Origin of the sequence: Oerskovia enterophila (genome assembly GCF_044748475.1) — a bacterium.
GTDB classification, from domain to species: Bacteria; Actinomycetota; Actinomycetes; order Actinomycetales; family Cellulomonadaceae; genus Oerskovia; species Oerskovia enterophila.
In genome coordinates, this window is sequence record NZ_JBIVFZ010000006.1 from 110,694 (window position 1) to 166,363 (window position 55,670).

Consider the following 55,670-nt stretch of genomic DNA (forward strand, 5'->3'; position numbering starts at 1 on the left):
GAAGGCGACCTACCAGCGGCTACGAACGGGTCGTTCGATGCGCCGTCCCCGGATGGTCCAGCGCTCTCACGGGCGAGGGCAGCTGCGTGACATGGTCTCCATCCACCACCGCCCAGCTACCGTGGCCGACAGGCTCGAGCCCGGCCACTGGGAAGGCGACCTCGTCATGGGCAAGCGCCCCTCAGCGGTGGCCACGCTCGTGGAGCGCTCGACCCGCTACCTGAAGATCGTGCCGCTGCCCGACGGGATCAAAGCCAAGGACGTCAGCATCGCGGTCGCCCGCGCACTGTTCAACGTGCCACCGGGGATGTGCAAGTCACTGACCTGGGATCGTGGCCGCGAGATGGCCGACCACGCCTTCCTCAGCGCGCTCATCGACGCCCCCGTCTACTTCTGCGACCCCCGCAGCCCGTGGCAGCGCGGCACCAACGAGAACACCAACCGCCTCCTGCGCCAGTACCTACCGCGACGGTCCAACCTCACCGACACCGACGACATCGAGCTCGAACGGATCCAACGACTCCTCAACGAGCGCCCGCGGCGAGTGCTCAACTGGGCAACGCCAGCGGACACGTTTCGGCAGGCTGCTGCAGATTCTCGACTTCCACGTCAGCTCGCAGCAGAGTGGGCTACTTCGGCGCCTGTGCGAGCACGAACCCTTGATCGTGCTTCTCAGTAGGGCGCGGTGCGCGGTCCAGCACGGTATCCACGTCGAGCCCGGCAGCGCGCGCCGCCGCGGCGACATCCGTCGTGAGGTGCAAGAACGAGGTGAGCCCTACCGGCTGCCCATAGGCGCTCGTGATCGTCCGTTCCCCTGTGCCCGCATGGAAGCCGAGCAGGAGGGTTCCACCGGGCCGGAGCACCCGAGCCATCTCCGCGACGGCCGCTGCCAGCGCGTCAGAGGGGACGTGAATGATCGAGTACCACGCCAGTACTCCGTCGAAGACGTCCTGGTCGAACGGGAGCGCTGCAAGATCGGCTGCCACCAGCGCCGTCGGGACGGTGGGTCGTGCTGCCTCCGCGAGCATCCCCGATGAGAGGTCGATGCCGACCAGGCGCAAGGACGACTCTCGCTCGTGAAGGTGCCCCAGCATCCGACCTGTGCCACACCCCGCATCAAGCACCCGTGCCCCTGCTGGCAGCTGATCAACGAACTGCTCAATCAGCGCCAGGTCCATGCCCGCTTCGAAGGACGCGTCGGGGAGCAGCGCTGCGTAGTCCGCAGCGACGGCGTCGTACCCGGCTCGCGCCCGGGCCAGTCGTTCGTTCATAGGAGGCAGGGTAGGCCAGCGCCCGTTAGCCGATCCCTCACCGGGCATCCCGATACTCCAACCCGGCCCACGCGGATCCGCCAGTTTGTGGAGTTGGTCGCTGCGTGGCGGGGTTCTGTGATCGCTTCGTGTCGTCAGGTGCCGATGACGAGGACGCTCGCTGCGGCTTCGATGACGTCGTCGGTGATGGTCTCGAGTTGGTTGATCTTGAGGACGCGGCTGATTTGCGGGAAGAGTCGTTCGAGGAGACGAAAGTTGCCGCGGGTGATGCGTTCGATCGCGGCGATGGCTTGAGCGTCGGTGAAGTCGTCGGGATCGAGGGTCCGGCCGAGATGCTTCCAGTGGCGGTCGAGGACGAAGAGGAGTTCGTCGCGGCCGAGTGCTCGGTAACGGTGGGAGAAGCCGAGTCGGCTGTATAGCTGGGGGTAGTGGCGGAAGCGTTCGTCGATGCCGGGCATGCCGATGAGGATGATCGCGCGGTGGGTGCGGTCGTGCTCATCGCGGAGCATCTCGAGAGCGAGCGGGGTGAGGCGTTCGGCTTCGTCGATGATCAGGAGTTCGACAAGCTTGGTGGAATCGCGCGCCTTGACGGTTGCGAGGCAGGGGTCGGTGAGGCGAAGGTGTTCGTCGGCGCAGATGCCGACCTTGTTCTCCCAGTGTCCAAGGTCGCACATGACGTCCTTGGGGCGGCTGGCGACCTCGGGTGTGTAGAAGACGCTGCGGGAGCGGTTGGCGAGGGCGTAGTGCTTCGCGTCCTGGTCCCCGCGCGGTCCCCACTCGGTGATGAACGGTTCGAGCGCGTCCCAGCTCGCGTAGCGGCGTGCGGAGTTGGTCTTCCCGACTCCGGCCTCGCCGTGGCAGATGCCGATGGTGTGCTCCTTCCTCACAGCGTTCGCGAACTCGGTGAAGCGTCGATGCTCTTTGGTGACGATGAAGCCTTGGCTCATCAGTCCTCCTCGTAGGTACGAAGGCGTCGTCGTGCCGGCGCGGGTTCGGCGACGTGGGGTTCCGCACGAACGACGACGGTCGGGATGCGGTCGTTGATCGCGCGGCGAAGCTGCTGTCGGCGGGCGCGGCGGGCGGTTTCGATGTCGCGGAGGCTGAGACGGATGTTGGGGTGGGCTTCGTCGACGGCGACGCATGTGAAGGTGTCCCGGTCGTAGACGCGAATCTCGGAGACGTCGCGCGGGTCGTAGCGGATGGTGACGGTGTGTCCGACGAACGGGGCGAGGGTGGGCGCGAGGTAACGCTGGCCTTGGAAGTGGATGCCGTCTCGCTGCATGGTGCGATGCGTGGGGACGGTGAGTAGCAGCCCGTCGAGCTGGTCGAGGCTGTCGGGCATGCGTGGGAGCCAGCCGTCCGCGACCCATGCGTCTCGCGGCGAGGCGCCGATCTCCTGATGGGTGCGGTGGTTGTAGGTGGCGATGAACTCGCCGACCGCGCGGTCAAGGCCCGGGAGATCGAGTACGGGCTGCGGGGTGCGACTTCCCGGGCCGAGATGGCCGGGGAGGCTCGTGAGCAGCTCGGTGTTGATGGTGCCGAAGAAGCGCTCGATCTTTCCGCGTCCTTGGGGTCGAGCGGTGATCGAGTAGATGAGGCGAACGTGTAGCTCGATCGCGGTGCGTTCAAGGTGGTGACTGGTGAAATCGGATCCGTGGTCGACGTGAAGGATGTCCGGGATCCCGCACATCGCCCACGCCGGATCCGTCTTCCGCCAGATCGCCTGCCGCAACGCGAGCGCGGTGTTCAAGGCTGACGGTGCTCCGGAGAAGACCATGTAGCCGCAGATCGCGCGGGAGTGGTCATCCATCACCGTGGTCAGCCAAGGACGGTCGGGCTTGCCGTTCGCACCGACGATGAGGACGTCGAGTTCGGTGTGATCGGCTTGCCAGATCTGATTGGGCCGTTCCGCGCGGCGTCGGAACACGAGCTCGTGACGGTCACGGTAGGAAGCTGGCCCTTCCAGTGCGAGGGTGACGAGCGCCGGATTGAGGGCGCGCACGATCTCGCGGACGGCTGCGTAGCTGGGCGCCGGCCGACCATTGCGCTGGGCGTCCGCGACGGTGAGCCGGTGCAGGGTCGCCAGGCTGGGGCGCGGCTTCGTCAGTGCGAGGTGCTCGATGAACACGACGGTTTCCGGTGCGGTGCGTCGCGCCCCGGCATCACTGCGGGGACGCGGGGCAAGTGCAGTGAGTCCGCCGTCCCGGTAGAGCTGGTGCCAGCGCTGCAGCGTTCGGGTGCTGACACCGGTGTCGCGGGCGAGGGCCGCGAGAGGGATCTGGTCCTCGACGTGAAGTCGAAGGATCCGCCACCGCTCGAGCCCGTCCACGACGATCGCTACATCGCTGCGCTCTCGCGGGCCGAATGGGCCTGCTGGTGGCGGTAGAGCGTCGCGCGGCTCCACCCGACGAGACGGGCGGCATCTTCGGCGGTACGGCCGCGGGCGCGCGCGTCGGTGGCGATCGCGAGCTTGTCCGCGACCACAACGGGGTCCGAGAGAGGCCGCCCGAAGCGCGTCCCGTTCGATCGCGCGGCCGCGATGCCGGCGTTGACTCGTTCGACGATGAGTTCGCGTTCGTATTCGGCGAGTGTGGCGAGCATGTTGAGCATCAGCCGGCCAGTCGACGTCGATGGATCGATGCCGTCGGAGATCGAGCGGACCTGCACGCCGCGCTCGCGCAGCAGGTTCACCGTGTTGAGGACGTCGATCAGGGACCGGCCGAGGCGGTCGACCCTCCAGACGACGACGGTGTCGCCATCCTCGGCGTACTCGAGGAGCTTCTTCATTCCGGTCCGCTCGATCGCGGTCTTGCTCCCCGAGGTGACGTCCGCGAAGACGTCGCGCTTCTGCACCCCGGCGGCGACGAGCGCGTCGAGCTGCAACTGCGCGTCCTGACTCGATGTGCTCACACGCGTGTATCCGAGAAGCCTCACGACCCCATTCTGACTCGAAAATACCCTCCGCGACCCCTCCTGAGACGAAACGTGGCGAGACGTCTTTCCGAGACGGCAACATCCCCGAGATCGCGGTCCCGCCAAGGCCCGGAGCACTGCTCGCCTGCGCGTCTCAGAAAGCTACAGGTTCCCGAGACGCCGGAGGTCGGCGAGTGGCGGGGGTGGAGATCCGCGGAACGGCGCCCCCACGCGTCCGAGACCAAGGACCTTGTCCGCCTCACCGAGGTCGCGGAACACTGCGGTCACCGGCGGTCAAGACCCGGCGTCGACAAGACGAGGCTCCCTGACGAGGACCTCCATCGGCGGGTCGATTTGCTACGTTTCGACCATGACATCCGTTGAGCAAGCGTCAGTTCAAAGCCTCCCTCAGACCAGGCGCCGTTGGCGACTCATCGCAGGTACTGGACTGGCCGCGCTAGTACCGACCGCGCTCTTCGGCTGGGCGCTCAATGAGTACCTCTACGAGCTGAAGTGGCTCGTCTCCTCCAGCGGTTGGCTCGACGGTGAACCTGACCAGCTTGTCGTAGTGGCCGGCACAGCAGGCCTCGTCCTTCTCGCCGGGGTGGCGTTCGGCGCGTACCGCCTTGCCCGCCGAACGTCCTCCGGCCAGCCCTCACCACGTCAGGCGCTGGCCTGCGCGCTCACGGGCGTCGGTATACCCCTGGTGCTGCTTGCCCTCGTATTGCTCGTATGGGCGGCTGCATCGCCGCTGACCTCGGTTCTCGTCCCTGTCCCATAGCCAAGCAGAGCCCTCGCGCAGGCCAACGTTCTCGCCGAGCGCTCCCCGGGCACAACACACGGCGGGCTCGACCCGTCAACGCACCACTGCCGAAGCTAGCGTGTCGGGTGTCGGTCATTGGACGTCCAGGATCGTCGGATCGTCGACGTTGACGGGCTTTGAGCTCGTCCCGTCGCTGTGGTGCATGGTGACGGTCGCGTCAGGGTCGGTGTCTCCTGGCCACCAGGCTGCCCACCAGCCGTTGGAGACGGTCGCTTCGATCTTGAAGCCGTTGGAGCGGGTGATGTTCACGGCGCTGACCTCGTCGCCGGTGCGTCCGTAGATGGCGGTGGCGTGGCCGTTGTTGGGGTTCCACGTCGTGAAGTAGGTGACGATTGTGACCTCGCCTTTGGTGGGCTCCCGCAGGCTATCGAGGTTGGTGCTGCTCAGGCCGCCGGTCCCGTCCTCGTCCAGGAGGCAGTCCATCACCTCGCGATCGTCGGTGCGTAGCGTGAACGTGAAGATGCCGCGCTGCTCGGCGAGCACGGTCGTGGCGGCGGGAGCGGGGACGACTATGTCGCAGGCAGTCTCCGCATCGGCAAGCGCCTCACCGGACAGTGCTGTGGGTGTTGCGGTCCAGGTGGCGTAGGCGTCGTCTTGGCTCAGCCACGGGACAGCGAGGCCAACGGTGAGGGCGAGGGCGCCGGTTGCAACTGCCCCGACGAGCGCCCCGCGGTGACGGGGAGCGCGTGTGTTCTTGGTCGCTGTGTAGGTGGCGGCTGCCGTGGTGACCCTGGTGCCGTCGCGGAGGATCTGATCGCGGACTGGCTGCAGCGAGTCGGGGATTCGCGGCGCCGGCGCGTAGGCAGCGATCGCGACAAGAGGGTCCTGGCTCGGGTGACTCGTCGTCTGTCGGCTCATGATCTGCTCCTGAGGTCCGCGGTGTTGAACGTGGTGGCCGGGTGGGGCGCCAGCGCGCCGGATGCTCGCCGAGGGCTGTCTGTAGCAGGCTCGGCCTGGTCTTCGAGTTCGCGCGAGAGCTGTCGGCGCGCGCGGGAGAGCCGCATCTTGACCGCCGCGGGACTCGCGCCGAGCACCTGTGCCGCCTGGGAGGCGTCGAGGCCGTCCCACGCCACGAGCAGCACGACCTCGCGGTACTTCGGTGCGAGTCGTCCGAGTGCGGCGAGGACGTGCTCGCGTTCGGGCACGATGCTTCCCGGGGTCGGAGTCTGTTCCGCGAGGTGGGCTACTCGGGCGAGCTCGATCTCCATGGCTCGGCGGCGGTAGGTCGACCGTCGTGAGTTGGCCATGGTGTTCCGGGCTACGACAAGAAGCCACGGCAGGGCATCCTCGGGAACATCGTCGAGGCGCCGCCAGGCGACCAGGAATGTCTCTGAAACGACGTCGTCTGCCATATGTGGGTCCACGTGACGACTCACGTACCTGTGCACGCGCCCGACATGCGCCTCCCACAGGTCGGCAAATAGTACTGACGCTGTCGTGTCGGGAGGTCGTTCTCCGCGACCGTTCTCGATGCTGCTCACATCCTTGTAATGTCCGCCCGGCCGCTGGGGTAACACGGTCGCCAGATCGTCCCAGTGCTGATACGACGTCTGGTGTCAGGTTGAGGCCGGCGTGATGTCCTTCGATCCACCCGCGCGGCCTGACTACTGCAAACCCCGAGTGTCAACCAAACCGGGGGCAGACCCTGACAGGCCAATCTCCCCAGCGTCCACGCCGCCAGACGAGCCCTCCTCATCGGTCACTCACCGATCCAACAACTACGCCACCAAGCGATGCGACTCACAGCCGTCAGAACATGTCGCAGAACTAGTGCCCGAAAACCCCCGGTGTCGCAGAACGCGACCCGGGGGTTTTCGCTACCGTCAGCGCATGGCTCACACCTACGGCTACGCCCGCGTCTCGACGACCGCGCAGAACCTCGACGCCCAGATCGACGCCCTCACCGGTCCCGGCGGCGTCGACGAGCGCGACGTCGTCGTGGAAAAGGCCTCCGGCGCCCGCGAGGACCGCCCCGAGCTCGCACGAGTACTTGGCGGCCTGCGCGAAGGAGACACCCTCGTCGTCACAAAGCTCGACCGCCTCGGCCGCTCCGCCGCCCACGTCGCCCGCCTAGTGCGCGACCTCGACGAGCGCGCCGTCACCCTGCGATCGCTCTCCGAGACCCTAGACACCTCGAGCGCGGCCGGACGCCTCATGGTCCACGTCCTCGCGGCCGTCGCACAGATGGAAGCCGACCTCGCCCGCGAACGCACCCTCGACGGCCTCGCCGCCGCTCGAGCCCGCGGCCGTGTCGGGGGCCGCCCCACAGTCATGACCCCCGACCGCATCGACACCGCACGCGTCGCCCTGGCCGGCGGACAGTCTCGCGCCGCCGTTGCCCGCGCCATCGGCGTCTCCCGGGACACTCTCTACCGCCACCTGGCCGACCTCGAGAACGTTGCTGCACCACTTGGGATCGGCAAGGCCGTCCCTGTACGACCCCCGCTACCCTGACGACGTGCGCACAACCTTCCAGCACCACTACGACCTCCCCCCCAAAGACGCCGTGAACGAGGCGCTCATCAAAGCAACGGTCGTGCTCGACACGAACATCCTTCTGGGGCTGTACCGGGTCTCGCCAGAGCTTCGCGAGACGCGACTCTCGGTGCTCCGCAAGATCGGTAGTCGGCTGTTCGTCCCTCATCAGGTGGGCGTGGAGTTCCACCGGAACCGCCGGGAGGTCGTGCAGGACATCCGCACGGAGTACTCCGCCTTGGAGGCCGTGATCGGGACCCTCTCCAAGGCCGTCAAGCAGTTCGGCGGTGAGAACAGGTACGCGGAATCAGCCAAGCAGGTCCGTGACCTAGTCGAGCCCGCGCTGGCCCAGATCCTGGACGGGCTGAAGGAACTCGCCAAAGAGGACGCTCATCTCATCGACCTGCGACAGGATCCCGTGCTCGACGCCCTCGAGGAACTGTTGGAGGGAAGAATCGGGAAGGCCCCCAGCCCGAAAAAGCTCGCCCGCCGCGTCCAGGAGTTCATCGCAGTTCGCGTCCCGCTGAGCCTTCCCCCGGGCTACGCCGACACCGGCAAGATCGAGAATCGTGGACCTGCTGCAGCCGCCGGCGACTACCTCCTGTGGCGTGAAGTTCTGACGATGGCGAAGCGCAACGACACTGATGTCGTACTGATCACCGACGAAACCAAGCCCGACTGGTGGTCGATCGGAGGCAACCGCCTGCCCACCGTTCCTCACCCCCTCCTAGTCAGCGAGTTCCGGGAGAAGACCGGACGCAACTACTACCAACTTCGGTCCCAAGACCTGCTGAAGTTGGCCTCCGTCCTAGACGTGACCGTCTCGGACGACGACCTCGCCGAGGAGGAAGAGCTGTACGCCGCGCGGGCGGAGCGCGCCGCGCTTGCCAACCTTGCCCTGGTCTCCGCGTTCGCATCCGAGGAGCGCTCCGCGAGAGCCCTCGCCGCCCTGAGGGCGAACATGAGCGAACTCAACACACTTGCCTTCTCCGAGAGCACCCGCAGCTCTCTTGCCTCGGCAATGAGCGAACTCTCCTCTCCCGGCGTACCCCCAAGCGTTCTCGGAGCCCTCGCCGCAGACATGCGCAACCTCACGCCCGACATACCCCCAAGCGTTCTCGGAGCCCTCGCCGCAGACATGCGCAACCTCACGCCCGGCATATCCCCGAGCGTTCTCAGGGACATCGCAGCGACCATGCGCAAATTTCCCCACAACCCGACTCAAGAGGCTGGCTCAGAACCCAAGAGTCGAGACGCTGACGACGACTCGGACACCGCTACGGACGGCGACCTATAGCGTCCCCACACACCGGCCGCGCTTGGGCTTTCGCTCGTCGCACGGAGACGACGCGCCAGCCATCTGGCAGGCCAGCGCGCAGGCGTCGCCACGCGGCGTCGTCGTCGGGTTCCCAATCGACGGCAGGCTGCGGGTCGTGGGTCGCACGACACTGCTCTCCCCCGGCGCGCGGGGCGCCCTGGTCCCGGTCTTACGGGCGCCGTCGGGCGAGCACCCGTGGCCGGCGCGGATCTCGCCCGGGATGTTCGGGCGATTCGCGGCCCGGACGGCGCCGATCGACCTGACCCTCATCGAGCCGTTCGTCGTGGAGGTCTCAGCTGACACCGCCTGGTCCGGGACTTCCTACCGCCACCCGCTGCGGTTCATCCGTGTCCGTCTCGATTGCTAGCTTCCTCTGTCAGGTGGCCGCAGCCGAGAACATCGCCTGGCCCTACGGCGTACCAGGTGTGTGGTCCTCGGATGTGTCGTCCATGACCGTCTCGGGCCAGTTCTCGCGCAGGTATCGGAGGAGGGGGGCGCTGGCTCCGAGCTCGGTCAGTCGAGTTGTGCTCGTGGGTGGTGGTGTCGGGGTCCATGTCGGATCGGCCATGCCCTGGGGCCAGTTCGGGTGGTGGATGGCTGCGTGTCCCAGGGCGACGATGTCTGCACCCTGTGTCAGAGCGAGCTTCGCGTCCTGCGGGCTCCATAGCTTTCCCGCGACGACGAGACGGAGCTCGGAGGGGATCGCGGCCCGGATGAGGCGGAGGGGGTGGGTATACGGGGGCTCGGCCGATGTGGCGAGCGCGTTGCGCAGTGACAGGTGCAGGTAGTCGATCCCGTCCTGCGCGATCCAGCCTGCGATGGTCGCCGTCTCTTGGGGAGTGATACCTCGCCGTAGGTCCTCTGCGGAGAGCCGAACGCCGACGGCGAAGTCGGATCCGACCGCGGATCGGACGGTCTGTACGAGCGATCGCAAGAAGCTGGCCCGGGCGTTCAAGTCTCCGCCCCACTGGTCTGTGCGGGTGTTCTCCGTCGGGCTGATGAACTGTGCGGGGAGGTAGCCGTGTGCGGCGTGGATCTCGATTCCCTGCAGGCCTGCTGCCTGTACGCGGAGCGCTGCGGAGCGGTGCGCGTCGATGAGGTGCTCGATGTCGCGGTCTGTCGCTGACCGCCAGCTGCTTCCTGCTGATGCAGAGATTCCTTGTGTGTGCGCGATCTCGGGAGTGAAGCGAGAACCGCCGTGGATGAGCTGCACGATGCCGGGTGTGCTTGTCGGCGCCAGGGCTGTGGCGAGCCGTGCAAGCGGCGCGATGTGGTCGTCGGAGTAGACGCCAGCCTGTCCCTCCCAGACTCTGCCCTCTGGCGAGACCGCGTAGCCGCCGGTGATGATGGTGCCGAAGCCGCCTACGGCTCGGCGAGCGAGCCAGGCGATCTCGACGTCGCTAAGCCTTCCGTCGGAGTGGCTCTGCTTGTTGGTCATCGGGGCCAGTGCAATGCGGTTGGCCGATCGGAACGCGCCCCAAGAGATGGGCGCTGCGAGGTCTGTCATAGTGCGGTTGTTCTCCTGGAGTTCGTCAGGGTTGGGCAGGCTTGGGCGCACCCGGCCGGGGTGCGCGCACACCTAACCCCAGGGGTGCGTGGTTCGCCGTGCGCTCGGAGCTCGCTGTCGGCGTGAGCGGATGGTGAGCGCGCCCTCGATATGGCTACGGGCCTTCGCGCGGTTCTGCTGTTGTCGTGGCGGGTTCGCGGTGGGTGACTGACCAGCTCGCGAGCATGGTCAGTGCGTCGGCGGTGGTGCTGGTGGGGGGTGCGCTGTAGGCGATGAGTTGGAGGCCGGGGCTTGAGGCGAGAGCCATCGCCTCGTAGTTCAGGTCGAGGTCACCGACGACCGGGTGGGTAATGCTCTTGATCCCGGTGCTGTGCTGTCGGACGTCGTGTGATGCCCAGAGGGCTCGGAAAGTCTCGTTCTTGACCGAGAGCTCGCCCACAAGGTCGCTGAGGACGCGGTCGTGGGGGGACCGTCCTGCTTCAGAGCGCAGGAGCGCGACGGTCTGCGCGGCGGCCTCGTCCCAGTCGCGGTAGAAGTCCAGGGCCCGGGGTTCGAGGAAGACGAAACGGCCGAAGTTTGCGGGGCGCTGGGGCTGGACGTAGAGCTCGGAGAACACTGCTCGACCGAGTGCGTTGGTGGCAAGCAGGTCGAGCCGGCCGTTCTGAACGAACGCCGGGACATCTCGCATGGCGTCCAGGAGCTGTTGGACGGACTGCGGGACCTTCTCCGCGCGCGACGGGCCGCGCCTGCGGCGAGGGTGTGCGCCGTCGTTCGCGGCTCGCACGAGGTCATAGAGGTGGCTACGTTCAGCGTCGTCGAGGTCGAGGGCCCGGCTGATGCCGTCGAGGACCGACTCTGAGACTCCCTTGGCGTTCCCGCGCTCGAGGCGGACGTAGTACTCCACGCTCATCCCGGCCAACAGCGCCACCTCTTCGCGGCGCAACCCCGGAACACGGCGCCGACCGCCGAAATCGGGGAGCCCGGCCTCGGCGGGCGTGCGCCGGGCGCGCCTAGAGGTAAGGAACTCGCGGATGTCGGCGGAGGTGTCCATGCACCGAACCTACGACAGGAATCCGCGCCTAGGGGGGTACTGCCATTAACCGTATAGGTGGGGTCTGCCTGGCCCCCAGGAGATGTTCTTGACTGGATCTCATCACACCACGAGACCGGCCAACGAGGTCGATCCGCACCCTGGAGGAGATCACATGAGCAAGCAAAGTTCCGTCTGGTTCATCACCGGTGCCGGCCGCGGCATGGGTATCGACATCGCCCAGGCGGCCTTGGCCGCTGGGCATTCTGTAGTGGCCACCGGGCGCGACGCGAGCCGTGTGCTCGCCGCGATCGGCGAGCACGAGAACCTGCTGACCGTCTCGCTCGACATCACCGACCCTGCCGCGGCTGAGGCCGCCACGGCAGCAGCGGTCGAGCGCTTCGGGCGCATTGATGTGCTGGTCAACAACGCCGGCAACTTCTACGCCGGGTACTTCGAGAACATCAGCGACGCCCAGTTGCGCGCTCAGATGGAGACCAACTTCTTCGGTCCCCTCAACGTCACCCGCGCGGTGCTGCCTGTCATGCGCCGCCAGCGCTCGGGCCAGGTCATCACCGTCACCTCGATGGCTGGCCTCATCGGCCAGGAGTTCTGCGCTGCCTACGCCGCCTCGAAGTTCGCCCTCGAGGGCTGGATGGAGTCGCTGCGCTTCGACCTTGAGCCCTTCGGCATCAAGACGATGGCTGTCGAGCCCGGCTTCTTCCGCACCGAGCTCCTGGTCGAGGGCTCCTCGACCATCTGGCCCGAGCTCGAGATCGAGGACTACGCCGAGCGCACCGCCACGACCATCGAGGCCTGGAAGGCCATGAACGGCCAGCAGGGCGGCGACCCCAAGAAGCTCGCCCGTGCTCTCGTGACTCTCTCCGACTCCGGCGACCTGCCGCTGCGCTTCATCGCCGGCGCCGACGGCATGGCCAGCGAGGAGCAGAACCTCGCCACCATCCAGTCCCAGATCGACGCCCACCGCGAGCTCTCGGCATCCCTCACCTACGGGGCCTGAGCGCTCCTGCTGGTCGCGTCCAACCCCGCGGCGGGCGCGACCAGTACCCCGCACTGACGCCTGCCCTCGGACGTCGCGGACGGCGTTGCGTTCATGGTCACCCGATCCCGCCGCACATCGATCGGCGAGCTGTGGATCGTGCCCACCGACCAGGCCTGATCACACGCCCCTTCGGACGCCCCACCCGTGGCGACAGGACCCACCACGACCTCACACGACTGAGAGAAGTCCCCTGATGAAGACTGCACACCTGGCAGACCTCGAGGTCTCCCGAATCGGTCTGGGTGCCATGACCATGGCCGGTACCTACACCTCCGAGGGCGCCTTGGATGATGCCGAGTCGATCCGCACCATCCACCGCGCCCTCGACCTCGGCGTTACGCACATCGACACGGCCGAGATCTACGGGCCGTTCCTCAGCGAGGAGATCGTCGGCCGTGCGATCGCCGGCCGTCGCGACGAGGTCGTCCTCGCCACGAAGTTCGGCCTGTTCTCCCATGCAGCAGGTGGGCGCAATGCAAACAGCAGCCCGCAGAACATCCGCATCGCCGTCGAAGGCTCCCTCCAGCGTCTTGGCACCGACCACATCGACCTGTACTACCAGCACCGCGTCGACCGCAGCACCCCGATCGAAGAGACCGCAGGCGCCGTCGCCGAGCTGATCGCCGAAGGTAAGGTCCTGCACTTCGGGCTCTCGGAGGCTTCACCGGAAACCATCCGCCGCGCCCACGCCATTCAGCCCGTCACTGCACTGCAGACCGAGTACTCCCTGTGGACCCGTGACGTGGAGGCCGAGATCCTCCCTCTCTTGCGCGAGCTCAGCATCGGCCTGGTGCCCTACTCCCCGCTCGGCCACGGCCTGCTCACCGGCCAGATCCGCACTGTCGACGACTTCGCCGATGACGACTGGCGCAAGACCAACCCGCGATTCACCGGGGAGAACTTCCGCCGCAACCTCGCTCTCGTCGATGAGGTGAAGGCCATCGGTGCTGAGATCGACGCGACGCCCGCGCAGACCGCACTGGCATGGCTGCTCACCCGCGGCGAGGACATCGCCCCCATCCCGGGAACTCGCCGCGTGAACCGCGTCGAAGAGAACACCGCAGCCGACAGCATCGAACTCACCACCGACCAGATCCACCGCCTCGACACCCTGCAGCCCGCCGCTGGCGCACGACACGACGACGCCAACATGGCCTCGATCGACCTCTGACCACCGCACCACCCGAGAGAGAGACCATGACCGCCTGGACCACAGACCAGCTCCGCACGATCATCGAACACGAAGACCTCTTCGTCTCCCCGTTCCGCGAAGACGGGGTCACCTACGGCACCCCCACCCAGACCTGGGCACTGGTCGTGGACGGCAAGGTCTACGTCCGCGCAGCCAACGGCAAAGACTCACGCTGGTACCAGGCCGCGATCACTCAGAAGGCCGGGCGCGTGCGCGTGGACGGCGTCGACTACGAGGTCACCTTCGAAGACGCCGGCAGCGACGACGAGGCCGCGATCGACGCTGCCTACGAGGCCAAGTACGGCAGCGCCGAAGAGAGCTTCGCCGTGCCGATCATGCAGGGCGAAGGCCCCAAGGGCGCTTCAGTCCGCGTCTCGCCCCGCTGACCAGCCCGCAGCACCACCACAGCGCTGGCGCTGGAACCACGACACGGAGGCTGTCGGTCTCAGCAGCCGGGGCAGCGCTCGGCGCATCCGAGCACCGTGGGCCGTTCCGAAGCGCTAGGAATACTGAAGGTCTCGAATATGGGATCCCGCCAGGTGCGCGGCCCGACGTCCCGGTCGAGGAAGCCCAGCCGCCGACGCGACCGCCCGTCGACGGGGACTGAGACAGCTCAGGTGTTCAAGGTAGGCAACGAAGCCAAGTCAGGTGTTCAAAGTCTGGCCTCAACCAAGTCCGCTCCGCCCGCGGCAGCCGCCTCACACGCGCCCAACGCTCCCGGATGCGATGAGGTTCGGTCGCGTCGCTCAGCCTTGGTCCTCGTGGGTTGCTGGGCGTCGCCAAGCGCTACGATCCCCCTGACGACGCCCCGGCTGCTCCCCCTGCCTGCCGGGGCGTCGTCGCGTCCCGGGACGGGCGGGGATCGCTCGTCTACTCGCGTTCGGTCTGCGGGCCTCGCGCGCCGCCTCGGTGCGGGGTTGGCCGGGTGCTGGTGCCGAAGCTCGTGGCGCTGCGGGTGCGCGCGGTGATGAGGCTGTGGTCGACGAGGTCTCCCCCGCGTTGGAAGCGTCCCTTGTCGGTCTCCACGCGCATGGGCGTGTTCTCGGCCTCTGTCCAGAAGCGGCGGTAGCGGACTACGGCCGGGCACGAGGTGGCGAGGGCGGCCGCGGACTCCTGGGAGCGGGAGCGCCCGTCGGGGCCGTTGAAGACGTCGCGGGCGTAGATGCTCGGGACCCAGCGGCCGCCGAGCCCGTCGCCGGTCACGACGGCGCCCTCGTAGGACTGGCGCCAGCGCTGGGCGATGCGGGCCTGGGAGAGCTCGTAGGGCACCTCGACGTCCACGACCTCGACCTCGTACCCCACGGCCGCCAACTTCTCACCGAGCTCGACCGCGGGTGCCGGCTTGGACAGCACGGAGTCGATCACAACGTTGGTCCCCTCTCGCAGGGCCTCGTCGCGCAGCACGCGCGCCAGGTGCGAGGACTCCTCGTGCACGAGGGCAGCGAGGTCGAGGGGGAAGAACGGCTCGCCGGCTTCCTCGCGCTCACGCACGCCGTCGGGCTTGAGGAAGTTCTCATAGCTGCCGTCGGCCAGGGCCTCGCGCAGCGGCTTCGGGCGAGCCCGCTCGACCCAACCCAAGCGCACACGGCGCTGCTGACGATCGCTCGTCTACCCGCGTTCGGTCTGGGGCCTCGCGCGGCACCTCGGTGCGGTACCCGACGGGTGCTGGCGCTGAAGCTCGAGACGCTGCGGGTGGGGGCGGCGATGAGGCAGTGGTCAGCGAGGTCTCCCCCTCGCAGGAAGCGTCCCTTGTCGGCCACGCGCATGGGCACGTTTCTCGGCCTCGGTACAGAAGTGGCGGTAGCGAACCACGGCCGGGCACGAGGCAGCGGTCAGGCATCATCTTTCGGTGGATCAGCCTGTTCGACGATGTCCTGCAGTACGCCGAGAACGTCCGGGGCGGTGTGCACGCCTTCGATGTAGTAATTCGCTGTAACAGCTTCGGTGTTCCCCAGGACAGCGGCGGCGGTGGCGACCTCGTACCCACCCGCCCGGAGGGCGGTGGCGACGGTGGCTCGCAGCGTGTGCGGGTGCAGCGACCTCGGGTCGATCCCAGCTGCTTCGAGCGCTTGCTTCAGGGAGCGTCGTGCGTTCTGAGTCTGCCAGTGGGTACCGACTCTGGTCCTGAACACTGGGTCATCCGGGTCGGCGTTGTCGGGCCGCAGAAGCCGTAGCGATTCGACGGTGAACGGCGGAACGGTGATGCTGCGCATTCCGCGCTCGGACTTCGTGACCTCCTGGCGAACCGACTGGTAGCCAACCTGTACCATGGTCGCCACCACCGTCACTGTCGACCGCTCCCCCGGCCCTGTCGCAAGGTGCACGTTCCCCCACCGCAATGCGAGTGCCTCCCCGATTCGCATCCCGGATCCAAGGAGCAGATCGACCAGCACGGCCAGATTGAGGGACGGGGCGGGCCCGAGACGCCTCGCCGAGTCAGCACGCCATCGGCGCGCGGCGTCCCGGAGAGCGTGGATCTCGTCCGTGGACAACGCCCGGGGCTGGCTCCTTCTCTTGGGTGGGACAGTGGTTCGCTCGGCAACGTTCACACCCTCGATCGCACCCATGCGGATCGCGTAGTCCAGGATCCGCTTGACGAGGGACCTGCACTTGCGGCGCTTGTCATTCAGGGAATGTTCCGCACCGTCGGCACCACGGATGGACGCCAACCACTGTTCCAGCAGCGGAGTGGTCAGGTCACGCAACCTGAGTTGCCCGATGACGGGCACCACGTCGACACGCAGCAGCCGTAGGTCCTGCTCCACTGTCTGAACCCGCACCCGTCCACCAGGGGCGTGAGCCTCCTCCATGCGCAAGGTGACCCACAGGCGGGCCACCGTCTCGAACAATGTGTTCGCAGTCAGGTCTGTGACGCTGTCCGCGCGTCCGCTGTTGGAGTAGAACTTCCTCGCCCACGCGGTGATCGCGGTGGCCGGCGAGTCTTCGGTTACCTGGATGCGACGCACTATCCCGTCGCCATCGCTTCCACGGGCATCGACCCTCCAGCGCCCGTTCGCGGTCTTCTTCGGGACCAGGGCGCCGTGCGTGCCGGGTAAACGCTGAGGTCTTCCACCATTGTGCATCATGACGACCGCCGGATCAGGTCCAGCGGTCGATCGCCGCCAGACATCGAAACGAATGTGGGCTCCATCGTGGCCGAGTACGACCATGTCTGGCCGTCGTCCTGCCGGTACCGCAACCTACTCCCGACACGTGGAGCACGCGGACTCGCCCTGGATGCGTGGAAGGGGTGGCTGGCACGGCGGGCCGAGCCCTGGTGGGCGGCGAGGTCGCTCACGGTCAACAGACGGTTGCTACGGGCCATGCCGTCTCTATGCGGCGGCCCGATGGCTCCCATCACCGCGTGTCGCCACGAGCGAGCGCAGGGACCGTCGGCCTCGCACTGGATGCCGCACCGTGCGGAGAGCCGCACGTCCAAGTTTGTGGAGACGTCGCCGCCGTCCTAGCACTGCTATGACGTGACGCCATGTGCCATTTGTGGAAGCTTCCAACGACGAAGCCCAGGTCGGGAGGTGAAAAACACCTCCTGACCTGGGCTTTTGGTCGGGCTGACAGGATTTGAACCTGCGACCCCTTGACCCCCAGTCAAGTGCGCTACCAAGCTGCGCCACAGCCCGTGAGCCCCGGAGGGCTTCACCAGCCCTTCAGGGCCGAGAGAAACAATACCCCACTTTGGGCGCACTCCGTGCATCGTCGCTGGTGAGTGGCCTGGATCACGCGTTCTCGGCCCGCCTCCATTGTCCGCACAGCCCGCACCGAGCCAGCTCCCAGCACGCCGACAGCAGGTCTTCAGCGGCCGGTCGGTCCCCTCCCAGCGCCGGTTCTGTCCCCGTGCGCCAACCACGGCCGACCTCCTTGCTCCCAAGGAGCACCTCTGAGCGCCCCGCAACGCCCCGCAACGCCCCGCAACGCCCGGGAGGGCCGCACGCGCCTTCCGGCACGCACGGCCCTCCCGTGGATCTCTCGACGCCTCACGCGCCCGGCAGGAGCCCCGCCGGGGCCCCGCAGGTCGACGTCAGCGCTTGCGCTTCTCGCGCACGCGCACCGAGATCTCGATGGGCGTGCCGTCGAACCCGAAGGTCTCGCGCAGGCGACGCTCGATGAAGCGGCGGTAGCCGGCCTCGAGGAAGCCCGTGGCGAAGATCACGAAGCGCGGCGGGCGCGTGGACGCCTGGGTCGCGAACAGGATCCGCGGCTGCTTGCCGCCACGCAGCGGGTGCGGGTGGGCTGCGACGAGCTCGCCCAGGAACGCGTTGAGACGTCCCGTGGGGATGCGCTTGTCCCAGGACTCGAGCGAGCGCTCGAGCGCGGGCACCAGGCGGTCGGTGTGCCAGCCGGTGCGGGCCGACACGTTGACGCGCGGTGCCCACTGGACCTGGACGAGGTCCTGCTCGATCTCGCGCTCGAGGAACGGCCGACGGTCCTCGTCCATGAGGTCCCACTTGTTGTACGCGATGACGAGCGCACGGCCCGCGTCGACGACCTGGGAGATGACGCGCGTGTCCTGCTCGGTGAGCGGCACCGACGCGTCCACGAGCACGACCGCGATCTCGGCCTTCTCGATCGCTGCCTGGGTGCGCAGCGAGGCGTAGAAGTCTGCGCCCTTGGTCTGGTGCACGCGGCGGCGGATCCCCGCGGTGTCGACGAACCACCACGGGATGCCCTTGAGGAGCACGAGCTCGTCGACCGGGTCGCGCGTGGTGCCGGCGACCGAGTCGACGACCACGCGGTCCGAGCCCGCGACCTTGTTCAGCAGCGAGGACTTGCCCACGTTGGGGCGCCCGACGAGCGCGACGCGGCGCGGGCCCGAGGGCAGGACGACCGCGTGCTCGGACACGAGCGGCAGGGCCTTCATGGCGGCGTCGAGCAGGTCGCCCGTGCCACGGCCGTGCAGGGCCGAGACGGGGTGGGGCTCGCCGAGCCCCAGGCTCCACAGCTCGGTCGCGTCGGACTCACCGCGTGCGCCGTCGACCTTGTTGGCGCACAGCACCACGGGCTTGCCGGACTTGCGGAGCAGGCGCACGACACGCTCGTCCGTGGCCGTGGGGCCCACGGTCGCGTCGACGACGAACACGACGGCGTCCGAGAGCGCGATCGCGACCTCGGCCTGCTCGGCGACGCGCGCCTCGATGCCGGCGACGTCGACCTCCCAGCCGCCCGTGTCGACGAGCGTGAACTGGCGCCCGGCCCACTCGGCCGGGTAGGAGACGCGGTCGCGCGTGACGCCGGGCTTGTCCTCGGTCACGGCCTCGCGGCGGCCGAGGATGCGGTTGACGAGCGTGGACTTGCCCACGTTGGGGCGTCCGACGATCGCGAGGACGGGCAGGGGCGCCGGAGGGGCTTCGCCGTCCAGGTCCTCGCCGTCCGCGGACAGGAGCGCGAGGTCCTCGTCGGCGAGCTCGTAGTCCGCGAGGCCGGCGCGCAGCGAGCGCTCGCGGCTGTCGTCGTCCTGCTCGTCGTCCTCGGAGGGGACGTAGGGGTCGGTCGAGTCTTCAGGCTGCCCGACGACGTCGCTCGCCTGGTCGATCGTCTCACCGGGGGTCTGCGACACCTCGTCGAGGGATGCCTGGGCATCGGGCTGTGCGTGGTCGGGTGTGGTCATGGGGACCATTCTCCCAGCAACCGGGCAGTTCTCCGAACGAGGAGCCCGTGCGACACGCCCGGAGTGCACGACGTCACGCGGACGGGGCGTCTCAGCGTCCGGGGCGCTCGGGCCCGTCGACCGGCAGCGCGATGCCCGAGCGGTCCACGGCGGACGTCACGAGCGTCGCGAGAGCCGACCGGATCTGCTCGTTCGCGGCGTCCATGGCCGCCTTGCCGCGCACGCCGTCGGGCTTCTCGACGACGACCGGCGCACCGAACTCGACGTACAGGCGGCGACGGAACCCCGGGATCCGGCTCAGCCGGTCTCCCGTGCGGCGCGTGCCGAGCACCGCGACGGGCACGACGGGCGCGTGGCCGTTGAGCGCGAGCCAGGCCACGCCCGCGCGCGCCGAGGTCGCGTCGCCGCGCCCGCGGTTGCCCTCGGGGAACACACCCACTCCCCCGTCGCGGCGCAGGACCGCGAGCGCCGTCACGAGGGCCGCGCGCCCGCCGGTCCGGTCGACGGGGATCTGTCCGGCCGCGCGCAGGATCCAGCCCACGGGCCCGACGAACATCTCCTCCTTGACCAGGACGTGCAGGGGCCGGGGCGCGACGCCCAGCACGAGCGGCCCGTCGACGAGGCCCGTGTGGTTGGCAGCGAGGAGCACGGGTCCGGTGGTCGGGACGCGGTCCGCCCCGACCACCCGGGTGTTCCAGACCACGCGCGCGAGGAAGCGCCCCACCCAGCGGGACCAGGCGGGCCCGGCGGGAGAGGGGACGTGCGGGGTGCTCACCGAGCGGGCCCCTCGCCCCCCGTGACGGCGTCGGGCCTCGTAGCGGCGGGGGCCATGACCTGCTCGACGACGTCGAGCACGGCCTGGATCGTCTGCTCGAAGTCGAGGTCGGACGAGTCGACCGTGACGACGCCGTCGGCGGCGACGTGGAACTGCGAGACGGTCGAGTCGTCGCGGTCGCGGCGCAGGACCTGGTCCCTGGTCGCCTCGACGGCGGCCGCGTCGGCGGCGCCGTGGACCTCGAGCGAGCGGCGCGCCAGGCGCGCCTCCTCGCTCGCGGTCAGGAGGATGCGGACGTCGGCGTCGGGGGCCACGACGGTCGTGATGTCGCGCCCCTCGGCCACGATGCCGCGCCCGCCGGAGAAGCTCGTACCGGCGCTCTCGGCGTCCTCGACCGAGGACGCCGACGACTCCGCGGCGATGATCGCGCGCTGCAGGCGACGCAGCTCGGCGCGCACCGCGAGGTTGGTCGCGACCGCGCTCACGGCCGTCGAGATCTCGGTGGTCCGGATCGCCTCGCCCACGTCGGTGCCGTCGACGTGCACGCTGGGCGCGGCGGGGTCGATCCCCATGACGAGCGGCATGACGTCGACGGCCGCGGCCACGGCGGCCTGGTCGGCCAGGTCGACGCGTTCCTCGAGGCACCACCAGGTCGCCGCGCGGTACATCGCACCGGTGTCCAGGTAGGCGGTACCGAGGCGGCGAGCGACGGCGCGCGAGACGCTCGACTTGCCCGATCCCGAGGGGCCGTCGATCGCGACGACCAGCCCGCGGGCGACGGCGGTGGCCTGCGGCTCCCCGCTCACTGGGCCAGGTCCTTGCGCAGCGACGTGGCCCCGTGCAGGTACACGTGCTGGACGTCGGCCCGGGGCACGTCGAGCTCGGCGTGGGCCATGAGGCGCACGACGCGGGGCAGCGCCCCGGGCACGCCGATCTCCACGGCGCACATGAGAGGCACGTCGCCGAGCCCCATCTCGCGCGCCGCCGCGGCCGGGAAGTCGGCCACGAGGTCCGGCGTGCAGGTGAAGAAGATCGAGATGAGCGACGCGGTGTCGACCTCGTTGGCGTCGAGGACGACCTGGACGAGCTCGCGCGTGCGCTCGAAGAGGTGCTCGCGCTCGTCGACGTCGAGCTGCGTGGCGCCCCGGATGGCCCGGACGGGCATGGGTACTCCTTCGTACGGGAGGGTCGGGTCGGGAGTCCGCCGTCCCGGGCTCGCGCGGTGACGCGGCGCCCGGGACGGCGGGGAGGCGTGCTAGAGGCCGACCTCGCTCATGAGGGTGCCGAGCTCGGTGCGGCCCAGGACGCGCGTCGCGCCGGGGCGCAGGTTGCCCAGGTGGATCGACCCGATGCGGGTGCGCACGAGCCGGGTCACGGGGTGACCGATCTCCTCGAACATGCGGCGCACGATGCGGTGACGCCCCTCGTGCAGGACGACCTCGACCATGCTGGCCTGCGGGGTCGTGTCGACCACGCGGTAGCGGTCGACCTTGGCCGGGCCGTCCTCGAGCTCGATGCCGTGGAGCAGCTTGTTCGCGACGTTGCCCGCGACACGGCCCTCGACCGACACGAGGTAGGTCTTGGAGACCTCGTACTTGGGGTGCGAGAGCCGGTTGGCGAGCTCGCCGTCGTTCGTCAGGAGCAGCAGGCCCTCGCTGTCGGCGTCGAGACGCCCGACGTGGAAGAGGCGCTCGGGGCGCGTCGCGACGAACTGCGTGAGCGCGGGGCGCCCCTCGGGGTCGTGCATCGTGGAGACGACGCCCAGCGGCTTGTTGAGCGCGATCGTCACGAGCGACTGGTCGAGCTGGATGCGCATGCCGTCGACGTGGATGACCGCGGACTCGGGGTCGACGCGGACGCCGAGCTCGCGCACCAGGACGCCGTCGACCTCGACGCGGCCCGCGGCGATCAGGTCCTCGCACGCGCGGCGCGAGCCCAGGCCTGCGGTCGCGAGGACCTTCTGGAGGCGCACGCCGTCGGCGACGTGCACGTCGCGCTGGGGGCCCTTGGGTGCGACCGGGCGGCGCGGGGGCTTGCTCTTGCCCGCCTGCGCGTCACCGGCCCACCCGCGGCCCGCCCCGGTGCGGGGGGCCGAGGACCGCTGACCTCCCGACCGCCCACCGCCCGGTCGACCGGTGCCCGAGGTGTTCTCGGACCGCTGTCCTCGGGCGGCCGGACGGCCACCCTCGCGTGCGCTGCTCATGATGTTCCTTCGTCGTTCGTGCTGGGTCGAGCGTCGTCGGGCAGGGCCGGCGACCGCGGCTGTGCGCGGTCGCTCCCACCCTCGGACGCTCCGAGTGTGCTGTCGGCGGCGTCGAGGATGGAGTCGACGTCCGGCAGGTGCGGCGCGAGGGCGGGGAGCTCGTCGAGGGACGAGAAGCCCATGCGCTCCATGAAGTATCCCGTGGTTCCGTACAGGACCGCACCCGTCGAGGGATCCTGGCCGACCTCCGCGACGAGCCCGCGGGTCGTCAGCGTCCGTACGACGCCGTCCACGTTCACGCCGCGCACGGCCGAGATCTGGCCGCGCGTGACCGGTTGACGGTACGCGATGACGGCGAGGGTCTCCAAAGCGGCCTGCGTCAGGCGCGCGGTCTGGCCCTCGAGCAGGAAGCGCCCGACGACGTCGGCGAACACGGGCGCCGAGTAGACGCGCCACCCGCCGCCCGCCTGGCGCAGCTCGAACCCGCGGGGACGACCGCCGAGCTCGCCACGGTACTCGGCCGACAGCTCGGCGAGCAGGTCCTCGACCTCGCGCTGCGGGAGCCCGAGCGCCGTGGCGAGCTGCACCGCGGGGATCGGCTCGTCGGCGACCATCAGGACGGCCTCGAGGGCCGCGAGCGCCCCGCCCGGGACGTGGGCCAGGTCGAGCGTCGTCTCGTCCGCCTCGATGCCGGGGACCGCGGGACTGCCCGTCGGGGAGCCGGGTCCCGCCTGGTCGTCGTCCCGGTCGCCCGAGGGGGCGGCCGAGCTGTCGACGGTGCTGTACGTCATGCTCTCCTCGCTCATGCTCCGGTCCGGTCCTGCCCTGGCTCGGCCCCGTCGTGGGGCGGCTGGGCATCATCACCGCTGTCGTGGGTCGGGCGAACGGCACCGACGGCGCCGTCCTCCCCGATCTGCTCGTCGAGCTCGTCGAACTCGCCGCCCACGTCGTCGAGCACGGCGTCGAGAGATCCGCTGCTGGCGCCGTCGTCGTCGCCCGTGGCACCGGTCCACCGGACCGTGAGCTCGCCGAGCGCCTCGACCTGCTCGAACGCGACGAGCCCCTCGCGGAACAGCTCGAGCAGCGCGAGGAAGCGCGCGACGACGACGATCGTCTCGCCCGCGTCAGCGACGAGGGTCCGGAAGGACGCGGCGCCCTCACGCCGCAGGAGCCCGACGACGATCCCCGCCTGCTCGCGCACGCTCACCGCGGGCGCGTGCAGGTGGGTCAACGACACCCCGGGCGGGGGCGCCTTGGGCTCGAGCGCCCTGGCCGCGAGCGCCGCGAGCTGATCGGGCCCGAGCTTCCACACGAGCTCGGGCAGCAGGGCCGCGAGATGGGGCTCGAGCTGGACGACGCGCGGGAAGCGCCGCCCCTCGGTCGCGAGCCGTTCGGCGATGACCGCCGAGACCTGCTTGTACGCGCGGTACTGCAGCAGCCGGGCGAACAGCAGGTCGCGGGCCTCGAGGAGCTCGAGGTCCTCGGCGCTCTCGACGTCCCCCGTGGGCAGCAGTCGCGCGGCCTTGAGGTCCAGGAGCGTCGCTGCCACGAGCAGGAACTCGCTCGCAGTGCCCAGGTCCCAGCCGGGGTGCCCGCCGCGCCCCCGCCGCCGGCGGCGAGACGAGGCGCCAGCGGGCGCGCCGTCGTCGGGCCCGCGGGGCTCCGAGGCCTGGGCGCGCTCCGCCGTCTCTGCCTCGCGCGCGAGGCGCTCGGCCGTGCGGATGTACGCGATGAACTCGTCGGTCACCTGCGCGAGCGCGATCTCGGTGATGTCGAGCTTGTGCTTGGCGATGAGCGAGAGGAGGAGGTCGAACGGGCCCGAGAAGTTCTCGAGGTGCACCTCGAAGGCCGGGTTGCCGTACCGGTCCGTGCTGGGCGGCGCGGGTGCCGGGGGCTCCTGCAGGGGAGCGACCGGGGCGGCCGCCTGCGCGGTGTCAGGCAGCGTCGCCACGGGCGACCAGCTCGCGGGCGAGCTGACGGTACGCCGTCGCCCCCGGGTGGGTCGGGGCGTACACCGTGATGGGCTCGGCAGCCACGGAGGCGTCCGGGAACTTCACGGTGCGCCCGATCACGGTGTGCAGCAGCTTGTCGCCGAAGGCCTCGTGGACGCGGGCCACGACCTCGCGCGAGTGCAGCGTGCGCGAGTCGAACATGGTCGCGAGGATGCCGTCGATCTCGAGGCGCGGGTTGAGGCGGTCGCGCACCTTCTCGATGGTCTCGACGAGCAGGGCCACGCCGCGCAGCGCGAAGAACTCGCACTCGAGCGGGATGAGCACGCCGTGCGCGGCCGTGAGCGCGTTGACCGTGAGCAGGCCCAGCGAGGGCTGGCAGTCGACGAGGATCACGTCGTAGTCGTCGAGCACGGGACGCAGGACCCGCGCCAGGACCGACTCGCGCGCGACCTCGCCCACGAGCTGGACCTCGGCCGCCGACAGGTCGATGTTCGCAGGGAGCACGTCCAGGTTCTCGACGTTCGTGGGGACGATGACCTCGCGGATGTCCGCGCCACGCTCCATGAGCAGGTTGTAGACCGTGCGGTCGAGCTCGTGCGGGTTCACGCCCAGGCCCACCGAGGCGGCGCCCTGCGGGTCGAAGTCCACCAGGAGGACCCGGCGACCGTACTCGGCCAGCGCGGCCCCCAGGTTGATGGTCGTGGTCGTCTTGCCGACCCCGCCCTTCTGGTTGCACATCGCGATGATGCGGCCGGGGCCGTGCGTGGGGAGCACCTCCGGGACGGGGAAGTCGGGGACCGTGCGCCCCACGGGATCGACCCGCGGGAAGCTGTCGGGCGCGACGTCCGCACCGCCGTCGACGACCCCGGGTCCCGCACCGACGCGCGCGTCGAACGGTTCGGTGGCGTCCTGTGTCTCGCTCGGGGCCTGGCTGCTCACGTCGGCCACGCTACCCCAGCGTCCTCCCGAGGACGCGAGCACGCGCCGGAGTGGCGCGATCCGGCGCGACGTCAGCCGAGCGCGCGCGGGTGCGCCGAGGCGTACACCTCGCGCAGCGTGTCCCGGGTCACGAGCGTGTAGATCTGGGTCGTCGTGACCGAGGCGTGGCCCAGCAGCTCCTGGACCACGCGCACGTCGGCGCCGCCCGCGAGCAGGTGGGTCGCGAACGAGTGCCGCAGGGTGTGCGGCGAGATGCGCTCGGGGTGCTCGAGCCCGGCCCGCTCGGCCGCGGTCCGCAGGACGGCCCACGCGCTCTGGCGGCTCAGCCGGGCGCCGCGCGTGTTGAGGAAGACCGCGGGCGTGCCGCGGCCCGTGGCGGCCAGCGCGGGACGTGACCGCACGAGGTAGGCGTCGAGCGCGCGCACCGCGTACGACCCGACGGGCACCACGCGCTCCTTGCCGCCCTTGCCGAACAGGCGCACCGCACCGGTCTCGAGGTCCAGGTCGTCGACGTCGAGGCTCACGGCCTCGGAGATGCGGGCCCCCGTGGAGTAGACGAGCTCGAGCAGCGCGCGGTCGCGCAGCGGCGCCGGCCCCTCCCCCGCCCCGGCGGCCTCGAGGATCGCCTCTACCTCGTCGGTGGAGATGGCCTTGGGCAGCCGCTTGCCCTGCGCGGGGGGACGCACCTCGGCCGACGGGTCGGTCCCCGTGTGCCCCTCGAGCGCGCAGAAGCGGTGCCACCCGCGCACCGCGGCCACCGACCGGGCCGTCGACGACGGCGAGAGGAGAGCGGCGCCGTCGGCCCCCGTGCGGACCGTGGTGACGTACTCCGCGACGTCCGCCGCGCTCACCTCGGCCGGCTCGGTGCGGCCGCGCGCCGCGAGGTACGCGGCGTAGCGGGCCAGGTCGCGCCGGTAGGCCGCGACCGTGTTCGGGGAGAGCCCACGCTCGACCGTGAGGTGTGCGAGGTACTCGCGCACGGCGCGCTCGAGGGCGGCAGGCAGGGGCGGAGCGGGAGGCGTGGCCTCCGGGTCGGGGGGACCGTCCGAGGGCCCGACGGCGAGCGCGGGCTCACCGGCGGCGACGCGCGTCATCGCACGCCGGCCGCTCGTCGGACGGTCATCCCGTGCGTCCCGGCCAGGCCGTCAGAAGGGGAGGAAGACGTCGACCGCGACGGCGACGAACAGCAGGGTCAGGTACGTGATCGAGGCGTGGAACACCTTCATGGCCCCGAGCTTGCCCTTGGTCGGGTCGTTGGCCCGTCGCAGCATGGTGATGCACAGGGCCAGGAACCAGGCGCCGAGGCCGATCGCGACCACGCCGTAGACCCACGTCATGGGAGCGAGCCACCACAGCGCGAGCGACGAGGCGATCATCGCCACGGTGTAGCCGATCATCTCGCGCGCGACCTTGCGGTTGTCGGCGACGACCGGGAGCATCGGCACCCCGGCGTTCGCGTAGTCCTTCTTGAACTTGATCGACAGCGGCCAGTAGTGCGGCGGCGTCCAGAAGAAGATCACGAGGAACAGCGCGACCGCGGACCAGCTGAGCGAACCGGTGACCGCCGACCAGCCGATGAAGACCGGCATGCAGCCCGCGATGCCGCCCCACACGATGTTCTGGGGCGTGCGGCGCTTGAGGATCATGGTGTAGCCCACGACGTAGATCGCGATGGCCGCAAACGTGAGCCAGGCCGAGGGGGCGTTGACGAGCCACGCGAACCACACGAGCGCGATCACGCCGAGCGCGGTCGCGAAGACCAGCGCGGCGCGCGGGGTGATCTCCCCCGTGACGAGCGGTCGCCGCTTGGTGCGGTTCATGAGCTCGTCGATGTCACGGTCGATGTAGCAGTTGAAGACGTTGGCCGACGCGGCGGCGAGCGTGCCGCCCACGAGGGTCTTGACGACGAGCCACAGGTCCGGGAGCCCACCCTGGGCCAGGATCATGGTGGGCAGCGTCGTCACGAGCAGGAGCTCGATGATGCGCGGCTTCGTCAGGGCGACGTACGCGCCGATCGTTCTGCGGACCCCCGCGACGGCATGGCCGTCGGAGGAGACCCGGGCCTGTCCGGCGACCGAGGAGGTCGCGGCAGGGCGAGACGGGATACCCGTCTCGTCGATCGGTGCCTGGCTCGTGGTGTGCACGCGCTTCGGTGTTCCGTTCTGGCGAGGAATGCTGGGGGGCGTCGTCCGGCAGCCGGTGCGTGTCTGCTCCGACCCGCTGGACATCCGTCCCATGCTACGTCGCCCGCCCTCGCGCCGCTGCCCTGCCCGCCCGAACAAAAGTGTGAGATCCGACCGAAATCCACGAGATGGTCGCGCGACGTGCCCGCTCGGGGCGCACGTATAGGCTGGGCGGAGCAACCGACGGCCTGGTGCCCCGGTGCGACCCGAGGCGACCTGACCTCGCGGTGCGCGCCGTCGCGACCGGCCGGTCCGCCGCTCCGCCCTCGGTCCCCCTGTGAGTCACCGGGTGCGCGCGAAGGAATAGTTCAACGGTTGATCCGAGTTGAATCGACGAAGATCCGGGGCGCAGACTCCGGACGGGAAAGAGGTCCGGTGAACGCGTTCGTTCCTGCCAACCAGCCCCTCGAGTGGTCCCCCCTGGACGACCAGGCTGTCAAGACCATCAAGGCTCTCGCAGCCGACGCCGTCGAGAAGGTCGGCAACGGCCACCCCGGGACGGCGATCTCGCTGGCCCCCGCCGCGTACCTGCTCTTCCAGAAGGTCATGCGCCACGACCCGGCCGACTCGCACTGGGTCGGTCGCGACCGCTTCGTGCTCTCCGCGGGCCACTCGTCGCTGACGATCTACCTCCAGCTCTTCCTCGCCGGCTACGGCCTGGAGATCGAGGACATCGAGGCGCTGCGCACCTGGGGCTCCAAGACCCCCGGCCACCCCGAGTACAAGCACACCAACGGTGTGGAGATCACCACGGGCCCCCTCGGCCAGGGCCTCGCGTCCTCGGTCGGCATGGCCATGGCGGCCCGCCGCGAGCGCGGCCTGCTCGACCCGTCGACCGCGCCGGGCGAGAGCCCGTTCGACCACCACGTCTACGTCATCGCGTCCGACGGCGACCTGCAGGAGGGCGTGACCTCCGAGGCCTCGTCGCTCGCGGGCCACCAGCAGCTCGGCAACCTCATCGTGATCTGGGACGACAACAAGATCTCGATCGAGGACGACACCGACATCGCGTTCACCGAGGACGTCCTCGCGCGCTACGCGGCCTACGGCTGGCACACCCAGAAGGTCGACTGGACCCAGGGCGGCACGGGCTACGCCGAGAACGTCGACGAGCTCGCCGCGGCCGTCGCCGCGGCCCAGGCCGAGACCGGCAAGCCCTCGATCATCGCGCTGCGCACGATCATCGGCTGGCCCTCGCCCACCAAGCAGAACACCGGTGGCATCCACGGCTCGGCCATGGGCGCCGACGAGATCCGCGGCCTCAAGGTCGAGCTCGGTCTGGACCCGGAGAAGTCGTTCGACGTCTCCCCCGAGGTCCTCGCCTACACGCGCGCCGTCGGCGAGCGCGGTGCCGAGCTGCGCGAGCGCTGGGACACCGCGTTCGAGGCCTGGAAGATCGCGAACCCCGAGGGTAACGCCCTCCTCGAGCGCCTCACGGCCCGCGAGCTCCCGGCCGGCTGGACCGAGTCGCTCCCCACATTCGAGGCCGGCAAGGACGTCGCGACGCGCGCGGCCTCGGGCAAGGTCCTCTCGGCCCTGGCCGACACCCTGCCCGAGCTCTGGGGCGGTTCGGCCGACCTCGCGGGCTCGAACAACACGACCATGGACGGCGAGCCCTCGTTCGTCCCGGCCGAGCACGCGACCAAGAAGTTCCCGGGCCACGAGTACGGCCGCACGCTGCACTTCGGCATCCGTGAGCACGCCATGGGCTCGATCCTCAACGGGATCGTGCTGCACGGCGGCACGCGTGCCTACGGCGGCACGTTCCTCACGTTCTCCGACTACATGCGCCCCGCGGTCCGTCTCGCGGCGCTCATGGAGATCCCGTCGACGTTCGTCTGGACGCACGACTCGATCGGCCTGGGCGAGGACGGCCCCACGCACCAGCCCATCGAGCACTTCGCCGCGCTGCGCGCGATCCCGGGTCTCGACGTCGTCCGCCCCGCGGACGCCAACGAGACCGCGTGGGCCTGGCGCACGATCCTCGAGCACGACGACCGCCCCGCGGGCCTCATCCTGACCCGTCAGAACGTCCCGACGTTCCCGCGCGGCACGGACGGCTTCGCGGACGCCTCGGGCACCGCGAAGGGCGGCTACGTGCTGCTCGACACCGAGGGCACGCCCGACGTGATCCTCATCGGCACGGGCTCCGAGGTCCAGCTCGCGGTCGAGGCGCGCGAGCAGCTCGCCGCGGACGGCATCGCGGCCCGCGTGGTCTCGCTGCCCAGCCGCGAGTGGTTCGACGCGCAGAGCCCCGAGTACCGCGAGAGCGTGCTCCCGGCAGGCGTCAAGGCCCGCGTCTCGGTCGAGGCGGGCATCGCCCAGGGCTGGCGCGACCTGGTCGGCGACGCCGGCCGTTCCGTGAGCCTCGAGCACTACGGCGCGTCCGCGGACTACAAGATCCTCTACCGCGAGTTCGGGATCACGTCCGAGGCCGTCGCCTCGGCCGCCAAGGAGTCCATCGAGGCGGCCCGTACGGGTGCCGCACCGGGTGGCGAGGCCATCCCCTCGGTCGGCGGCACTGGCGACCAGCGCTGACCATCCGTAGATTCCAGGAGGGGGCGGCTCACGTCCGCCCCCTCCTGGGACGTCCGTGAGGACGGCCGCCAGACGACGAGAGGGAGAATCGTGTCCGTGCACCACAGCGCAGCACCAGCACCCGTCCGCGAGCTGTCGGAGGCAGGTGTCTCCATCTGGTTGGACGACCTCTCCCGAGAACGCCTGCGCAGCGGTGGCCTCGCCGACCTGATCGGCTCGCGCGCCGTCGTCGGCGTCACGACGAACCCCACGATCTTCGCGGGCGCGCTCTCGAAGGGCGACGCCTACGACGCGCAGCTCGCCGAGCTGGCCGCGGCCGGCACCGACGTCGAGGCCGCGGTCGAACGCATCACCACGGACGACGTGCGGGCCGCGGCGGACGTCCTGCGCCCCGTCTACGACGCGACCGACGGCGTCGACGGCCGGGTCTCGATCGAGGTCGACCCCCGCCTGGCGCGCCACGCCGACGCGACCGTCGCGACCGCCGTCCGGCTGTGGCGCACGGTCGACCGCCCCAACGTCCTCATCAAGATCCCCGCCACGGTCGAGGGCCTCGACGCGATCGAGCGCACCCTGGCCCAGGGCATCAGCGTCAACGTGACGCTCATCTTCTCGCTCGAGCGCTACCGCCGGGTCATGGACGCGTTCCTGTCCGGGATCGAGCAGGCGCGCGACGCCGGCCACGACGTGACGCGCATCGCGTCGGTCGCGTCGTTCTTCGTCTCGCGCGTCGACGCGGCGGTCGACACCGCGCTCACCGCGGTCGGCTCCCCCGAGGCGCTCGACCTGCGCGGACGCACCGCGGTCGCCAACGCGCGGCTCGCGTACGAGGCCTACGAGCAGGTCCTCCAGAGCGACCGCTGGCGCGCCCTCGCCGCGACCGGCGCCCACCCCCAGCGCCCCCTGTGGGCCTCGACGGGCGTCAAGAACCCCGAGTACCGCGACACCCTCTACGTCGACGAGCTCATCGCTCCCGACGTGGTCAACACCATGCCCCAGGCGACCCTCGACGCGTTCGCGGACCACGGCGTCGTCCTGGGGAACACCGTCGCGGGCACGTACACGGCCTCGCGCTCGGTCCTCGAGACCGTCGAGTCGTTCAGCGTCTCGCTCGCCGAGGTGACCGAGCGGCTCGAGGTCGAGGGCGTCGAGAAGTTCGAGACCAGCTGGACGGATCTCCTCCAGACCGTCGCGGACGGTCTCGCCCGGGCCGGCGGCGCACCCGCATGACGCGGGCACGCTCCCGGACCGCCGCGGGTGCTGGGGGTGCTGGCGCTGCTGTCGTCGCCCCTGCGGCACCGATCATGGACGCCCCGCGACCGCCCCTCGCGCACCACCTAGGCTTCACCTCGGTCCGCAGGACGGACCTTTCGACCATTCCAGCCCACGCCGACGAGAACGGTGACATCAGTTGAGACCGGCAAAGATCAGCGCAGAGCACAACCCGCTGCGCGACCCGCGTGACCTTCGACTCCCCCGCATCGCCGGGCCCAGCGGCCTGGTCATCTTCGGCGTCACGGGCGACCTCGCCCGCAAGAAGCTCATGCCCGCCGTGTACGACCTCGCCAACCGCGGTCTCCTGCCGCCCGGCTTCGCGCTCACGGGCTTCGCCCGCCGCGACTGGGAGGACCAGGACTTCGCCAAGGTCGTGCGCGACGCCGTCGAGCAGTACGCGCGCACCCCGTTCCGCGAGGCCACGTGGAAGCAGCTCGCCGAGGGCATCCGGTTCGTCCAGGGCGAGTTCGACGACGAGCAGGCCTTCGAGCGCCTGCGCACCACGGTCGAGGAGCTCGACAAGGAGCGCGGCACGGGCGGCAACCACGCGTTCTACCTCTCGGTCCCCCCGAGCGCGTTCCCCCTGGTCTGCGAGCAGCTCTCGCGCTCGGGGCTCTCCCGCTCGGGCGAGGACGCATGGCGCCGCGTGGTCATCGAGAAGCCGTTCGGCCACGACCTGACCAGCGCACGCGAGCTCAACGACGTCGTCTCCAAGGTCTTCTCGCCGGACTCGGTCTTCCGCATCGACCACTACCTGGGCAAGGAGACCGTCCAGAACATGCTGGCGCTGCGGTTCGCCAACCAGCTCTACGAGCCCATCTGGAACGCGAACTACGTCGACCACGTCCAGATCACCATGGCCGAGGACATCGGCATCGGTGGCCGCGCGGGGTACTACGACGGGATCGGCGCGGCGCGCGACGTCATCCAGAACCACCTCATCCAGCTCCTCGCGCTCACCGCGATGGAGGAGCCCGTCTCGTTCGACGCCGAGTCGCTGCGCGCCGAGAAGCTCAAGGTGCTCTCTGCCGTGCGTCTTCCGCGCGACCTGGGACGCCACACCTCGCGCGGCCAGTACTCGGCCGGGTGGCAGGGTGGCGAGGAGGTCGTCGGGTACCTCGAGGAGGACGGCATCTCGCCCGAGTCCACGACCGAGACGTTCGCCGCGATCCGCGTCGACATCGACAACCGCCGCTGGGCCGGGGTGCCGTTCTACCTGCGCACGGGCAAGCGCCTGGGCCGACGCGTGACGGAGATCGCGGTCGTCTTCAAGTCGGCGCCGCACCTGCCGTTCGAGTCCTCGGCGACGTCCGAGCTCGGCAAGAACGCGCTCGTGATCCGCGTCCAGCCCGACGAGGGCGTGACGATCCGCTTCGGTGCCAAGGTCCCCGGCACCGCGATGGAGGTCCGCGACGTCACCATGGACTTCGGCTACGGCCACGCCTTCACCGAGTCCTCTCCCGAGGCCTACGAGCGCCTCATCCTCGACGTCCTCCTGGGCGACCCGCCGCTCTTCCCGAGCCACGAGGAGGTCGAGCTGTCCTGGAAGATCCTCGACCCGATCACGGCGTTCTGGGAGTCCAAGGGCGCCCCGGAGCCGTACCGCTCCGGCACGTGGGGCCCGGCCTCGGCCGACGACATGATGGCTCGCGACGGACGCACGTGGCGGCGTCCGTGACCGCGACCGCACCGATCTCCCGCCTGCCCCGGATCCCTGCCCGGACCTCGAACTGGAGCACCACCTCATGATCATCGATCTCCCCGAGACGACGACCAATGCGGTCAACAAGCGCCTCGTGAAGCTGCGTGACGAGGGTGGCGCGGTCGCCCTCGGACGTGTCCTGACCCTCGTGGTCCTGGCCGAGGAGGCCGACGTCGAGGACGCGGTCGCCGCGGCCAACGGCGCCTCGCGCGAGCATCCCTGCCGTGTCGTGGTCGTCGCCCCGGCCAACAAGCGCTCGACGGCGCGCCTCGACGCCCAGATCCGTATCGGCGGCGACGCGGGGGCCAGCGAGGTCATCATCCTGCGTCCCTCGGGGCCGCTCGTCGCGCACACCGACACCCTCGTGATGCCGCTCCTGCTCCCCGACGCCCCGATCGTGGCCTGGTGGCCCCGTGAGACGCCCGACAACCCCTCGGCGGACCCGGTCGGCCAGATGGCCCACCGCCGCATCACCGACGCGGTCAACGCAGGCAAGTCGCTCCAGACGCTCCAGCACCTGAGCAAGAGCCACCACCCGGGCGACACCGACCTCGCGTGGACCCGCGTCACGCTGTGGCGCGGGCTCATCGCGGCAGCGCTCGACCAGCCGCCCTACGAGTCCGTGACGGCCGTCGAGGTCGAGGGCGAGGAGCACCACCCCTCGGTCGACATCCTCGCGGCGTGGTTGGCCCAGCAGCTCCGGTGCCCGGTCCGGCTCGTCCGTCGTCGCGGCGTCGAGGGGATCACGAAGGTGACCCTCGAGCGCAAGGGCGGCGCCGTCGTGCTGTCCCGTCCCGACGGCCGCATCGTGACACTGACGCAGCCCGGCCAGCCGGACCGTCGCATCTCGCTGCCGCTGCGCCAGCTCGAGGAGTGCCTCACCGAGGAGCTGCGCCGGCTGGACCCGGACGAGGTCTACGGCGAGGTCCTCACCAAGGGCCTGGCAAGGATCGGCGAATGACGACCGACGTGGAGACCGAGACCCGCGCGCACGGGGCGCGCCTCGTCGTCGTGCACCCCGACGCGGGCGTGCTCGCCGAGGCCGTCGCCTCGCGCCTGCTGACGCGCATCCTCGACATCCAGTCCGTGCGCACGCCCGTCCACGTCGTCCTCACGGGCGGCACGGTCGGGATCCGTTCGCTCGCGGCCGTCGCGGCGCACCCCGTGCGCGACGCGGTCGACTGGACCGGAGTGCACTTCTGGTGGGGCGACGAGCGCTTCCTGCCCACCGGGGACCCCGAGCGCAACGAGACGCAGGCGCGCGAGGCGCTCCTCGACCACCTCCCGACCCTGCCCGCACAGAACGTGCACGTCATGGCTGCGCCGGGCGAGGGCGTCGGGTCCCCCGAGGAGTCGGCGGCGCTCTACGCCGACGAGCTCTCGCGCTTCACGCCCGACGGCGCCACGCACCTCGCGTTCGACGTCCTCCTGCTGGGCATGGGGCCGGACGGGCACGTCGCGTCGCTCTTCCCGGGCAACGCCGGGCTCGCGGCCCAGGGGGCCACGACGGGAGTCCACGACTCCCCCAAGCCGCCGCCCGAGCGCGTGTCGCTGACGTTCTCCGCCATCCAGGCCGCGCAGGAGGTCTGGGTCGTCGCCGCGGGCGCCGAGAAGGCTCCTGCGGTGGCGTCCGCCCTGGCCGGGGATCCCGTCGAGACCACGCCCGCCGCGGGGGCGCTCGGCACGCGGCGCACGCTGTGGCTGGTCGACCTGGCGGCGAGCAGCACCTCGTCCTGAGGTCCGGGACCGTCGGGCGCGGCCCGGCGGTCCCGGACCATCGGAAGGGGGCGACGCGATCGCCCACGCACAGCGGGGCCCGTCCGACGACCGGACGGGCCCCGCTGTGCTGTGCTGCTCATGACGACGTGCACGCCGGGGGCCGGACGGGCACCTTCCGGTCACTGCCGGGGCGCGTCGCGCCCACCACCGGACCGGCAGGGCTAGCGGCGGCTACGACGGGCGCGCAGCGCGGCGAGCGCCTCGTCGAGGAGGGCCACGCCGTCCTCGTCGCTGCGGCGCTCCTTCACGTACGCGAGGTGCGTCTTGTAGGGCTCGTTGCGCAGCGCGCTCGGCGGGTTCGCCTGGTCCTGCCCCCCGGGCAGACCGCAGCGCGGGCAGTCCCAGGTCTCAGGGGTGACGATCTCCACCTCGGAGGAGAAGCTGGGGCGCGTCTCGTGCCCGTTGGCACACCAATAGGAGACCCAGATGCGCGGGGCGACGTCGCCCCGTTCTGTCTCTCCGAGCGGGCCTGCCCCGACGCGAGACCCCTTGATAGCACTGCCACCAGCCACGACTTCACTCCCCCGACTTCCGACCGGACCGTGAGCCGGGCCGGTTCCACTTCCCTGCCGCCGGAGCGGCGAGGGTCAGCTGACCTTCTGGATGAGCCCCAGGAGGATGATCACGACGGTCCAGGTGATCGCGAACGTGATCGTGATGCGGTTCAGGTTGCGCTCGGCCACGCCGGAGCTGCCGGCGCTGCTCGAGATGCCGCCACCGAACATGTCCGAGAGGCCGCCGCCCTTGCCCTTGTGCATGAGCACGAGCAGGGTCAAGAAGCCGCTGGTGATGACCAGCAGGATCTGAAGAATGATGCGCAGCGCGTCCACGAGTACGTCCTTGGCTCTTTGGGTCCACGTCGAGAAGTCGAGAGGGACCGCACGGGTGTCCTGGACCGACCTGCGGGTGCAGGTGCGGCACAGAGGACAAGGGTAGGTGACGAGGGGCCGTTCCGACGAACCGTTCCGCACTGCGGGCCACGTCGCCCGGTCGTGCAGGGAACCGGCGCTCGTCCGCTCGGCTCCGACCACCGCACCAGCGGTGGCCGCGCTGCCGGGTCGCACGTGCGGCGCGACCCGGCAGCGAGGGGAATCAGGCCCCGGTCTGGTGCGACTGGAAGCGCGCGATCTTCGCGAACTCCTCGGGGTCAAGGCTCGCGCCACCGACCAGTGCACCGTCGACGTCCTGCTCCTTCATGAGCTCGGCGATCGACGAGGACTTGACCGAACCGCCGTACAGGACACGCACGGCGTCGGCGACCTCGGCCGAGTAGAGCTCGGCGAGGCGGGCACGGATCGCGCCCGCGACCTCCTGAGCGTCCTGCGGGGTGGCGACCTCGCCCGTGCCGATGGCCCAGACGGGCTCGTACGCGATGACGACCTTGGCGGCGTCCTCGGCCGAGAGTCCCTCGAGAGCGCCGTCGACCTGCGCGAGCGTGTACGAGACCTGCTCGCCGGCCTTGCGGATCTCGAGCGCCTCGCCGACGCAGATGATCGGGATCAGGCCGTGGGCCAGCGCGGCCTTCGACTTGGCGTTGACGAGCGCGTCGTCCTCGCCGTGGTACTGGCGGCGCTCCGAGTGGCCGATCGCGACGTAGGTCACGCCCAGCTTGCTCAGGAACACGGGCGAGATCTCGCCCGTGTAGGCGCCCGAGACGTGCTGCGAGACGTCCTGCGCGCCGTAGGTCAGCTCGAGCTTGTCGGCGTCGACGAGCGTCTGCACGCTGCGGAGGTCCGTGAACGGCGCGAGCACCGTGACCTCGACGGCCGAGAAGTCGTGCTTGGCGTCCTTGAGGGCCCAGGCGAGCTTCTGGACCGTGTGGATGGCCTCCTGGTGGTCCAGGTTCATCTTCCAGTTGCCCGCGATGAGCGGGGTACGTGCATCAGTCATGGTGTGTCTACCTTCTGTGAGCCGTGAGGCTGCGGTGGTGGGGGTCAGGCCTCGAGGACTGCGAGCCCCGGGAGGGACTTGCCCTCGAGGAACTCCAGGCTCGCGCCGCCACCGGTCGAGATGTGGCTGAAGCCGGCCTCGTCGAAGCCGAGGATGCGCACGGCTGCGGCGGAGTCGCCGCCGCCGACGATCGTGAACGCACCGTTCGCGGTCGCGTCGACCAGGGCCTGCGCGACGGCACGCGTGCCGCCCGAGAACGCCTCGAACTCGAAGACGCCCGCGGGGCCGTTCCAGACGACCGTCTTGGCGTCGACGATCTTGCTCGCGAAGAGCTTGGCCGACTCGGGGCCGATGTCCAGGCCGATCTTGCCGTCGGGGATCGCGTCCGCAGGCACGACCTCGTAGGGCGAGTCGGCGGCGAACGAGTCGGCAGCGAGGATGTCGGTCGGCAGGACGATCTCGACGCCCGCCTTCTCGGCGTCCGCGAGGTAGCCCTTGACCGTCTCGATCTGGTCCGTCTCGAGGAGCGAGTTGCCCACCGGGTAGCCCTTGGCCGCGAGGAACGTGAAGACCATGCCGCCACCGATGAGCAGGCGGTCCGCCTTGGTCAGCAGGTTGGCGATGACACCGAGCTTGTCGGAGACCTTCGAGCCGCCGAGCACGACGACGTAAGGGCGCGCGGGGTCCTCGGTCGCCTTCTTCAGGGAGTCGACCTCCTTGAGGACGAGCTCGCCCACTGCGGACGGCAGCACCTTGGCGATGTCGTAGACCGAGGCCTGCTTGCGGTGTACGACGCCGAAGCCGTCGGAGACGTACGCGTCCGCGAGCTCTGCGAGGTCTGCGGCGAGCGCCTCGCGCTCGGCGTCGACCTTCGAGGTCTCGCGAGCGTCGAAGCGGATGTTCTCGAGCAGCGCGACCTCGCCGTCGCCGAGCGCGGCGACCGTGGCGCGGGCGGACTCGCCGACCGTGTCGGCTGCGAGCGTCACCGGGGCGCCGAGGAGCTCACCGAGGCGGGCCGCGACGGGGGCGAGCGAGTACTTGGCGTCCGGCTCACCCTTGGGGCGCCCGAGGTGCGCGGTCACGACGACCTTCGCACCGGCGTCGGTCAGACGCTTGAGCGTGGGGAGCGCGGCGCGGATGCGGCCGTCGTCCGTGATGGTCGTCCCGTCGAGGGGGACGTTGAAGTCCGAGCGGACGAGCACGCGCTTGCCGCGCAGGTCGCCGAGAGAGTCGATGGTCTTCATGAGCACACTCCTGGTCTGAACAGGTCGAAACAGGTCACGTCACACATGACTGCGTCCGCGTGCATGGGCGGCCAACCGGGCCGGCCACGCACGCGGACGCAGAATTCACCTCACGTCACGAAGGACGGAGATCAGAGACGAGCACCCACGTACTGCGTGAGCGAGACGAGCGAGCTGGAGTAGCCCCACTCGTTGTCGTACCAGGCGACGACCTTGACCAGGTCGCCGCTCACCTTGGTGAGCTTCGAGTCGAAGATCGAGGTGTGCGGGTCCGTGACGATGTCCGACGAGACGATGTCGTCGTCGACGTACTTGAGAACACCCTTGAGCGGGCCCTCGGCAGCAGCCTTGACCGCGGCGTTGACCTCCTCGATCGTGACCTCCTTCGAGGCGGTGAAGGTGAGGTCGGTGGCCGAGCCCGTGATGACGGGGACGCGCATCGCGAAGCCGTCGAGCTTGCCCTTGAGCTCGGGGAGCACGAGAGCGACGGCCTTGGCCGCACCGGTCGAGGTGGGGACGATGTTCTGCGCGGCCGCACGGGCGCGACGCAGGTCCTTGTGGGGGCCGTCCTGCAGGTTCTGGTCACCCGTGTACGCGTGGATCGTGGTCATGAGACCGCGCTCGATGCCGATCGCGTCGTTGAGGGCCTTGGCCATCGGGGCGAGGCAGTTCGTGGTGCACGACGCGTTGGAGATGATGTGCTGCGTCGCGGGGTCGTACTGCTCGTGGTTCACGCCGACGACGAACGTGCCGTCCTCGTTCTTCGCCGGAGCGGAGATGATGACCTTCTTGGCGCCGGCCTCGATGTGGGCCTTCGCCTTGGTGGCGTCGGTGAAGAAGCCGGTCGACTCGATGACGATGTCAGCACCGAGCTCGCCCCAGGGCAGGTTCGCCGGGTCGCGCTCTTCGAGGGCGCGGATGGCCTTGCCGTCGACGATGATGTTGTTCTCGTCGAAGTCGACGCTCAGCGGGAAACGACCCAGGACGGTGTCGTACTTCAGCAGGTGCGCGAGCGTCTTGTTGTCCGTGAGGTCGTTGACACCCACGATCTCGATGTCCGCCCCCGACGCAATGATGGCGCGGAAGAAGTTACGTCCGATACGACCGAAGCCGTTGATACCGACGCGGATGGTCACAATGCCCTCCTCAGGGCGCGCCGGTGTTCCCGACGCACACGGTTGATGCCGAACGATCACGTACTACGGCGTACGTAGGTGGTGAACGGCGAAGTACTCCCCCACTGAATGCCTGACGGCGTGATACCCGGGAACTCGGAGGGCCTCAGCGACAGCTGCGACTCAACGGGGTCCCGAAGACCTCAGTGAAGGAGCACGTCTTTGTCACCTGACATCCCCGAGCCTATACCCAAAGCGCCCCAACACGTGACCTGAGGCCTGATCTGAGACGACCTTGCACGAAGCGTGGGAACGTGATCAAGGTCCGAGACGGACGTCACACCTCCGCCGCAGCAGCGACCGGAGCGCACCCCCGGTCCGGCCTCCTCCCTCGGCACGACGAGGGGCGCGCACCGTGCGGTGCGCGCCCCTCGTCGGCCCGGTGGGCCTGGTGCTCAGACGTCGAGCAGGTCGGGGCTCAGACCCGCCTCGGTGTCGGGGATGCCCAGCTCCGCAGCGCGCTTGTCGGCCGTCGAGAGCAGGCGTCGGATACGGCCCGCCACGGCGTCCTTGGTCAGCGGCGGCACGGCGAGCTGGCCCAGCTCCTCGAGCGACGCCTGCTTGTGCGCGAGGCGCAGCTCGCCGGCCTCGCGCAGGTGGTCCGGAAGGTCGGGTCCGAGGATCTCGAAGGCTCGCTCGACACGGGCCCCGGCCGCGACGGCAGCGCGGGCCGAGCGTCGGAGGTTGGCGTCGTCGAAGTTCGCGAGCCGGTTGGCCGTGCCGCGCACCTCGCGCCGCTGGCGCCGCTCCTCCCAGACGACCACGGTCTCGTGGGCGCCCAGCCGCGTGAGCATCGCGCTGATGGCCTCGCCGTCGCGGATGACCACCCGGTCCACCCCACGGACCTCGCGCGCCTTGGCGGAGATGCCCAGGCGTCGCGCCGCGCCGACCAGGGCGAGCGCCGCCTCGGGCCCAGGGCACGTGACCTCGAGCGCAGACGAACGACCGGGCTCGGTCAGCGAGCCGTGCGCGAGGAACGCGCCGCGCCACGCGGCCTCGGCCTCGCCGACACCCGCGGACACCACCTGCGGCGGGAGCCCGCGCACGGGCCGGCCACGGTTGTCGAGCAGGCCCGTCTGACGGGCGAGCGACTCGCCGTCCTTGACGACCCGCACCACGTAGCGGCTCCCCCGACGCAGACCGCCGGCCGAGACCACGATCAGCTCGCTCGTGTGCCCGTACACGTCGCTGATCGTCTGCCGGAGGCGGCGCGCGGCGATCGCCGTGTCCAGCTCGGCCTCGATCACGATGCGACCGGAGATGATGTGCAACCCACCGGAGAATCGCAGCATGGCCGAGACCTCCGCCTTGCGGCAGGAGGTCTTGTCCACCTTGAGTCGCGCGAGCTCGTCCTTCACCTGTGCCGTCAAAGCCATGGCGACATCCTCCCATCAACGAGCAACGATCGTGACCGCACTCCCCCACGAGGGTGGGCCGTCAGTGCGTCGTCGTCCCCACGTCGCCGAGGAAGCCGTCGAAGACGTCCCGCAGGGCCGCGGCGAGGCGCAGCGCGTCGTGCCGCGGGGTCCCGTCGGAACGCCCGACCTGCCGGAGCAGGAGGCGCGCGCCCATGCGCGCCGACTCGTCGGCCAGCAGCCCGATGTCCTCGACCGCGCTCGGGTCGGCGACCACGGCGTCGATCCGCAGCCCGGGCGCGTGCTTGTGCAGAGCCTCCAGGTGGTCGGTCGCCGTGAGCCCGTAGGTCTCGCCCGAGTCGCTCGAGAGGTTGAGCACGACGCAGCGCCGGGCCGCGGTCTCGTGCAGCGCGTGCGCGAGGTCGGGGACGAGCAGATGAGGCATGACCGAGGAGTACCAGGAGCCCGGGCCGAGGATCACCCAGTCCGCGGACAGCACCGCCTCGACGGCCTCGGGGCACGCGGGCGGGTCCGGCGGGACCAGGCGCAGCTGCTCGATCCGCTCGTGCGTCACGGCGACCTGGCTCTGGCCCACGATCGTCGAGAGCCCGTCCCCCGTGCGCACGTCCGCCTCGATGCCGAGCGGCACGGCGGCCATGGGCAGCACCCGGCCGCGGGCGCCGAGCAGCTTGCCGACCCAGTCGAGCCCGGCCACGGGGTCCTCCAGGAGCTCCCAGAGAGCCACGATGAGCAGGTTCCCGACCGCGTGCTGGTCCAGGTCGCCGCTCGAGGAGAACCGGTGCTGCAGGACCGCGCTCCAGGTCCGCCCCCACTCGGAGTCGTCGCACAGGGCCGCGAGCGCCATCCGGAGGTCTCCCGGGGGCAGCACGCCGAGCTCGGAGCGGAGCCTCCCGGAGGATCCGCCGTCGTCCGCGACGGTCACGACCGCGGTGATGCGGTCCGTCATGAGCCGCAGCGAGGACAGCGTCGCCGACAGCCCGTGCCCTCCACCGAGCGCCACGACCGCGGGGTTGATGAGGGACACGCCTACTCCTTGCCGAGGTCTCGGGCGGTCACGGTCACGCGCTGGCCCAGCGCCCGGAGCTTCTTGGCGAGCTCTTCCGAGACCGCGACCGAGCGGTGCTTGCCACCCGTGCAGCCGACGGCGATCGTCACGTAGCGCTTCTCCTCGGCGAGGTAGCCGGACAGGACGGGCTCGAGCGCGCTCACGTACCGGTCGATGAACTCGAGGGCCCCCGGGCGCGCCAGGACGTAGTCGCGGACGGGCTTGTCGCGGCCCGTCAGGTGGCGGAGCTCGGTGATCCAGTAGGGGTTCGCGAGGAACCGCATGTCGACGACGTGGTCCGCGTCGAGCGGGATCCCGTACTTGAAGCCGAACGAGACGATGTTGATCCGCAGCGCATCCGGCGTGCCTTCGGCCACGGCTGCGCGGACCTCCCGCGCCAGGTCGTGGACGTTGAGGTCCGAGGTGTCGATGACGACGTCCGCACGTTCCTCGACGCTCGCGACGAGCCGTCGCTCCTCGGCGATCCCGTCGAGGATCCGGCCCCCGCCCTGGAGGGGGTGGGGACGACGGACCTGCTCGTACCGTCGGACGAGCACCTCGTCGGACGCGTCGAGGAACAGGATCCGGTAGAAGACGCCGGCGTCCCGCAGGTGCTTGAGGACGTCGAGCAGATCGGTGAAGAACCCACCTCCGCGGACGTCGACGACCGCGGCGATGCGCTGCACGCTCGACCCCGCGCGGGTCATCATGTCGACGAGCGGCACGAGCATCTTGGGCGGCATGTTGTCCACGACGTACCAGTCGAGGTCCTCGAGGACCGCGGCAGCACGCGTGCGCCCTGCCCCGGACATGCCGGTGATGACGAGGACCTCGGCGTCCGAGCGCTCGGGCGCGGGGGTGGTCGCCTCGATCGCGGGGATTCCCTGGGGGACGGTCGTCGGCGAGGGTTCGGTGCTCATGCTCCCAGCATGCCAGCCGGTCATGCGGGGACGGCCCCGCTCGTCGCGGGGGGCGCCCCGGGCGTGTCCGCCCCGGGGTGCTCCTCGCGCCCGACGGCGTCGCTCACCGCCCCGGGCTGGCTCGCGTTCGTCGCGGTGGCCGGCTGCTCGACGGAAGGCGACCCGCTCTCCACCTCGGGAGCAGGCGGGGCCGCCTGCGGGTCGGGGCCGAGCGCGGCGACGACGGCTGCAGCCGTCGCTGCCCCCATGCCGGGCACGGTCGCGATCTCCTCGGCGGACGCGGCCCGCAGCCGCTTGAGCGAGCCGAAGTGCGTGAGGAGGGCCTTCTTGCGCGCGGGACCCAGGCCCGGCACGTCGTCCAGGACCGAGACGGTCATGGCCTTGCCACGCTTCTTGCGGTGGTAGGAGATCGCGAACCGGTGGGCCTCGTCACGGACGCGCTGGAGCAGGTAGAGACCCTCGGAGCTGCGCTGCAGGATCACGGGGTAGTCCTCGCCGGGCAGCCACACCTCCTCGAGGCGCTTCGCGAGCCCGCACAGCGCGACGTCGTCGATCCCGAGCTCGGCGAGCGCCCGGGCGGCGGCCGCGACCTGGGGCGGGCCGCCGTCGACCACGACGAGGTTGGGCGGGTACGCGAAGCGTGCTGCGCGGCCCGCCGGGGCGTCGGCGCCGACCTCGCCCGACCGGGGGACGTAGCCGGCGGCCACGGCGTCCGCGTCCTGCGCCGTGTCCTCGTCGGCTCCCAGGTCCATCTCCACGTCGCTCGCCTGCGACCGGTCCGCGAGATAGCGCTTGAAGCGGCGCGTGATGACCTCGTGCATCGCGGCCGTGTCGTCGCGGGCGCCCAGGCCCTCGGGCCCACGGATCGCGAAGTGCCGGTACTCGCTCTTGCGCGCGAGCCCGTCCTCGAACACGACCATCGACGCGACCTGGTGGGTTCCCTGCGTCGTGGACACGTCGTAGCACTCGATGCGCAGCGGCGCGGTCTCGAGGCCCAGGGCCTCCTGGATCTCGCGCAGCGCCTGGCTGCGCGTCGTCAGGTCGCCGGCCCTGCGGGTGCGGTGCAGCGCGAGGGCGTGCTCCGCGTTCTTGTGCACCGTGGCGGCGAGCTCGCGCTTGTCCCCGCGCTGGGGCACCCGGACGTCCACCTTGGCGCCGCGGAGCCCCGTGAGCCAGGACACGACCTGCTCGGTGTCCGGCGGAAGGACAGGCACGAGCACCTCGCGGGGCACGACGCTCGACGACGGCGTGGAGGAGTCTCCCAACGACTCGTCGGCCGAGCCGTAGACCTGCTGGAGGAGGTGCTCGACGAGCTCCGCGTCCGTCACGTCCTCGACCTTCTCGACGATCCAGCCGCGCTGACCACGGATGCGCCCGCCACGGACGTGGAAGACCTGGACCGCCGCCTCGAGCTCGTCGCCTGCCAGGGCGAAGATGTCCGCGTCGGTCGCGTCGCCGAGCACCACGGCGTTCTTCTCCATGGCGCGCTCGAGCGCGATGATGTCGTCGCGCAGGCGTGCCGCCTGCTCGTACTCCATCGCGGCAGCTGCCTCCTTCATCTTCGCCTCGACCCGGCGGATGAACTTGGCCGTGTCGCCGGCCATGAAGTCGCAGAAGTCCTCGGCGAGCGCGTGATGGTCCTCGGGGCTGATGCGTCCCACGCACGGCGCCGAGCACTTGTCGATGTACCCGAGCAGGCACGGGCGCCCGGTCTGCTGGGCCCGCTTGAAGACCCCCGCGGAGCACGTGCGCACCGGGAAGACCCGCAGCAGGAGGTCGAGGGTCTCGCGGATCGCCCAGGCGTGCCCGTACGGGCCGAAGTACCGCGTCCCGGGGCGCTTGGCGCCGCGCATGACCTGTGCCCGGGGGAACTGCTCGCCCAGCGTCACGGCCAGGTAGGGGTAGGACTTGTCGTCCCGGTACTTGACGTTGAAGCGCGGGTCGAACTCCTTGATCCACGAGTACTCGAGCGCGAGCGCCTCGACCTCGGTCCCGACCACCGTCCACTCGACCGAGGCGGCCGTGGTCACCATGGTCTGGGTGCGGTAGTGGAGGTTCGTCAGGTCCTGGAAGTAGCTCCCGAGACGCGCTCGCAGGTTCTTGGCCTTGCCCACGTAGATCACGCGTCCGTGCTCGTCGCGGAACCGGTAGACACCAGGCGACGTGGGGATCTCTCCCGGGGCGGGGCGGTACGAGGACGGATCTGCCATGTCCGCCAGCCTAGGTCAGCCCACCCACACCCCGGGTGCCCCGCGACCGGACCCGTCCACCGTGACGCCCGTCACACATGCGACGGCCCGTGGCGCTAGGGTGACCGCATGGGCGCCCTTCACTCCTATGCCGCGACCGTCCGCTGGACCGGCGCAGGCCAGACCGGAACCACGACCTACACCGCGTACAGCCGCGACCACGAGATAGACCTCCCGGGTCGCCCGACGCTCCCGGGGTCCGCCGACCCGGCGTTCCGCGGAGACCCCGGTCGGTACAGCCCCGAGGAGCTGTTCGTCGCGAGCCTCTCGCAGTGCCACATGCTGTGGTTCCTGCACCTCGCCTCGGCCGCGGGGATCGTGGTGCGCGAGTACTCGGACGAGGTCACCGGCACCATGCGCGTCGAGTCGGCCGGGGCCGGTCAGTTCACCGACGTCACGCTGCACCCGCACGTCGTCGTCGACGACGGGCCCCAGGTCACCGACGAGGCCGTCGCCGAAGTCCACCGCCGGGCCCACGACCACTGCTTCCTGGCCCGGTCCGTGAACTTCCCGGTGCTGCTCGAACCCGCGCCGCTGCGCACGCACGCAGCCTGACCGCCCGACTGCGTGAGCGCGACGCCGCGCGTCAGGCGCTCTCGCGTGCGTCGTCGTCGGATGCATCCACCGACGCCTTCACGGCCGCCGAGGACTTCGAGGCCGCGGCCGTTGCCTTGCGCACCGGAGTTTTCCGAGGCGCCTTGGCAGCGGGCGCCTTGGCTGCCGCGGCCTTCTTGGGCAGCGGCGCGACCGGGATCGGGTCACCCGGGAGCACCTCGGCGAGGAAGCGGCCCGTGTGGCTCGCGGCGACGGCCGCCACCTGCTCGGGAGTGCCCTCGGCGATGACCCGGCCTCCGCCCGATCCGCCCTCCGGACCCATGTCGATGACCCAGTCGGCGTTCTTGATGACGTCCAGGTTGTGCTCGATCACGAGCACCGAGTTGCCCTTGTCCACGAGCGACTGAAGCACCGCGAGGAGCTTGCGGATGTCCTCGAAGTGCAGTCCCGTCGTGGGCTCGTCGAGGACGTAGATGGTGCGCCCCGTCGATCGCTTCTGCAGCTCGCTGGCCAGCTTGACGCGCTGCGCCTCACCGCCCGAGAGCGTGGGCGCGGGCTGCCCCAGGCGCACGTACCCCAGACCGACCTCGGAGAGAGTCTTGAGGTGCCGCGAGATCGTGGGCACCGCGGCGAAGAACTCCGACGCCTCCTCGATGGGCATGTCGAGCACGTCGGCGACGGTCTTGCCCTTGAAGTGCACCTCGAGCGTCTCGCGGTTGTAGCGGGCACCGTGGCAGACCTCGCACGGGACGTAGACGTCCGGCAGGAAGTTCATCTCGATCTTGATGGTCCCGTCGCCCGAGCACGCCTCGCAGCGCCCACCCTTGACGTTGAACGAGAACCGACCAGGCGTGTAGCCCCGCACCTTGGCCTCGCTGGTCTCCGCGAAGAGCTTGCGGACGTGGTCCCAGACCCCGGTGTACGTCGCGGGGTTGGACCGGGGCGTGCGCCCGATGGGCCCCTGGTCGACGTGGACCACCTTGTCGAGGTTCTCGAGCCCGGTGATGCGCCGGTGCCGGCCGGCGACCTGCCGTGCCCCGTTGAGCTCGTTCGCGAGCACCGTGTAGAGGATCGAGTTGACGAGTGTGGACTTGCCCGAGCCAGAGACCCCCGTGACCGCGGTCAGCGTGCCGAGCGGGAAGCTGACGTCGATACCCTCGAGGTTGTGCTCGCGCGCACCGATGACCGTGACCTGACGGCTCTTGTCCACGGGACGACGCGTCGCCGGCAGGGGGATGCTGCGGCGCCCGGCGAGGTAGGCACCCGTGACGGACTCGGGGGCCTCGAGGAGTCCCGCGTAGTCGCCCGAGTGGATGACGCGCCCGCCGTGCTCCCCCGCCCCGGGGCCGATGTCCACGATCCAGTCGGCGGCGCGGATGGTGTCCTCGTCGTGCTCGACGACGATGAGCGTGTTGCCCAGGTCGCGCAGCCGGGTGAGCGTGTCGATGAGCCGCCGGTTGTCCCGCTGGTGCAGACCGATGCTCGGCTCGTCGAGGACGTACAGCACACCGACGAGCCCCGAGCCGATCTGCGTCGCGAGCCGGATGCGCTGCGCCTCGCCCCCCGAGAGGGTCCCGGCGGGGCGCTCGAGCGAGAGGTAGTCGAGGCCCACGTCGAGCAGGAAGCCCAGACGGGCGTCGATCTCCTTGAGCACCTCGGTCGCGATGGCCTTCTGGCGTGTACCGAGCTCGAGCGAGCCGAGGAAGGCCGCGGCCTCGCGCAGCGGCAGACGGCAGACCTCGGCGATCGACTTGTCGCCGACCTTGACCGCGAGGACCTCGGGCTTGAGGCGCGTGCCCTGGCAGACGGGGCACGGCGTCTCGCGCATGTACGCCTCGTACTTCTCCTTGGACCACTCCGACTCGGTCTCGCCGTGACGGCGCTCCAGGAAGGTCACGACGCCCTCGAAGCCGGTCGAGTACTGACGCTCACGGCCCCAGCGGTTCTTGTAGCGGACGTGGACCTCGTGGTTCTGGCCGTAGAGGACGGCCTGCTGCGCGCGCTGCGGCAGCGCGCGCCAGGGCACGTCCATGGAGAACCCCAGGTCCGAGGCGAGAGCGGTCAGGACGCGGTTGAAGTACTCGGAGGAGATCTGGGCCCAGGGGGCGACGGCTCCCTCGGCGAGCGACTTCTCGTCGTCCGGGATCACGAGGTCCGGGTCCACCTCGAGCCGGAACCCGATGCCCGTGCACTCGGGGCACGCGCCGTAGGGCGCGTTGAACGAGAAGGTACGCGGCTCGATCTCGTCGAGCGTGAGCTCGTGGTCGTTGGGGCACGCACGCTTCTCGGAGAACCGGCGCTCGCGCTGCGGGTCGTCGGCGTCCGCGTCCACGAGCTCGACCACGACGAGGCCACCTGCGAGGCCGAGAGCGGTCTCCACGGAGTCCGTGAGCCGGCGCTGGACGCCCTCGCGCGAGACGAGACGGTCGATCACGACCTCGATGTCGTGCTTGAGCTTCTTCTCGAGCGCAGGCGGGTCCGTGAGCTGGACGACCTCGCCGTCGACGCGGGCACGCGCGAACCCCTTGGACTGGAGCTCCTTGAAGAGCTCGCTGTACTCGCCCTTGCGGCCGCGCACGACGGGGGCGAGGACCTGGTAGCGAGTCCCTTCCGGCAGCTCGAGGAGACGGTCGACGATCTGCTGCGGCGTCTGGGCCTGGACCTTCTCTCCGCAGACGGGGCAGTGCTGGGTCCCGGCGCGTGCGAACAGCAGGCGGAGGTAGTCGTAGACCTCGGTGATGGTCCCGACCGTCGAGCGAGGGTTGCGGTTGGTCGACTTCTGGTCGATCGAGACCGCGGGCGAGAGGCCCTCGATGAAGTCGACGTCCGGCTTGTCCATCTGCCCCAGGAACTGACGGGCGTAGGCGGACAACGACTCGACGTACCGACGCTGCCCCTCCGCGAAGATCGTGTCGAACGCGAGAGAGGACTTGCCGGACCCCGACAGCCCCGTGAAGACGATGAGCTGGTCCCTCGGCAGGTCGAGGTCGACGTTGCGGAGGTTGTGCTCACGGGCACCAGCGATGACAAGGCGATTGCTCACCGAAGCATCGTATGCCTCGCCCCTGACATTCGCACACCTGTTCGAGACGCGGACGACCGGCGTCGCCCCGACCGGCGAGCCGACGGCGCCTGCGCCATGCCCCTGACCAGCACTCCGAGCCATCTGCTCGCCGTGCCAGACTTCGACGAGAGGCTCGTCACACGACCAGCCGACCGCCGTCGGTTCAGCCACCCCGCCGGCTACCGACCGAAACTACCTGGAGGGCTCGTGGGATACACCGGAGACGTCGCGGTCGGAGGTCCGAGCGACCTGCGGGTCCTGGACGAGATCGAGGTCCGCAAGCTCGCCGTCGGGACGTCGCACAACAACGCCTACCTCCTGACCTGCCGGAGGAGCGGAGCCCAGCTCCTGGTGGATGCTGCTGCCGAACCGGACCGGCTCGCCGAGCTCGTCCGTGAGGGCTCGCCTTCGGCCCGCCTCGACATGGTCGTCACGACGCACCGTCACCGCGACCACATCGCCGCGCTCGCGTCCCTCGTGGCGGTCACGGGAGCCACGGTCGCGGTCGGCGAACCCGACGCCGATGCCGTCACCCGTGCCACGGAGGTCGGCGTCGGCAGATCCTTGCACGACGGCGACACGCTCGTCGTCGGGCACCTCACCCTCGGGGTCGTCGCCCTGCGCGGCCACACACCTGGGTCGGTCGCGCTCGCGTACCGCGAGCCCGAGCACGCCACCGCACCCGGGGCCGTCTCCGGGCGCGCACACCTGTTCACGGGAGACTCGCTCTTCCCGGGCGGGGTGGGCAACACCGAGCAGGACCCTGGACGCTTCGCACTCCTCTACGCCGACGTCACCGAGAGGCTCTTCGACAGGTTCGACGACGCGACGTGGGTCTACCCCGGGCACGGCGCGGACACGACGCTCGGCACCGAGCGTCCCCACCTCGAGGAGTGGCGCGCACGAGGCTGGTAGCAGCGGCCGCGGACCTCGGGAGGCCCGTGCCGCTCGAGGTGCTTGAATGAGCGACATGCCGATCTTCGCCGTGACCTACACGTACGCCGACAAGCCCGCCGTCCTCGACGCGTTCCGCCCCGAGCACCGTGCCTTCCTGGGCGGCCTGCTTGAGCAGGGCACCCTGCTCGCGTCCGGTCCCCTCGCCCAGGACGTCGCCAACCCCGCAGGGGCGCTCCTCCTGGTCGAGGCCGCCGACGAGGCCGGAGTGGCGGCGACGCTCGACGCCGACCCGTTCGCCCGGGAGAACGTCATCACGCGTCGCACGGTCCGTCCCTGGGTTCCCGTGCTCGGCCCCTGGTCCGACCGCATCTGACCCGGGACGGCCCGCGCGGCTCCGCCTGCGGCGCCCGGACCCGCCCGGCACGACCGGGCCCGCGCTCCCGACCCAGACCGTGCAGCACGACGGCCCGCCTCCCCGAGGGGAGGCGGGCCGTGGCGTACCGGGCCGAGCGTGCGCCGGGTGAGCCGACTAGGAGGCCACGTCGACGTCGTCGGGCACGGTCTCCGTCTTGTCCTGGCCGCGCGTGCGCAGCAGGCTCGCGACCGTCGTGACCCCGAGCGCTCCCACGATCACCACGAGCGAGAGCCAGATCGGGACCGTGGGGACGGCCTCGATGTGGTGCCCGCCGTTGATGAACGGCAGCGTGTTCTCGTGCAGCGCCTCGAGGATCAGCTTGACCCCGATGAAGCCCAGGATCACCGCCAGGCCGATCGGCAGGTAGACCAGGCGCTCCAGGAGCCCCCCCAGCAGGAAGTAGAGCTGACGGAGCCCCATGAGCGCGAACACGTTCGTCGTGAACACGATGAACGGGTCCTGCGTCAGGCCGAAGATCGCGGGGATCGAGTCGAACGCGAACAGCAGGTCCGTGCTGCCGATCGCGAGGAACACGATGAGCATGGGCGTGAAGAGCCTCTTGCCGTCGACCACGGTCCGCAGCCTGCCGCCGTCGTACGTCTGCGACAGGGGAAGCACCCGCCGCAGCGAGCGGATCATCCGGTTCTCCTGGTACTCCTCCGGTTCGTCCCCGCCCGCGACGAGCTTGATCGCGGTGTAGATCAGGAACGCGCCGAACAGGTAGAACACCCACACGAACTGCGCGATGATCGCCGCGCCCGCCAGGATGAAGGCGCCGCGCAGCACGAGCGCCACGATGATCCCCACCATGAGGACCTTCTGCTGGTGCTCACGGGGTACGGCGAACCTCGTCATGATGATGACGAACACGAAGAGGTTGTCCACCGACAGGCTGTACTCGGTGAGCCAGCCCGCGTAGAACTCGACCGCCGGGGCGCTCCCGCCCACGAGAGCGACGAGCCCACCGAAGACCAGTGCCAGGGCGACGTAGAACGCCACCCACAGGCCGCTCTCCTTCATCGACGGCACGTGCGGGCGACGGCCCACGATCACCAGGTCGACGAGCAGGAGGACGACGAGAGACGTCAGCGACGCCGCCTCGAACCAGAACGGGAGCTCGTGCTGCATCAGTAGGTTTCCTTCTCCAGGCGACGACGGTCGCTACGGTCCTTCGCGAGGCTCGCGATCGTCGTGATCGCGAGGGTCACCACGATGAAGCCGAGCGAGACGGCGGTCGAGATCTCCGGCAGGAAGGTGATGTGCTCGCCACCGTTGATGAAGGGGATCTCGTTGGTGTGCATCGCGTGGATGAGGAGCTTGATCCCGATGAAGCCGAGGATCGCGGCCAGGCCCCACGCGAGGTAGACGAGACGGTCCAGCAGGCCGTCGATGAGGAAGTAGAGCTGGCGCAGACCCAGGAGCGAGAACGCGTTGGCCGCGAAGACCAGGAAGGTCTCCTGCGTCAGGCCGAAGATCGCGGGGATCGAGTCGACCGCGAACAGGAGGTCGGCGCTGCCGATCGCGATCATCACGATGAGCATGGGCGTGATGTAGCGCTTGCCGGAGATGGTCGTGAACATCTTGTCCTCGACGTACGCGTCCGTCGTCGGGAAGAGACGACGCGTGAGGCGCAGGACCGCGTTCTCCTGGTACTCCTCCTCGTCGTGCGACCGCGCGCTCTTGATCTGCGCGTAGGCCGTGTAGATGAGGAAGGCGCCGAAGATGTAGAAGACCCAGCTGAAGTTCTCGATGAGCGCGGCGCCCAGGAAGATGAAGATCGTGCGCAGGACCAGGGCGATCGTGATGCCGATCAGCAGGACCTTCTGCTGGTACAGCCGCGGGACCCGGAAGCTCGTCATGATCAGGACGAACACGAAGAGGTTGTCGACCGACAGGCTCTTCTCGGTGATGTACCCGGCGAAGTACTCCCCGCCGTAGACCGAGCCGAAGTAGGCCCAGATCCCGACGCCGAAGAGGATCGCGATGCCGACGTAGCCGGCCGACCACCACGAGGCTTCCTTGAGGGTCGGGGCGTGGGGGGTGCGGACGTGACCCACGAAGTCGAAAGCCAGCATCGCGACGATGATGCCGATCGTCGCGGCCCACATCCAGACAGGAACATCCATCACACATACCTCCGGTACGTAGCACTGAGTACCGAAGGTCTCTTCCGCCCGTAGACGACCACCGACCGGCCCGAGGGCGGTCGCGAGAGGTAGCCGTGCTGGACCGGTGACACCGGGCCGACGATTGCGTCGACCGTGATGACGACATCACCGTGTTCGGGAATACTCCCCTTCAGGGCGCAACCCTACAGGATCCGCACGGTTCCAACGTTCGCCCAGGTGGGCGGACATCGGCCCGTGCGGGCTACTATAGGTCCATGGTTAGACGTGATCAGTCCAGCGTGTTGAATTTTCAACAGGAGGATCCCGCCATGTCTGCCCAGATCCGATGCACGACCTGCAAGGCCCAGTTCCGCGTCTCCGAGACGCACCCTGAGGCCACACAGTCCGACGCTGAGCGTCACGTCGTGCGCGAGCACCGACTCCCCCGCGCCCAGGCGCACACCGTCCTACGCAAGGAGAAGCGATGACGCTAACCGAGTTCCTTCTGGCTCGTATTGACGAGGACGGGCGCCGTCTCGACGCGCCTGCGTTCATGGAGTCGGACTCGACGCGCGGGCCGGGGTGGGGCGACCGTGGCGACTGCCCCATCTGCGGCAAGTACCAGTTCGAGGGCACTGAGTCGGCCACCGAGGATGCCTGGTACGAGCACGCCGAGGACACGCATCGACGGTCCCGTGTCCTGGCTGAGTGCGAGGCGAAGCGGCTCCTGGTCGCCGAGGTCCTGCCGATGCGTCCCGACTACGACCCGCTCTACGTGCAGAAGGTCCTGGCCCTGCCCTACGCGGACCACCCCGACTACGACGAAGCCTGGGGGATGTAGTGGCGACTCTGCGTACGCGTGAGCTTCGGGACGGCACCGTGTCATACACGGTGTCGTTCCGCGCAGGCGGCAAGCAAACCTCCGAAACCTTCCGAGGCGACTCCAAAGCCGCCGCCGAGTTCATGCGGAACATCGACCGGTTCGGCCCCGAGACCGCACGATCCGTCCTGCGCACGCAGGAAGGCTCGACCGGGTCGACCATGACTGTCGCGCAGATGCTCACCCACCACATCGACGCACTCTCCGGCGTCACGGACGGCACCCGGCGCAGGTATGAGGCCATCGCACGGGAGACGAACCGCTTCCCCCTCTCCCAACTCCCCATCGACGGCGTATCGAAGTCGGACGTCGCCGCGTGGATCCGCGCACTCGAGCGAGACGGGAAGGCGGGGAAGACGATCCAGATGAGGCAGCAACTCCTGTCGGCCGCGTTCATCCGTGCCATCGACGACGAGCTCGTGTCACGCAACCCCGCCCGAGGTGCGCGCATCCCGAGGACGGAGCAGCGGGAGCGGACGTTCCTCACCCCCGAGGAGTTCATGCAGCTCTACGCCGTCATCCCCGAGGAGTGGCGCCCCCTCATCCACACCCTCGCCGGCACCGGACTCCGGTTCGGCGAAGCGACCGCGCTCAAGGTGTCCGACCTATCCCTCGACGACCGTGTGCCCTCACTGCGGGTCGCGCGCGGGTGGCAGTTCATCGACGGCACGATCCGGAAGCTCGGCGCCCCCAAGACCGCAGCGGGCAGGCGCACCGTCACCCTCGGCGGCCCCCTCACGGCGCACCTGCGCGCGCACGTCCAGGGCAAGCCACGGGGTGCGTGGCTGTTCACCAAGAAGGACGGCAAGTCGCCAGTGCCGCAGTCGACGCTCTACTCCCACTGGTCCAAGTGGATCACCGAGTCGGGCATCAACAAGCGCCCCAGGGTGCACGACCTCCGGCACTCTCACGTCGCGTGGATGCTCGCGTCAGGGCGCCCCCTGGACCAGATCAAGGCCCGCCTAGGGCACAGCAGCATCAAGATCACGGTCGACGTGTACGGGCACCTCATGCCCGACGCCCAAGAAGACATGGCCGCAGCAGCAGGGCGCGCCATCCCCGGCGCCTACGGCCTCATCGAAGCCTGAAGCCCCACGAGAGAGCCCCCCAGCGTGTCCGGCGCTGGGGGGCTTTTCTGCGTTGTTAACCAGGCGGCTCACGAGACGAGGAGTGCGCCGTCGACTCCGAGCACCAACGCTGCCCGCCACACATCATCAACCAACCACTCGCCACAACCAGCGAGCTTGCACAGGGTGTCCGCGAAGGACAGACCGAGCGCCACCGCGAGCGTGTCCACGCTCACACCGCGTACTGCCATGTACTGCTGAACATGCCGCGAGACACCATCGTCAACGCTGAGGCCTGTTGTCTGCCCCACTTCCAGTACTGCCATGTGTTACCCCCAGTGCTTCACCCCACGGGGTGCGGGGCGTGAGGTGAGTCTAGGCACGTGGGAGTGACACGGGTGTCTCAGGTCACATGCGCTCTGCGGCCTTCGTCCACACTTCACCCGATGTGAGACCCACCGCCGCGGCCAAAGACGCCAGCGTGTTCACGTTGATCGGCCGCTCACCCTTCAGATACCGGTTCAGAGTCCGGTCCGGGATGCCCGCCAGCTCCGCCACATCCTTGAGCTGTAGCCGCTGAGCAGCGATTTCAGCGCGCAGAGTAGCGGCCACGGCGTCGTTCATCGTCCCCTGCTTGATCGTGTTCACACCCCTAATGATGCCCAATCTGGGCCGCTGTGACGCATGGACCGGGTGAAAAACGGCCCAACTTGCGTACCCGTCGGCCCGTTCGGTCTTGCGTCGGCCCATTTGGGCCGGTAGTGTCCAAGACATGAACACCGCCGAAGCAGTCGCGAAGGTCATCGAAGACCTCCGCAAGCAGGCGGACTGCTCGCAGGTCCACCTCTCAGAGGCAACGGGCATCCCCCGTACAACTCTCCAGCGCCGGCTCGACGGAGACCCCTTCAAGGTCAACGAGCTCGACGCGATCACCAAGGCACTCGGCGTTGACGCCGCCGCGGTTTGGTCGCAGGCCGCACTCCTCACCCCCTCCTAGGCACAACAGCCCTAGCAGCACCTCGCCCCTCACAGACCGGGCGCTAGGGCACTCAGCTTCCCCGGTGGGGCGGTCGTAACTGAACAGACTCACACGTCAGCGGATACCCGCCACCACTACATGTCCTCGGGGTGGCGGAGAGAACCGCGAGAGGGAGCGACCCAGGACAGGGAAGGCCCCGCGCCGCAAGGGACAGAAGCTTCGGCTTCTGTCAGGAACAAGCTGACGGGTGGTGTGCACGACCGGTAGATCCCGGACGACGTGCACAGGCCGCTGACTCAAGCGGCCACACGGCCCCTTAGCCCAACCTTCGGCAGAGGCAATCGGTTCAAAACCGATCCAGTGCGAGTTCGAATCTCGCAGGGGCCACTCGCACTACACAGCGGTACGGGCGGGCAGGAGGGTCCCGCCTGGGGACGAACCCCCGCCCGTACCGCTTCCCTTCCCCACACAAGCAAAGGAGCTTCGTCGTGCCCATGCCAACCCACACCATCAACGGCCAACGCTTCCGGTTCAGCAAGCACGCAACCGACCGCGCACTCGACATGGCCGTCGAACCCGAGGAACTGCTCTCCGCACTCCGGAAGCCCCGCAAAGTCGTCGACTCCAAAGCGCACCCCGGCACGTCGTACTGGACCCGAGGCCGCGTCACTCTCGGCGTCGCCTACGACCTGCGCCTCCCCGACGTCATCACCGTCGTGACCGTCCTGTGGTCCTCCGCAGCGAACTGGGACATCGACTACGAGCTCGCACCCGCCGTCGCAGGCAGGGAAGCGCGCACCAACTTCCGTGAAGCAAGGAGTAACGCATGAGCGACATTCACGAGCCGCCGTTCGACCGCGCTGAAGCTGCCCGTCGGCTTGGCGTGAAGGAGTCATGGCTCCGGGACCACCGCAACGAGGTCCCGTTCGTGCGCATGGGCCGGTTCATCCGGTACACGCAGGCACATCTGAACGCGTACATCGACCGCCGCACGGTCGACCCGAGAGGTAAGAGGTGAGTTTGATGAGCTGGTGGACACGCAACTTTGTGGGTGTTGACCCGAACCCTGAGCCGTCGTTTCTGGACGTGCTCGATGGTGTGACACTCCCCGCCGCGGACGGTACGCCGGCGGTGCACGTGAACGTTCTGAACGGTCAAGCGCACACATACGTTTACGACCCGACGTTGGGGCCGTTGGATGGGCGCTCGACCCTGGAGCGCTTCCCGATCATGCCGCGCGCTGCA

General features: G+C 69.7%; 56 protein-coding genes and 2 tRNA genes (2 of these 58 cut by a window edge). 23 read left to right on the forward strand and 35 right to left on the reverse strand.

The features are described from left to right. A protein-coding gene (locus ACIPWA_RS17830) for an IS30 family transposase (RefSeq protein WP_449870967.1) crosses the window boundary here: on the forward strand, positions 1-679 show its 3' portion. The gene continues 551 nt to the left of window position 1, outside the view; only the last 679 of its 1,230 coding nucleotides appear in the window; its start codon lies off the left edge, out of view; it ends in the stop codon at positions 677-679. On the opposite strand, the gene ACIPWA_RS17835 is transcribed toward ACIPWA_RS17830, so the two are convergent. The 4 genes from ACIPWA_RS17835 to ACIPWA_RS17850 all read right to left on the reverse strand — a co-directional run bounded on the left by ACIPWA_RS17835 (position 630) and on the right by ACIPWA_RS17850 (position 4,205). Next, positions 630-1,271 (reverse strand): class I SAM-dependent methyltransferase, encoded by a 642-nt coding sequence (locus ACIPWA_RS17835; protein WP_400291890.1) that lies wholly within the window; start codon positions 1,269-1,271, stop codon positions 630-632. The two genes, ACIPWA_RS17830 and ACIPWA_RS17835, sit on opposite strands and share 50 nt — an antisense overlap. 134 nt (positions 1,272-1,405) lie before the next feature. After that, the gene (locus ACIPWA_RS17840; protein WP_400291892.1) at positions 1,406-2,218 is read right to left on the reverse strand and encodes an AAA family ATPase; all 813 of its coding nucleotides are present in this window, start codon (positions 2,216-2,218) and stop codon (positions 1,406-1,408) included. Further along, the gene (locus ACIPWA_RS17845; RefSeq protein ID WP_400291893.1) at positions 2,218-3,600 is read right to left on the reverse strand and encodes a Mu transposase C-terminal domain-containing protein; all 1,383 of its coding nucleotides are present in this window, start codon (positions 3,598-3,600) and stop codon (positions 2,218-2,220) included. The genes ACIPWA_RS17840 and ACIPWA_RS17845 overlap by 1 nt, the downstream gene beginning before the upstream one ends. Before the next feature lie 8 nt (positions 3,601-3,608). Continuing rightward, positions 3,609-4,205, reverse strand: a complete 597-nt coding sequence (locus ACIPWA_RS17850) for a recombinase family protein (RefSeq protein ID WP_400291895.1) — start codon at positions 4,203-4,205, stop codon at positions 3,609-3,611. A 349-nt stretch (positions 4,206-4,554) separates the two neighbouring features. On the opposite strand from ACIPWA_RS17850, the gene ACIPWA_RS17855 reads away from it, so the two are divergent. Then, positions 4,555-4,965, forward strand: a complete 411-nt coding sequence (locus ACIPWA_RS17855) for a hypothetical protein (RefSeq protein ID WP_400291897.1) — start codon at positions 4,555-4,557, stop codon at positions 4,963-4,965. A gap of 114 nt (positions 4,966-5,079) precedes the next feature. Here the strand turns inward: ACIPWA_RS17855 and ACIPWA_RS17860 are convergent, their stop codons facing one another. Both ACIPWA_RS17860 and ACIPWA_RS17865 read right to left on the reverse strand, forming a co-directional pair. After that, entirely contained in the window at positions 5,080-5,865 is a 786-nt protein-coding gene (locus ACIPWA_RS17860; protein WP_400291899.1) for a hypothetical protein, read from the reverse strand. Continuing rightward, positions 5,862-6,488: an RNA polymerase sigma factor gene (locus tag ACIPWA_RS17865; protein WP_400291900.1), complete on the reverse strand. Its 627-nt coding sequence runs from the start codon at positions 6,486-6,488 to the stop codon at positions 5,862-5,864. Before ACIPWA_RS17865 ends, ACIPWA_RS17860 begins: the two co-directional genes overlap by 4 nt. A 349-nt stretch (positions 6,489-6,837) precedes the next feature. Here ACIPWA_RS17865 and ACIPWA_RS17870 point away from each other — a divergent pair, with 349 nt between their 5' ends. The 3 genes from ACIPWA_RS17870 to ACIPWA_RS17880 all read left to right on the forward strand — a co-directional run bounded on the left by ACIPWA_RS17870 (position 6,838) and on the right by ACIPWA_RS17880 (position 9,167). Continuing rightward, positions 6,838-7,461, forward strand: a complete 624-nt coding sequence (locus ACIPWA_RS17870; protein WP_400291902.1) for a recombinase family protein — start codon at positions 6,838-6,840, stop codon at positions 7,459-7,461. 4 nt (positions 7,462-7,465) lie between these two features. Further along, the gene (locus ACIPWA_RS17875) at positions 7,466-8,779 is read left to right on the forward strand and encodes a PIN-like domain-containing protein (RefSeq protein ID WP_400291904.1); all 1,314 of its coding nucleotides are present in this window, start codon (positions 7,466-7,468) and stop codon (positions 8,777-8,779) included. Positions 8,780-8,915: 136 nt separating this feature from the next. Next, complete coding sequence (locus ACIPWA_RS17880; protein ID WP_400291905.1) at positions 8,916-9,167, forward strand: hypothetical protein; 252 nt, start codon at positions 8,916-8,918, stop codon at positions 9,165-9,167. 42 nt (positions 9,168-9,209) lie between these two features. Here the strand turns inward: ACIPWA_RS17880 and ACIPWA_RS17885 are convergent, their stop codons facing one another. Beyond that, positions 9,210-10,307, reverse strand: coding sequence for an NADH:flavin oxidoreductase (locus tag ACIPWA_RS17885; RefSeq protein WP_400291906.1), 1,098 nt, complete (start codon positions 10,305-10,307; stop codon positions 9,210-9,212). Between the two features lie 154 nt (positions 10,308-10,461). Next, on the reverse strand, positions 10,462-11,358 hold the full coding sequence (locus ACIPWA_RS17890; protein WP_400291907.1) for a helix-turn-helix domain-containing protein: 897 nt from the start codon (positions 11,356-11,358) through the stop codon (positions 10,462-10,464). A 154-nt stretch (positions 11,359-11,512) separates the two neighbouring features. Here ACIPWA_RS17890 and ACIPWA_RS17895 point away from each other — a divergent pair, with 154 nt between their 5' ends. The 3 genes from ACIPWA_RS17895 (at position 11,513) to ACIPWA_RS17905 (ending at position 13,978) form a co-directional block, all read left to right on the forward strand. Continuing rightward, entirely contained in the window at positions 11,513-12,358 is an 846-nt protein-coding gene (locus tag ACIPWA_RS17895; RefSeq protein ID WP_400291908.1) for an SDR family oxidoreductase, read from the forward strand. 235 nt (positions 12,359-12,593) lie between these two features. Beyond that, on the forward strand, positions 12,594-13,571 hold the full coding sequence (locus tag ACIPWA_RS17900; RefSeq protein WP_400291909.1) for an aldo/keto reductase: 978 nt from the start codon (positions 12,594-12,596) through the stop codon (positions 13,569-13,571). Positions 13,572-13,597: 26 nt separating this feature from the next. Beyond that, positions 13,598-13,978 carry a DUF2255 family protein gene (locus tag ACIPWA_RS17905; RefSeq protein ID WP_056761863.1) on the forward strand — a complete coding sequence of 127 codons (381 nt, stop codon included), beginning with the start codon at positions 13,598-13,600 and terminating at the stop codon, positions 13,976-13,978. Positions 13,979-14,462: 484 nt separating this feature from the next. Here the strand turns inward: ACIPWA_RS17905 and ACIPWA_RS17910 are convergent, their stop codons facing one another. The 13 genes from ACIPWA_RS17910 to ACIPWA_RS17970 all read right to left on the reverse strand — a co-directional run bounded on the left by ACIPWA_RS17910 (position 14,463) and on the right by ACIPWA_RS17970 (position 27,228). Continuing rightward, complete coding sequence (locus ACIPWA_RS17910; RefSeq protein ID WP_082618211.1) at positions 14,463-15,176, reverse strand: zeta toxin family protein; 714 nt, start codon at positions 15,174-15,176, stop codon at positions 14,463-14,465. A 248-nt stretch (positions 15,177-15,424) separates the two neighbouring features. Further along, positions 15,425-16,762, reverse strand: a complete 1,338-nt coding sequence (locus ACIPWA_RS17915; protein WP_191796941.1) for a tyrosine-type recombinase/integrase — start codon at positions 16,760-16,762, stop codon at positions 15,425-15,427. Positions 16,763-17,153: 391 nt separating this feature from the next. Continuing rightward, positions 17,154-17,230 (reverse strand) — tRNA-Pro (locus tag ACIPWA_RS17920). Between the two features lie 398 nt (positions 17,231-17,628). Next, positions 17,629-19,215 (reverse strand): ribosome biogenesis GTPase Der, encoded by a 1,587-nt coding sequence (gene der, locus ACIPWA_RS17925; RefSeq protein ID WP_056651616.1) that lies wholly within the window; start codon positions 19,213-19,215, stop codon positions 17,629-17,631. A gap of 91 nt (positions 19,216-19,306) precedes the next feature. Further along, entirely contained in the window at positions 19,307-19,990 is a 684-nt protein-coding gene (locus ACIPWA_RS17930; protein WP_400291912.1) for a lysophospholipid acyltransferase family protein, read from the reverse strand. Then, the gene (gene cmk / locus ACIPWA_RS17935) at positions 19,987-20,796 is read right to left on the reverse strand and encodes a (d)CMP kinase (RefSeq protein ID WP_400291914.1); all 810 of its coding nucleotides are present in this window, start codon (positions 20,794-20,796) and stop codon (positions 19,987-19,989) included. The genes ACIPWA_RS17930 and cmk overlap by 4 nt, the downstream gene beginning before the upstream one ends. Further along, complete coding sequence (gene aroH, locus ACIPWA_RS17940; RefSeq protein ID WP_400291915.1) at positions 20,793-21,155, reverse strand: chorismate mutase; 363 nt, start codon at positions 21,153-21,155, stop codon at positions 20,793-20,795. Before aroH ends, cmk begins: the two co-directional genes overlap by 4 nt. A 90-nt stretch (positions 21,156-21,245) precedes the next feature. Further along, complete coding sequence (locus ACIPWA_RS17945) at positions 21,246-22,193, reverse strand: pseudouridine synthase (RefSeq protein WP_082608944.1); 948 nt, start codon at positions 22,191-22,193, stop codon at positions 21,246-21,248. Continuing rightward, complete coding sequence (scpB, locus tag ACIPWA_RS17950; protein WP_400291916.1) at positions 22,190-22,984, reverse strand: SMC-Scp complex subunit ScpB; 795 nt, start codon at positions 22,982-22,984, stop codon at positions 22,190-22,192. The genes ACIPWA_RS17945 and scpB overlap by 4 nt, the downstream gene beginning before the upstream one ends. Before the next feature lie 11 nt (positions 22,985-22,995). After that, positions 22,996-24,096, reverse strand: coding sequence for a segregation and condensation protein A (locus ACIPWA_RS17955; protein ID WP_400292063.1), 1,101 nt, complete (start codon positions 24,094-24,096; stop codon positions 22,996-22,998). Positions 24,097-24,127: 31 nt separating this feature from the next. Further along, positions 24,128-24,955, reverse strand: a complete 828-nt coding sequence (locus tag ACIPWA_RS17960) for a ParA family protein (protein ID WP_056761924.1) — start codon at positions 24,953-24,955, stop codon at positions 24,128-24,130. A gap of 200 nt (positions 24,956-25,155) precedes the next feature. Continuing rightward, on the reverse strand, positions 25,156-26,178 hold the full coding sequence (xerD, locus tag ACIPWA_RS17965; RefSeq protein WP_400291917.1) for a site-specific tyrosine recombinase XerD: 1,023 nt from the start codon (positions 26,176-26,178) through the stop codon (positions 25,156-25,158). Positions 26,179-26,229: 51 nt separating this feature from the next. Next, positions 26,230-27,228: a heme o synthase gene (locus ACIPWA_RS17970; RefSeq protein ID WP_400291919.1), complete on the reverse strand. Its 999-nt coding sequence runs from the start codon at positions 27,226-27,228 to the stop codon at positions 26,230-26,232. 414 nt (positions 27,229-27,642) lie between these two features. Here ACIPWA_RS17970 and tkt point away from each other — a divergent pair, with 414 nt between their 5' ends. The 5 genes from tkt (at position 27,643) to pgl (ending at position 34,519) form a co-directional block, all read left to right on the forward strand. After that, positions 27,643-29,805: a transketolase gene (tkt, locus tag ACIPWA_RS17975; RefSeq protein ID WP_400291921.1), complete on the forward strand. Its 2,163-nt coding sequence runs from the start codon at positions 27,643-27,645 to the stop codon at positions 29,803-29,805. Between the two features lie 96 nt (positions 29,806-29,901). Beyond that, the gene (tal, locus tag ACIPWA_RS17980) at positions 29,902-31,035 is read left to right on the forward strand and encodes a transaldolase (protein ID WP_400291922.1); all 1,134 of its coding nucleotides are present in this window, start codon (positions 29,902-29,904) and stop codon (positions 31,033-31,035) included. Between the two features lie 181 nt (positions 31,036-31,216). Next, a complete protein-coding gene (gene zwf, locus ACIPWA_RS17985) occupies positions 31,217-32,758 on the forward strand; it encodes a glucose-6-phosphate dehydrogenase (protein ID WP_056651600.1) in 1,542 nt (513 codons plus the stop codon). Positions 32,759-32,825: 67 nt separating this feature from the next. After that, the gene (opcA, locus tag ACIPWA_RS17990; RefSeq protein WP_056651597.1) at positions 32,826-33,743 is read left to right on the forward strand and encodes a glucose-6-phosphate dehydrogenase assembly protein OpcA; all 918 of its coding nucleotides are present in this window, start codon (positions 32,826-32,828) and stop codon (positions 33,741-33,743) included. Further along, entirely contained in the window at positions 33,740-34,519 is a 780-nt protein-coding gene (gene pgl / locus ACIPWA_RS17995; protein ID WP_400291923.1) for a 6-phosphogluconolactonase, read from the forward strand. Before opcA ends, pgl begins: the two co-directional genes overlap by 4 nt. 203 nt (positions 34,520-34,722) lie before the next feature. On the opposite strand, the gene ACIPWA_RS18000 is transcribed toward pgl, so the two are convergent. The 9 genes from ACIPWA_RS18000 to uvrC form a co-directional block, all read right to left on the reverse strand. Next, the gene (locus ACIPWA_RS18000) at positions 34,723-35,073 is read right to left on the reverse strand and encodes an RNA polymerase-binding protein RbpA (RefSeq protein WP_056651591.1); all 351 of its coding nucleotides are present in this window, start codon (positions 35,071-35,073) and stop codon (positions 34,723-34,725) included. Between the two features lie 75 nt (positions 35,074-35,148). Beyond that, positions 35,149-35,391 (reverse strand): preprotein translocase subunit SecG, encoded by a 243-nt coding sequence (gene secG, locus ACIPWA_RS18005; RefSeq protein ID WP_056651589.1) that lies wholly within the window; start codon positions 35,389-35,391, stop codon positions 35,149-35,151. 262 nt (positions 35,392-35,653) lie between these two features. Beyond that, positions 35,654-36,451, reverse strand: coding sequence for a triose-phosphate isomerase (gene tpiA / locus ACIPWA_RS18010; protein ID WP_056651586.1), 798 nt, complete (start codon positions 36,449-36,451; stop codon positions 35,654-35,656). A gap of 44 nt (positions 36,452-36,495) precedes the next feature. Next, positions 36,496-37,695, reverse strand: coding sequence for a phosphoglycerate kinase (locus ACIPWA_RS18015; protein ID WP_400291924.1), 1,200 nt, complete (start codon positions 37,693-37,695; stop codon positions 36,496-36,498). 131 nt (positions 37,696-37,826) lie between these two features. After that, positions 37,827-38,831: a type I glyceraldehyde-3-phosphate dehydrogenase gene (gene gap / locus ACIPWA_RS18020; RefSeq protein ID WP_068625654.1), complete on the reverse strand. Its 1,005-nt coding sequence runs from the start codon at positions 38,829-38,831 to the stop codon at positions 37,827-37,829. A 434-nt stretch (positions 38,832-39,265) separates the two neighbouring features. Then, positions 39,266-40,246: a DNA-binding protein WhiA gene (whiA, locus tag ACIPWA_RS18025; RefSeq protein ID WP_056651577.1), complete on the reverse strand. Its 981-nt coding sequence runs from the start codon at positions 40,244-40,246 to the stop codon at positions 39,266-39,268. Positions 40,247-40,307: 61 nt separating this feature from the next. Further along, positions 40,308-41,261, reverse strand: a complete 954-nt coding sequence (locus ACIPWA_RS18030) for a gluconeogenesis factor YvcK family protein (protein ID WP_400292066.1) — start codon at positions 41,259-41,261, stop codon at positions 40,308-40,310. An 11-nt stretch (positions 41,262-41,272) separates the two neighbouring features. After that, the gene (gene rapZ / locus ACIPWA_RS18035) at positions 41,273-42,211 is read right to left on the reverse strand and encodes an RNase adapter RapZ (protein ID WP_056652225.1); all 939 of its coding nucleotides are present in this window, start codon (positions 42,209-42,211) and stop codon (positions 41,273-41,275) included. Positions 42,212-42,231: 20 nt separating this feature from the next. Then, entirely contained in the window at positions 42,232-44,421 is a 2,190-nt protein-coding gene (uvrC, locus tag ACIPWA_RS18040) for an excinuclease ABC subunit UvrC (protein WP_400291925.1), read from the reverse strand. A 108-nt stretch (positions 44,422-44,529) separates the two neighbouring features. Between uvrC and ACIPWA_RS18045 the strand changes: the two genes are divergently transcribed. Further along, entirely contained in the window at positions 44,530-45,015 is a 486-nt protein-coding gene (locus tag ACIPWA_RS18045; protein ID WP_400291926.1) for an OsmC family protein, read from the forward strand. A 31-nt stretch (positions 45,016-45,046) separates the two neighbouring features. On the opposite strand, the gene uvrA is transcribed toward ACIPWA_RS18045, so the two are convergent. Next, positions 45,047-48,058 (reverse strand): excinuclease ABC subunit UvrA, encoded by a 3,012-nt coding sequence (gene uvrA, locus ACIPWA_RS18050; protein ID WP_056651569.1) that lies wholly within the window; start codon positions 48,056-48,058, stop codon positions 45,047-45,049. A 228-nt stretch (positions 48,059-48,286) separates the two neighbouring features. Between uvrA and ACIPWA_RS18055 the strand changes: the two genes are divergently transcribed. Both ACIPWA_RS18055 and ACIPWA_RS18060 read left to right on the forward strand, forming a co-directional pair. Further along, on the forward strand, positions 48,287-48,994 hold the full coding sequence (locus ACIPWA_RS18055; protein WP_400291927.1) for an MBL fold metallo-hydrolase: 708 nt from the start codon (positions 48,287-48,289) through the stop codon (positions 48,992-48,994). A 46-nt stretch (positions 48,995-49,040) separates the two neighbouring features. Beyond that, complete coding sequence (locus ACIPWA_RS18060) at positions 49,041-49,349, forward strand: YciI family protein (RefSeq protein WP_400291928.1); 309 nt, start codon at positions 49,041-49,043, stop codon at positions 49,347-49,349. A 156-nt stretch (positions 49,350-49,505) separates the two neighbouring features. Here ACIPWA_RS18060 and ACIPWA_RS18065 read toward each other — a convergent pair whose 3' ends face one another. Then, positions 49,506-50,519 (reverse strand): TerC family protein, encoded by a 1,014-nt coding sequence (locus tag ACIPWA_RS18065; RefSeq protein WP_056761895.1) that lies wholly within the window; start codon positions 50,517-50,519, stop codon positions 49,506-49,508. Continuing rightward, positions 50,519-51,517: a TerC family protein gene (locus ACIPWA_RS18070; protein ID WP_056651560.1), complete on the reverse strand. Its 999-nt coding sequence runs from the start codon at positions 51,515-51,517 to the stop codon at positions 50,519-50,521. Before ACIPWA_RS18070 ends, ACIPWA_RS18065 begins: the two co-directional genes overlap by 1 nt. 466 nt (positions 51,518-51,983) lie before the next feature. Between ACIPWA_RS18070 and ACIPWA_RS18075 the strand changes: the two genes are divergently transcribed. Together ACIPWA_RS18075 and ACIPWA_RS18080 are read left to right on the forward strand one after the other, a co-directional pair. Then, positions 51,984-52,340 (forward strand): DUF6221 family protein, encoded by a 357-nt coding sequence (locus ACIPWA_RS18075; RefSeq protein WP_400291929.1) that lies wholly within the window; start codon positions 51,984-51,986, stop codon positions 52,338-52,340. Positions 52,341-52,744: 404 nt separating this feature from the next. Further along, positions 52,745-53,467 carry a tyrosine-type recombinase/integrase gene (locus ACIPWA_RS18080; RefSeq protein WP_400291931.1) on the forward strand — a complete coding sequence of 241 codons (723 nt, stop codon included), beginning with the start codon at positions 52,745-52,747 and terminating at the stop codon, positions 53,465-53,467. Positions 53,468-53,535: 68 nt separating this feature from the next. Here the strand turns inward: ACIPWA_RS18080 and ACIPWA_RS18085 are convergent, their stop codons facing one another. Continuing rightward, complete coding sequence (locus tag ACIPWA_RS18085) at positions 53,536-53,772, reverse strand: hypothetical protein (protein ID WP_400291932.1); 237 nt, start codon at positions 53,770-53,772, stop codon at positions 53,536-53,538. 82 nt (positions 53,773-53,854) lie between these two features. After that, entirely contained in the window at positions 53,855-54,094 is a 240-nt protein-coding gene (locus tag ACIPWA_RS18090) for a helix-turn-helix domain-containing protein (protein WP_400291934.1), read from the reverse strand. 124 nt (positions 54,095-54,218) lie between these two features. On the opposite strand from ACIPWA_RS18090, the gene ACIPWA_RS18095 reads away from it, so the two are divergent. From ACIPWA_RS18095 to ACIPWA_RS18115, 5 genes are all read left to right on the forward strand, one after another. Beyond that, positions 54,219-54,443 carry a helix-turn-helix domain-containing protein gene (locus ACIPWA_RS18095; RefSeq protein WP_400291935.1) on the forward strand — a complete coding sequence of 75 codons (225 nt, stop codon included), beginning with the start codon at positions 54,219-54,221 and terminating at the stop codon, positions 54,441-54,443. A gap of 292 nt (positions 54,444-54,735) precedes the next feature. Beyond that, positions 54,736-54,812 (forward strand) — tRNA-Leu (locus ACIPWA_RS18100). A 101-nt stretch (positions 54,813-54,913) separates the two neighbouring features. After that, positions 54,914-55,255, forward strand: coding sequence for a hypothetical protein (locus ACIPWA_RS18105; RefSeq protein WP_400291936.1), 342 nt, complete (start codon positions 54,914-54,916; stop codon positions 55,253-55,255). Further along, complete coding sequence (locus ACIPWA_RS18110) at positions 55,252-55,443, forward strand: helix-turn-helix domain-containing protein (protein ID WP_400291937.1); 192 nt, start codon at positions 55,252-55,254, stop codon at positions 55,441-55,443. Before ACIPWA_RS18105 ends, ACIPWA_RS18110 begins: the two co-directional genes overlap by 4 nt. A 5-nt stretch (positions 55,444-55,448) precedes the next feature. Then, a protein-coding gene (locus ACIPWA_RS18115) for a hypothetical protein (RefSeq protein WP_400291938.1) crosses the window boundary here: on the forward strand, positions 55,449-55,670 show its 5' portion. Its footprint extends 30 nt past the window's final position; 222 of the gene's 252 nt are visible here — the first part of the coding sequence; the start codon lies at positions 55,449-55,451; the stop codon falls past the right edge of the window.

Bases quoted from the DNA above. Each gene is read 5' to 3' on its own strand.
- ACIPWA_RS18085 (WP_400291932.1), bottom strand. From the start codon at position 53,772: ATGGCAGTACTGGAAGTGGGGCAGACAACAGGCCTCAGCGTTGACGAT.
- ACIPWA_RS17900 (WP_400291909.1), top strand. From the start codon at position 12,594: ATGAAGACTGCACACCTGGCAGACCTCGAGGTCTCCCGAATCGGTCTG.
- aroH (WP_400291915.1), bottom strand. From the start codon at position 21,155: ATGCCCGTCCGGGCCATCCGGGGCGCCACGCAGCTCGACGTCGACGAG.
- ACIPWA_RS18070 (WP_056651560.1), bottom strand. From the start codon at position 51,517: ATGGATGTTCCTGTCTGGATGTGGGCCGCGACGATCGGCATCATCGTC.
- ACIPWA_RS17840 (WP_400291892.1), bottom strand. From the start codon at position 2,218: ATGAGCCAAGGCTTCATCGTCACCAAAGAGCATCGACGCTTCACCGAG.
- scpB (WP_400291916.1), bottom strand. From the start codon at position 22,984: ATGACGTACAGCACCGTCGACAGCTCGGCCGCCCCCTCGGGCGACCGG.
- ACIPWA_RS17835 (WP_400291890.1), bottom strand. From the start codon at position 1,271: ATGAACGAACGACTGGCCCGGGCGCGAGCCGGGTACGACGCCGTCGCT.
- ACIPWA_RS17895 (WP_400291908.1), top strand. From the start codon at position 11,513: ATGAGCAAGCAAAGTTCCGTCTGGTTCATCACCGGTGCCGGCCGCGGC.
- ACIPWA_RS17945 (WP_082608944.1), bottom strand. From the start codon at position 22,193: ATGAGCAGCGCACGCGAGGGTGGCCGTCCGGCCGCCCGAGGACAGCGG.
- ACIPWA_RS17915 (WP_191796941.1), bottom strand. From the start codon at position 16,762: ATGGTCGTACTCGGCCACGATGGAGCCCACATTCGTTTCGATGTCTGG.
- ACIPWA_RS17855 (WP_400291897.1), top strand. From the start codon at position 4,555: ATGACATCCGTTGAGCAAGCGTCAGTTCAAAGCCTCCCTCAGACCAGG.
- xerD (WP_400291917.1), bottom strand. From the start codon at position 26,178: ATGACGCGCGTCGCCGCCGGTGAGCCCGCGCTCGCCGTCGGGCCCTCG.
- ACIPWA_RS17885 (WP_400291906.1), bottom strand. From the start codon at position 10,307: ATGACAGACCTCGCAGCGCCCATCTCTTGGGGCGCGTTCCGATCGGCC.
- ACIPWA_RS18060 (WP_400291928.1), top strand. From the start codon at position 49,041: ATGAGCGACATGCCGATCTTCGCCGTGACCTACACGTACGCCGACAAG.
- ACIPWA_RS18075 (WP_400291929.1), top strand. From the start codon at position 51,984: ATGACGCTAACCGAGTTCCTTCTGGCTCGTATTGACGAGGACGGGCGC.
- ACIPWA_RS18110 (WP_400291937.1), top strand. From the start codon at position 55,252: ATGAGCGACATTCACGAGCCGCCGTTCGACCGCGCTGAAGCTGCCCGT.
- whiA (WP_056651577.1), bottom strand. From the start codon at position 40,246: ATGGCTTTGACGGCACAGGTGAAGGACGAGCTCGCGCGACTCAAGGTG.
- ACIPWA_RS18015 (WP_400291924.1), bottom strand. From the start codon at position 37,695: ATGAAGACCATCGACTCTCTCGGCGACCTGCGCGGCAAGCGCGTGCTC.
- ACIPWA_RS17870 (WP_400291902.1), top strand. From the start codon at position 6,838: ATGGCTCACACCTACGGCTACGCCCGCGTCTCGACGACCGCGCAGAAC.
- tpiA (WP_056651586.1), bottom strand. From the start codon at position 36,451: ATGACTGATGCACGTACCCCGCTCATCGCGGGCAACTGGAAGATGAAC.
- pgl (WP_400291923.1), top strand. From the start codon at position 33,740: ATGACGACCGACGTGGAGACCGAGACCCGCGCGCACGGGGCGCGCCTC.
- ACIPWA_RS18080 (WP_400291931.1), top strand. From the start codon at position 52,745: ATGAGGCAGCAACTCCTGTCGGCCGCGTTCATCCGTGCCATCGACGAC.
- ACIPWA_RS18045 (WP_400291926.1), top strand. From the start codon at position 44,530: ATGGGCGCCCTTCACTCCTATGCCGCGACCGTCCGCTGGACCGGCGCA.
- der (WP_056651616.1), bottom strand. From the start codon at position 19,215: ATGACCACACCCGACCACGCACAGCCCGATGCCCAGGCATCCCTCGAC.
- ACIPWA_RS17905 (WP_056761863.1), top strand. From the start codon at position 13,598: ATGACCGCCTGGACCACAGACCAGCTCCGCACGATCATCGAACACGAA.
- ACIPWA_RS17890 (WP_400291907.1), bottom strand. From the start codon at position 11,358: ATGGACACCTCCGCCGACATCCGCGAGTTCCTTACCTCTAGGCGCGCC.
- opcA (WP_056651597.1), top strand. From the start codon at position 32,826: ATGATCATCGATCTCCCCGAGACGACGACCAATGCGGTCAACAAGCGC.
- uvrC (WP_400291925.1), bottom strand. From the start codon at position 44,421: ATGGCAGATCCGTCCTCGTACCGCCCCGCCCCGGGAGAGATCCCCACG.
- ACIPWA_RS18065 (WP_056761895.1), bottom strand. From the start codon at position 50,519: ATGCAGCACGAGCTCCCGTTCTGGTTCGAGGCGGCGTCGCTGACGTCT.
- ACIPWA_RS17860 (WP_400291899.1), bottom strand. From the start codon at position 5,865: ATGAGCCGACAGACGACGAGTCACCCGAGCCAGGACCCTCTTGTCGCG.
- rapZ (WP_056652225.1), bottom strand. From the start codon at position 42,211: ATGAGCACCGAACCCTCGCCGACGACCGTCCCCCAGGGAATCCCCGCG.
- ACIPWA_RS18095 (WP_400291935.1), top strand. From the start codon at position 54,219: ATGAACACCGCCGAAGCAGTCGCGAAGGTCATCGAAGACCTCCGCAAG.